Here is a 49,262-nt window from a genome sequence, read left to right as displayed (position 1 = left end):
CCCGCGATTCCGGTCAGAATTCCGTCTCCTCCGATATTCATCGTGTAGCTCAGGGCGGGAACCTCAATACCACTGCCGCTGGCAACGCCAGTTTCCACCACACAGATTCAGGACAGGCTACCGGTGAGGACCTGTTCAGCTCGATCGATGGCCAGCAGGGCCCAGATCTCTTCAGCAATAGTGACAATCCGATAGCGGGCACCGGCACTAGTCATCACGGATCTACTTCTCTAGGAGAACGCTGTCCGGAAACAGGAGAACTCGGCCCTGAGGCAGGAGAACTCCGCGCAAACGGCGGCGCAGTTTCTCACGGAGGACTCCGCCAGCACGTTGCGGGTTCACCCGATGGCGTGGGAGAATCCTGCCCACACGACAACACGTCACCGGAAACGACGAAGACTGGCCGGAAGAAGGTCCGGGATCGGGTGGGTGAAACCTTCGACGTGGGGCAACCACCCGATTGGGCACGCCCACAAGCCTCACCGGGAGAACTCCGTCTCCATGGGTCTGAATCCGGCTCTGGTCGCGACTTCGGTGTCGAGCACGCTCCCGGCACTGGCGCGGGCGTTGAACCCGGCCACGTTTCTCCATCCGGACCGGGCTGTCCCACCACGGGGCGGGGACTCGGCAGGCAGGGCGCGTGTCTGGACGGGCGGGAGAACGTGGAACGCGACCTCGGTGCCGTGCTCGCCGAGATTCGGGCAGGTATCGATGTGGACATGCTGGAGGGTTACAGTCCGGCGCGGCTATCGGATGGGACACCGCTGGCCCCAACCCAGCTCGCCGAGCTGCTCTGCGATTCGGATATTGCGAGAGTTGTGTTGACCGCCCATGGTGAGCCGATCGATACGTCGCGGTCCCAACGATTGTTTAGTTCCCGACAAGCTAGGGCTGTGGCGGCTCGTGACCGGGCGTGCCGATACCCGGGATGCTCCAGAGGGATAGAAGTCAGTCAGATTCATCATGCCCAGCAATGGGAGAAAGGCGGACTAACCACGATGGATAACGCGGTCTTGTTGTGTTTCCACCACCACCGGTACGTTCACTCCAAACAGGTCATCATCACCCACCATGCCGGAGGGTTCACCTTCACCGAACCAGACGGCGAACTCGTAGGCATCACCCACCACACCACCATCCTCGAAGCCGCATAGGCAACTCCCGAGGTGCGAAGCGAACGGCCTTGATTAATCTACGTAAGTGGGGCCGGGATTGAGCCAGTGCTCCTTCATCATGATGAGCTGCTCGGGAAGTGTACGACTGGCGGAGAGCTCAGGTGGGTTGTTGACGTCGAACCAACCAAGCGCGCTCGTTTCAATGCTGGTGTAGTTGAGATCTTCTGCGGCTTGCTGCTCGCAGATGAAGAAGAGCTTGTAGACCTGATGATCGAGCGGCGGGGTGTGCGGCCAGCTATCACGGTCGATAACGGCCGCCAATTGTGTCACCTTTGTGTCCAGTCCGGCTTCCTCACGGATCTCGCGTTCCACGGCACTCGTTGGTTTCTCATTGACGTCACACCATCCGCCGGGCAGGGTCCATCGGCCTTTGTCCGCGATTTCGCGCACCAAAAGGACTCTGCCATCAGCGTTGAAAACGGCACCGCGCACGTCTACCTTGGGTGTCGTATACCCGGCGACCGAAGCTACTTCGCGATCGTAGGGAGGGAGTTCCCCGTCTTCCAACAGCTGCGTCAGGTCGCGGGCCAACTGACCCACGTCGTGGAACCGCCCGATGTCAAACTTATCCTTGCAATACCAGAGCCCTGATTCAGAAATGGACGTAAGCTCGCGTGCGATGCGAAGGATTTCGTCTGCTGGATAGGGGAGCTCCTGATGTGACGTCATGGTTCGAGCCTATCGATGGCCTGATAAAGTGCACAATTCTCCGTAGTTTGGACAAAGGACGGGTGGAGGAGGCTAAAGGACGGGTGGAGGAGGCTAAAGGACGGAAGGTGGATGGTCACGAGCCCGAAACCTCGATGCCCTAAGATGGGCTGCGTTACGTGGATCAAAATCTGTGGGCTCTTGAACGAAACAGGAGCTCTAACGAAGCTAGCTCAACACCGAAACGACCCTCCCAGAAACGCCCCCGAAAGGATCTCTGTGAAACCACTGATTGCCGTTGGATCGTTAGGTGGCACGATCGCCATGGCGCCGGCGGAGCCCGGTGCGGGTGTTAGCCCGGCACTCGGTGCAGAGGAACTTATCGCGAGCGTTCCACAGATCGAAGAGTTCGCGTACATTACGGCCGAATCGGTGTTCCGCGTGCCTTCTCCGGCATTGACCTTTGCGCACCTGCTGAAGGCCCTCAACTATGCCAAGGGAGCGGTCGCATCCGGAGCGCGCGGCGTGGTCCTCACCCATGGAACCGACACGCTGGACGAGACTGCCTTCTTCTTGGATCTATTGTGGGACGCACCTGAGCCGCTGGTGATCACGGGCGCGATGCGCTCCTCGGATGCCCCGGGGGCTGACGGCCCAGCGAATCTTCTGGCGGCGGTGATCGCCGCGAGCTCCGAGGAACTGCGTGGGATGGGCGTGCTCGTGGCGCTCGATGATCAGGTGCACCTAGCGCGGACGGTGACGAAATCCCACGCGAACAGCACTGGCGCCTTCAGGTCACCGGATTGGGGACCAATCGCGCGAATCGTGGAGCACCGTGCTCGAGTCATGATGCGCCCTGCTCTTCGCCTACCGGCGTTACAAGCCCCCGAAGCTATCGACGCGAACATCCCGATTCTCGAAATGGGACTGGGAGAGGATGGCCGCGTCGTCCGAGCGGTCGATAGCCACAGCATTGACGGATTGGTGTTCGCTGGCGCAGGTGTAGGCCATATCTCGGTGTCCATGGCTGACGAGGCTGAACTGATGATGAACGGCGGCGTCCCGATCGTGTTCGCCACCCGCCAAGGAGGCGGGACCACCACCGTAGCGGCGTACGATTATCCGGGTTCGGAGATTGACCTGCTGAGCCGCGGCTTCGTGGGCGCCGGCTACCTATCGCCACGCAAGGCGAGAATTCTCCTCGCGCTGCTCGTGGCAAACGGTGCGAGCCTCAAAGAGATTCGCAGCGAGTTCGCGCGCCGCGGTGAGTAGCGGGGCGGTCTATTCATCTCCGCCTTCAACGCCATCTTCAAGCGCGATTCGCTGTTCCATAAGTAGGATCCCAGCCTCATTAAACGCATCTTGGTCAATTTCCCCGTCGCGAACGGCCTGAGCGATCCCAGTGATCATGGCCTCGGCATTCTCTTCAACGCCGCCGGGAGCGGCCACCATCAGCACCATGGTGGCACCCGCCCCGATTGCGTCCACGGCATTTTGTACGGGATCTGAGTATTCGGGGATCCCCGAATCGAGCAGCATGGTCATTGAATCGGTGATGATCACGCCGCCGAATCCGAGTTCGTCGCGAAGAATCTGATACCACTCGGGCGAAAGTGAGGCCGGCCCGTCCGCAATCTCAGGGAACGCCAAGTGCCCCATCATGACGAACTCCGCGCCGGCATCAACACCAGCTTGGAACGGCGGTTTCGCCAGTTCGGCCCACTCTTCCTTTGTCACATCCGAGGTGGGAATGCTCGTGTGTGAATCCTCGGCGGTGAGCCCGTGACCGGGGAAGTGCTTGATGGTGGAAGCTGCCCGGCCCTGCTCGCCCTGAACGGCAGCGGCCACGTTCTGGGCGGCGAGCTCCTGCGTGGAGCCAAGAACCCGCGGCCAGATGAACGAATCCGGGTTATCCGTTGTATCGCCAACAATCCCGAAGTTCACGTTGATGCCTAAACTCTCCAAGAGCCCGGCACGATCCTGAAAAGCCTCCGTGGTATCAGCCGCGGGGCCATCCCGCAGCTGCGGAGCGGCGGGGAACGTATCGGACGGCAAACGCGTGACGGTCCCGCCCTCTTCATCAATGCCGATCAGCAGCGGATATTCGGCGGCCTCATTCCACTGCTGGATGTTCGCAGCGATGTCCGTTTCATCTTCCGGAACATTATCGCCCATGATGATGATTCCACCGGGCTGAAACTCGTCCACGAATTCAGCGGTTGCCGCGCCATCAGTTCCGGGATAGTAGAGCATGAGCAGGCTGGCGGCCTGTTCCTCCAGATCCATGGAATCCCAGCGTTCGCGCGCTTCCTGTTCGTCGGGGGAGAGGGTATTTGTGGGATTTGACGACGACGGCGGAGCCTCTCTCACAGCCGGTGAACACCCAACCGCTGCGCCGCTGAGGCCAAGGATGGCCAGTGTGGCAAAGAGGGAAGGGACGCGCCGGGCTACATCACGTTTCGTCATGCATGCCACGGTACCAACGCCCACGGCAACTTGGTTGTGGCTCAGCGCACACGATCCGAGTAAACTCATTCCGTAGATCGCTAGCAAAGAGGTGGCGATCCCAGTCAAGGAGGTCAGAATGTCCAGCACCGGATTTCTTCAAGATGGTCCGCTTGTCGTATCGCTCGATTCGTCCACAACGTCAACAAAGGCGATCGTTGTTGATGCTGCCGGCAACGTATGGCACACGGCCAAGCGCAACATCCAGCTTCATACCCCTGCTATGGATGAATACGAGCACACGGCCAGCCGCTGGTGGGAAACCTCTAGGGACACGATCGCCGAAGTGTTATCCAAGCTCTCTGCGCGCGACAAGGAGCGGGTCAAGGCCATTGGGCTGACCCATCAGCGCGAGACATTCGCGCCGTTTACAGCCGATGGAACCCCGCTGCGCCGCGGCATTTTGTGGCTCGATTCCCGCGCTGCTAGCCAGATCGAACGATACGGATCTGCTCATATCCACGAGCTGTCTGGTAAGCCGGCGGGAGTTACCCCCGGCCTGTACAAGATGGCGTGGGTCAAAGAAAACGAACCCGGCGTTCTCGAGGGAGCGGATAAGGTATCGGACGTTCTTGCCTACATCAGCTTCAATCTGACCGGGCGGTGGGCGGCTTCTACCGCGTCAGCGGATTCGCTTGGCATTCTTGATATTCAGAAGTTTGATTACGCAGATGAGCTGCTCGACATTGCTGGTGTGCGCCGTGATCAGATGCCCGATCTGGTCCCGCCGGGCGACGTGATGGGAACGCTCAAGCCAGAGCTTGCCAGCGAGTGGGGGATATCCGCTTCCACGCCCATCATCTCTGGACTTGGCGATGGGCAGGCGGCAGGAGTTGGTGCTGCCGCAGTGACCCCGGATGTTGCCTACCTCAATCTAGGCACCGCGGTGAACGCGGGTGTCGCTGCACATGATTACGTATACGACCCGGTGTTCCGGACACTGGTAGGTGGTGTGCCAGGGGACTACGTGTTTGAGGTTGTTCAATCCTCCGGCTCCTACCTCGCAGGGTGGTTCCGCGAGACTCTGGGCGATCCCAAGCTTCTGGGTGAACCGGATCCTGAACTGGATCGCGCCGCCTCTGAGATTCCACCGGGTGCTGAGGGCCTCATTACGCTGCCGTACTGGAACGCCGTACAGTCGCCGTATTGGGATGCGATCGCGCGCGGCGCCGTCGTCGGCTGGCGTGGAACTCATTCAAGAGCCCATATGTACAGGTCCATCCTCGAATCCATCGGCTTTGAAATGAAGCTGAACCTCGAATCGATCGAAGCCGGTACCGGAACCAAGATCACCACGCTGAGGGCGATGGGCGGCGGAACGCGTTCGGAGCTATGGCGTCAGATCATGGCCGATACCGCGGGCGTACCGATCACTCTGTGCTTGGAGGACGAGATTTCCGCCCTCGGTGCTGCCGTTGTGGCCATGGCCGGAATCGGGGCTCACGGTTCGGGCGGTGTGGAGCAGTCTGCACGCGAAATGGCGCAGTTCGGCATCACCGTGGAGCCAGATATGAAGCTCCATGAGCAGTACCGTGACGTCGCAGGTGTTCAGCGCAAGCTCTACCCGCAGCTCAAAGAGACCTTCCGGGAGCTCTACGAGCTATCCGAGCGCTACCCGAGCTCGCGGCCCGAATCCCCGCAGGCTGAGCTGTAGGACTTGGGGCTCGAACGCTAAGGTGTGAGCGCTGGTCCAACGGTTGCGGGAATGAAATCTCGATCATCGTCGCTACCTGTGGTCTTTGGCCGCGGTAGCGTGGGCCAGCGCTCCATCAGGCGGTTGCGAAGTTCGATGCTGCGCGTGTTGCTCTGGGCGTTGATCAGGAATCCTGCGATGAGCAAGATGACGGCACAGACCGTGATCGCAAGGGCAAGTGGCCGGAATGGCGTGAACGCGTCACCCATACCGGAATAAAACCCACCATCACCCATTGTGCTGAGGATCAGGGCGGCCGGGCCAAAAGCGATGGCGATTCCGGCAGCGCCCGCGACGAACCGTCCAAGTGGGGAAGCATGCTGGTCGGAATGGTGAACGAGGATGCCGTGTGCAGGCTTGCTGGGGAACGTATCGTCTAAGGCGCGCATGAGGCCTGCCCGTTCAGCCTTCTCTCCGAGTCCTTGCAGGAGGAGTCCTACGCTGGGAAGAATGATGGCGAGCAACAAGAATATGACGAGCGCCCACATTCCGATGTAAGCCATCTCTTCCGTCGATTCATCCAGTGTGGCTCGGCGGCCCAAATCCCATTGTCCTGGGGAGGTTTCCCGCGCGTCCGGATAAAGGACAAACGTCATGGCGTAGAAGATGATGGGTGCGAGAGCCAAGCAGGCCGCGCCCACCATGTCCAAGAGAGAGCCGAGTCTGATGAAGTGGTGGCGGTCCTTCTTTCCTCTGTCTTTGTAGTACTCTTCCCCGATCTGTTGCGCGGCGTCCCACGCGGCAGCCTCATCTTCAGTGGTCCAATGCTCCGCGATGTCCATGCGGCGGGAGTGTTGCGCAGGTTTGCCCACGTTCTTGATGTGGCGGTACGCATAGAGCATGCCCGCGATCACGGCGATGCCGGCGAGCGAGACGATGGCTCCTTCACCGAAATCTTCGGACAATGAGAAGAAGAAAAGCGGGACCATAATGATGCCGCTGATGAGGCTCACCATCAGGAGGAAGATTTCCAGGCCGGAATCCTCGCGCGTGACGCGCTCTACTTGATGCGGCGCCGGGACCAGATGGCGTGGCGCGTCAGATTGTGCGGCGGATGCCAGTGACTTGCTGGTGGCGCTGTCAGCTATATAGGAGGCGATGGATCCGCCAAGGGCGACGAGGAGTCCCACGCACATGAGGACAGCCAAGCCGATTCGTGAGAGGCGATCGAGCGCCGTCACCGTGTCCCAAATAGTTTCGGCCTCCATTCCCAAATCCGTGAGAAACGCGGCCATGAAGCCTTGCTCTGCCGGTAGGCCAATGGCAAAGGTCAAGAGGAGTCCAGCCCCCAAACCAAAGGCCAACGGGATCATGGTGTTCGTGAAGTTCAACGCGAGCTCGCCGCTCGCGGATACTCGGTATTCGTGCCAGCGTGATCGTGTTGCCATTCGGTTACCCTACCGTGTTTGGCTCATGAGGCTACTCTTCGGCCTCAATGATCACCGCCCTGCGTTTGGCCCGTGAGAGCGCCACGTACAAGAGATCGTCCCAATCAAGGTTCTGTTCTTCGGCCCAGCGTTGGCCCGCAGGCCCAACATCGGTTATCACGACAGCATCGGATTCGATGCCCTTGAGTGCGGAAATTGAGCCGAACTTGATAGCGCCCTCACCAGTGAGGTTACCTCGCAGCCAATCATTGCCGTGATCGAACTCGCCGCCAACTACACGAGACGCGAGGGAGTGGGCGCCACGCGGGCTCAGGATGACGATGCCACTGTTGCCATAGAGCCGCGTGAGAGTCTTGACCGCCTCGGCCAGCGCGTGAACCTCCGAGGCGGCCGGAACTACTAGCCGATCGGCACTGCCTGGAACGCTGTAGGGCAATCGTGACGTGACAAATCCAAAACTGCGGCCGAGGATTGCTTCCGCCTGATCGGTGAGTAAAGGAGCCTGACGGCAATTGAGGCGGATCCGTGCGTGTACCAGATTCGGGATCTGTTCCTTTGCCACGTTGTAGGGATCAACGCGTTCACTTGCGCGTCTCATGATCTGTTGGCGGGCATCGCCGGCCAACATGATTTTCGAGTTCGGCCCGGCGAGTGCGAGGATGACGTTCACAAGGAGTGGACTTGCTGCAATGTCCTGAAATTCATCAACGATGACATACCTATACCCGCCCAGCTGTCGCATGCGGCCGTGGGATGCGTGGGGAGGGCACGGTGTGGGGCGGGTGTGGCGCGGTGTTGAAGTGGGCTGTACTGGGTTTGCGATCTGTTCCTTTTCCTGCGTGAGTTTGGTAAGCGCCAACGCGGGGAGTTCTTCGTAGTACCACAGGCTATCTGCACCGGCTGGATGGGACTCGAGACCAGCGATACGCAGCATGATGCTGCCAAGATCATCCACGGCCAGCGGGCCGTTGACAACAGCCTGTTCGCGCAACTGTTGTGCCATCTGCACGTTCCAGCAGGTCAAGAGGGTACGCTCATTGCGCCTGACCGAGCGCACCGCGGCTTGAGCTAACAGGTAGCTCTTGCCTGTGCCTGCCGGGCCATCGAAATACACTGCGTGATTGGTTTCCACCAAGTCCAGTGCAAATCGTTGCTCGGCGAGAGCTTCAGCTTCCAGGACCTTGGATTCGCGCAGTGCATCTTGGAGGTCTGCCTCAATGCTGAAGTCTCGCAGGAGGGCACCGGCTATAGCATCCGCCTTTGCCGCGGTGAGCCCGGCGGGGTCAAGCCGAAGGTTTCCGCGATCCGTATACCACGCGATATGCTCGTTGAGCGTTTTCTCGATGATTCGCGTAGGTTTCTTTACATCGTCTGCCCAAGCCAACTCCCACTCGAAGAAGGACAGATCAGAGGGCGCGCGCCCAGTGAAGTGGTGCCGGCCCAACGAAGTAAACCACAGTATTCGCGCGAAGGGCTCGCTGCCGTCAATCACGCCCTCACGTTTGAGATAAGCGCGGATGCTGCCTGAGGCGCCGTTGAGTTGGTCGAATGGATTCTTATGGGGCTGCGGTGTGTGGTCGAGGGTCCAGATTCCTTCTGCATACTCCACGTGAGCTGGCGCCTTGGCTTCGATGATCACTACACCTTTGCCGGGCACCACAACAACGAAATCGGCTTCCCCCATCATTTTGTTTATGTGCTGGCGAACAGGGAGGGAATGAAAGACGATCCAATCCGGCCGGTCCACGATTCCTTCTAAGGCGTTGTATATGCGCCGTTCGGACGTATTAGCACCGCTTCGTGAAGTGCGGGGAATCATGCGAGGCATAGTGACCAATCTGAAGTGCACGAGTATGTGGTTACCGTCTCATAGTACGTAGCGGGCGGGACTCACGTGATGGTAATTTGTGCGTTGGCGCATTCGCCCTGAGCGTGAGCCAGCTGGCCACATTTCCCTCAACCATTGCCTTGGTAGGACCTTCTTCATATGCTCTAAACATGGATGCCACGCCGAAGAACGATAAGCAAGAACCGACCCCCATCTATGCGGATGTAGAGAAGGAACAAGCTCTACGTGCCAATCTGGAGGAAACATGGCAGGATGAATCTCCCTTAACGGCGAGCTCTACCGAGTACGCCGATGAGGTGGACGGGAGCGAGGGCACTCGCCACCGCGAGAAGGGCTCAGAGGATAAGGGTTCAGAGGAGAAGGACTCAGAGGAGGACAAGTAGCCAAGACCGCCACGACGAAGGCCGACCCGAGGAGGCCAGCCATGGCAATGCCGCATCGTCCGCGCACAACCGCGTCCTTGAGCGCTCTACTGCTCGCCGCAGCGTTGAGCGCATGCACCAGTGAAACCAGCGAAACACGTTCCGGACCAGAAACGACCAGCGGAGCAGTCACAGAACTCGCAACTGATCTCAATGCCCCATGGTCTGTGGCGTTCTACGAGGAATCCGCCCTGATCAGCGAGCGGGACACCGGCACTATTCTTGAGTTCAGCGATTCCAACAGCGGCAGCGATACGGGTGAGCTTCGAGAAGTAGGCGTTATCGATGGCGTTCAGCATGGAGGCGAAGGAGGCCTCCTCGGGCTGGCAACGCACGATTCCCAGCTCTTCGTGTACTTCACGGGACCGGACGGCAATCGCATTGACCGCTTCGATATTGACGGTCAAGCGGGCGCCCTGCAGATCTCGAACCAAGAGACTGTCCTCGACGGGCTGCCGTCATCCGGAAACCACAACGGGGGACGAATCGCCTTTGGTCCAGATGACATGCTGTATGCGACCGTGGGCGATGCTGGGGAGGGGCCCAGCGCCCAAGAACTCGACTCATACGGCGGCAAGATTCTTCGCATGACCCCTGAGGGCGAGCCGCCCGAGGACAATCCATTCAGCGATTCGCTCGTGTACAGCTACGGCCACCGAAACCCGCAGGGAATCGGCTGGGATGCTGAGGGAACCATGTACTCCACCGAGTTTGGCCAGAACACGTGGGATGAACTCAACGTGATCGAACCGGGCGGGAACTACGGCTGGCCAGCCTTTGAGGGGATCGGCGGCGCTGACTATGGCAATTACATCGATCCCGTCCAGCAATGGAGCACATCGGAAGCTAGCCCGAGCGGCATCGCCGTGACAGCGGATTCGATCGTGATTGCCAATTTGCGCGGGGAACGGTTACGCCAGATCCCTCTCGATGATCTGTCAGAATCTACCGAATACTTCGTGGCAGAACACGGGAGGCTACGGGACGCGATTGTTGCGCCGGATGAATCCCTGTGGATTCTGACCAATAACACGGATGGGCGTGGCCAGCCCGGCGATGGTGATGACAAGATTCTCCGAGTCGATCTGGACGTGGCGGAAGTCGGGGCCCCATAGTGGTGGGCAAATGGAGAAGGAATCGCCGCCTGAAGAAGGTCCGGCCCGGTGACGGAAGCGCGCTGCCACCCTTCCGGTTCTGGCAGCTATTGACGCGCACGCTGTTCTACATTGACCTGCCAGATGGCCATTACGCCGCAGATGTCCACTTCTTCGCCGATGACGCTTCAGGTGCGGATGAAGATTCTGACGATTGGTGGGGCGGAGCTTCGTCGTCGTCAAAACCAAAAACCCCGCAGGCGGCGCTCTACCGGGACGGCAGGCAACTCTATCGCTCCGATTTTCCTGCCGTGTTCCCAGCGGCCGGCGGAACCATCGAAGTGGAAACCTCGGTGTACGGGCTCAAGCGGATGCACTACGTGCCGCCCGACGGCCCCGAACAGGTGCTGCGCCCAGACCGGGCCGCGATGGAGGGGCTCCGGGCACGATTTGGCAGGAGATACCCGGCTCTCAGCAGAACGATCAGTGTGCTCGCGATCCTTATTTTACTGGCGTGCCTCGTGGTGGGGATTCCCCAACTCGCGGAGGCAGTGACCAGCTGGGAACCCATCGCCGAACGCGTGGGCACCTTCGATTCGCCCATTAACCTGCCCGATTGGTTCAACTCCACGCTACTCGTGGCGGGAATTGTTGCGGCGCTCGAACGTGCACTGACGCTGCGCAACAACTGGCTCATTGACATAGATACCACATGGTGGGGCTTCGCCTAGCTACCTAACGGATACGCGGCCGTAACTGCCCCGCAATCAACGGCTGGAACACTCTGACCATGGAATCGTTGTTCAGCGGATACATGAACCGGGGTGGCCCCACACGCAGATTGAGCGAGCCGTGGGATGAGCTGTTTCCTTCCGATGCGGTTCCTGGCGGGGATGCGGTGCGTGAACCGTACAAGGATATGTACCCGGTGCTGGCGCGGCTGGACGATGCGGAGCTGCGTGGGCGAACCAATGCGCTCGCGAAGTCATACTTGGCTCAGGGCGTCACCTTCGATTTTGCTGGGGAGGAGCGGCCCTTCCCGCTGGACGTGGTTCCGCGCGTCATTCCTGCCGATGATTGGGCATATCTGGAAAAGGGCGTTGCTCAGCGTGTCAAGGCGCTCGAGGCGTTCTTGGCGGACGCCTATGGACCGATGCAGGCGATCAAGGACGGCGTGATCCCGGCGTCCATCATCAGCTCCTCCAAGCATTTTCATCGCCAAACAGCGGGAATTGTTGGCGCGAATGGCGTGCGTATCCACGTGGCGGGGATCGATGTGATTCGCGATGAGCAGGGCGCGTTCCGGGTGCTGGAGGATAATGTTCGGGTGCCTAGCGGGGTCAGCTACGTGCTGTCCAACCGCCAAGTCATGGCGCAAACGCTGCCCGAGCTTTTCGAGAGTATGCCCGTGCGGCCCGTTGGAGATTACCCAGCGCACCTCCTTCAGGCGCTGCGCGCATCCGCGCCGAAGGATGTGGCCGAGCCGAACGTGGTGGTGTTGACCCCGGGGGTTTTCAATTCCGCTTACTTCGAGCACACGTTGTTGGCCCGCATGATGGGTGTGGAGCTCGTGGAGGGGAGGGACCTCTTTTGTTCCGGCGGGCGCGTGTGGATGCATACCACCGAGGGTTCTACGCGCGTGGACGTTATTTACAGGAGGGTCGACGACGAATTCCTCGATCCGCTTCACTTTCGGCCAGACTCGGTGTTGGGGGCGCCCGGCCTCATGCTGGCAGCGAGGCTGGGCAACGTGACAATCGCCAACGGGGTGGGCAACGGGGTTGCCGATGACAAGCTGGTGTACACGTACGTCCCGGCCCTTATCCGGTATTACCTTGGCGAAGAACCCATTCTGCCCAACGTTGACACGTGGCGGCTGGAAGAACCCGAGGCGCTGGCTGAGGTGCTCGATCGCCTCGATGAGCTGGTGATCAAGCCCGTGGATGGGTCAGGCGGCAAAGGGATCGTGGTTGGCCCGGATGCGAGTAGGGCGGAGCTTGACGGGCTGCGGGAGGCTTTGCTGGACGATCCGCGTGGGTGGATCGCACAGCCAGTGGTTCAGCTGTCCACCATTCCTACGCTGGTGGAGGATGGTTTTCGGCCGCGGCATGCCGATCTGAGGCCCTTTGCCGTCAACAACGGGGAGGACGTATGGGTGCTGCCGGGCGGTCTGACGCGTGTGGCGCTGCCCGAGGGCCAGTTGGTGGTGAACTCCAGTCAGGGCGGCGGATCGAAGGACACGTGGGTGCTCGGCGGTACTGCCCGCAAACGTCGAGCGGCGCAGGGTGGCAGTCAGGCCGGCACTCCGAACAGCGAGCCGCGGCCCACGCCCCTTCACACCTCGCCGGCCGATGCCGATATCAAAGCCCGCCACTTCCAGCAACAGCAACAGCAACAACAGGACTGAGGGGGCGTTATGTTGAGCCGAATTGCCGAAGCGTTGTTTTGGATCGGGCGTTACGCGGAACGAAGCGGTGGAACGGCCCGAATACTTGACGTTCACTTGCAGCTTTTGCTCGAGGATCCGTGGGTGGATGAGGACACGGCGTGCCGGGCGCTGCTGGGCGTCATGGGAACTGAGGCGCCGAGCGGACCAGAAGGCGAGGTATCGAGGGCGGATGTGGTGCGCCTGCTTGGGCTGAATGACGACAATCCGGCATCGATCGCTCATTCGATTTCAGCGGCTCGCGAGAACGCCCGGCGAGCCCGCGAAACCATCTCCACGGATCTGTGGGAGACGTTGAATGAAACGAACGCTCACATGCCGGTTGTGGTTCCTATGGACAAAACGCACGTGTTCTTCAGTTGGGTCAGAGATCGGTCCGCACTGGCGTTTGGAGTTATCGAATCAACGATGAGCCGCGACGAAGCGTGGCAGTTCTTCTCCTTGGGAAGATCGCTTGAGCGTGCGGACATGACGGCCCGCCTGCTGGCCACTCGCTCCTTAACGGAGGCCGGAGGCCCCAGCTGGACAACTCTGCTGCGTTCGTGCGGCGCCTACGAGGCTCATCTGCGTAGTCAGCGCGGTTCCACTACCAAGAGCGCCGTCGAATTCCTCTTGGTGGATAGATTGTTTCCCCGTTCCATTCTGGCCAGTTTCCTGCGGGCGGAGCAGTGCCTGCAACGGATCGATCCAGTGGGCGGTTTAGGCGTTCCAAGCCCGGCTCACCAAGCCTTGGGGCGGATTCGAGCGCAGCTTGAGTACCAACCCATCGCGTCAACCGTCAACAATCTGTCAGAGAGCATGGAGGGTGTGCAGGGGGCTGTATCTGTGGCCAGCGATGTGATTCGGGAACGCTACTTCCCGTCTATAGCGATGCCCGTGTGGATTGGGGAGAAGATATGAACCGCATCAAAGTTGTGCATCTGACGGAACTGACGTACGCCGAACAGGCCACCGCTTCCTACAACGAGGCCCGTATGCTCCCGCGCACCCGAGACGGCCAGTTTGTTCTCCAGTCGCACGTGGATGTCACGCCTGCCGCCCATCAGAACACGTACCGCGACTTTTGGGGTACGTACGTTTCCGCCTTCGAAATTCTCACGCCCCACCAGCAGCTGCAGGTGATGGCGACGAGCGTGACGGACGTGCGGCCCATCGCGCTGGAGCCGGTGGGGTTCTCGTGGGAGAGCCTCGCTGGCGAACTACCCGTGTCCGTGCAGCTGACTGACGCTCTGACGCAGACCAACGCCACCGAACCGAATGAAGACATGACCATGGTGGCGCTCACCGCCAAGGATGCGGGAGCTGATGTGGACGCGACGGCTCGGGCTATCTGCCATGAGGTTGGGGACGCGATGGAGTACCGCAGCGGGGTGACCGGCGTAAATTCCACGGCCAGCGAGGCATGGGCCGTGCGTTCAGGTGTGTGTCAGGACATCGCCCACGTCACCTTGGGGGTTCTGCGCGAAGCTGGCATTCCCGCACGCTACGTGTCCGGATACCTACACCCAGATCCGGCCGCGAGCGTGGGAGAGCCAGTGGTGGGCGAATCGCATGCGTGGGTGGAATGGTATGCCGGTGGTTGGCGTGGATACGATCCCACCAATCTCATGGAAATCGGGGAGCGCCACGTGTACGTTGGCCACGGGCGTGACTACTCCGATATAGCACCGTTGCGCGGAGTGTATGCCGGGCGAGCGCTTTCGGAGCTTTCCGTGAGCGTGGAGCTCACGAAGCTGGGGTAGCGCTGATCAGCTTGCGCACGTCAGCGCCGGCGCGCCGCACCGCGCTCACAATGTCCAAGCCCTCGTGTAAGCCGCAGACGATACTCGCGGCCATCGCGTCTCCCGTTCCCTTGACGCTCGTCTCGATGCGCTCGTAGGGGATGTGCGTGAGACCAGAACGCGTCACCACGAGGTTCTCGAAATCGATGTTCTCGAAACCGATCGCCGGACGCCCCGCGCTCTCTGCGGAGTGGGCGCCGCGGGCCGAGACGCTCGTGATTGCCGCCCACTGGGCGCGTTCGCCCATCAGCGAGAAAACGCTTTCAGGTGTTATGGCGCTCTCAAGTGTTATGGCTGGAGCACCAGTTTCTTCTGGTGAGGCGCTGCCTGTATCGTTGCCACCCAGTTGGCCTAACTCAAACACGTTCGGGACGATGCCAGTTGCCAGCGGAAGAAGGCGCGCACGAAGGGAGGTCGCAACGCCGGGATCGGTATAGAACCCCACGTCATAATCTCCAAGTGTGGGATCCACGATCACGCGCAGATCTGGGAGCCGTTCGAGAAGTGTTTCAAGCCAATCGGCCACCGCCGCCACTTGTTGAGGGGAGGCAAAGTAGCCCGTGTAGATCGTCTGGGCTTCGTCCGCAACGCCCAGCGCCTCCAGATCTTCTAGCACGCCAGTGATCCACGCCGGCTCCATGCTTGCCGCGTGGAGCGTTGGATAATGCGGAAGAGTCCCCAACAGTGCCGTGGGCAATGCAGCCACTTTCAGGCCGTTGCTCTCCAACACGGGGCGGGAGGAACTAAGCCCAACGGTTCCGTATACTACTTGCGATCCAATGGCCAAGACGTCAACGGGGCGTTGATCCAACTCCCACTTTTTGCGATCAGTTGCGATGTCAGTATCGGTGCCAATCGCGATTTCGCCGTTTGTAGCCACTGTGCGATTCTTCTTCCGTCTCGTGTACATCCAACGCCGCTAATATTAGTTGATGATGAAGGCAAATGATCGGAGCACCCAGTGACGTATACCCAAGCGAATTCAGTCGAAGATTTCCGCCGTCACCTTGGCGATGTGCAGGCGCGGATTGACGAGGCTGCCAAGCGGGTGGGCAGGGATCCGGCGAACGTTCGGCTCCTGCCGGTCAGCAAGACGATTCCAGCTGATCGCCTGCGATTGGCGATTGAGGCGGGCTGCCACATTCTCGGGGAGAACAAGGTTCAGGAAGCTTCGCGCAAACACGCCGAACTGATCGATGAGGACGTTGCGTGGGCCATCATCGGTCACCTTCAGACCAATAAGGCACGCGACGTGGCGTCCTTCGCCTCTGAGTTCCATGCCCTTGATTCCCTTCACCTTGCTGAAAAGCTTGATCGCAGATTGGATGCGGCTGGGCGCAGCCTTGACGTGTACGTGCAGGTCAACACCTCGGGCGAAGATTCCAAGTACGGTATGCCACCGGAAGAACTCGAGGGCTTCCTCAAGCGTCTGGCCAGCTTCGAAACACTGAAGGTACGCGGGCTAATGACGCTTGCCGTCTTCTCATCCGATCGCGAGAAGGTCCGCGATTGCTTCCGGCTCCTGCGAACACTACGCGATCAGGCACGACAGTCCGGCCCGGAACTCATCGGACCCGGCGAGCTCTCGATGGGCATGTCTGGGGACTTTGAGGATGCGATCGAAGAAGGCTCCACCGTTGTGCGTGTGGGGCAGGCAATCTTCGGAGAACGGGCAACATCGGATCAGTACTACTGGCCGTCCTCCGGTAACGCTCCGCAATGACAAACCCAGCCATCCGGTTGTCGCGAACTTGCGACAACTCTGCGAACCATTGGACACCAGAGGCGCTTTGCCGTTTTCTACGATGGGAAACATGATGAATACAACGAAGAAAACAGGAATTGCCGCACTGATCATGGCTGGTGCTCTGGGACTGGGCGCATGCTCGGCAGGCTCGGCCCCGGATCAGGACTCGCTGCCTCAGGTGGAGTCCCTCGCTCCCGGAAGCGAAACCACGGCTGCTCCGGCACCCGAAACTGAGGCGCCTACGCTGGCGCCAACCGACGAAGACGCCCCGAAGCAGACTCCCACGGCGAACCCAAAGCCGCAGGATTCGAGTAACCCGGATGCTGCCGATCCCGGCTCGGCAGTTTCCGATGCAATGTCCGAATCCTCGGCTGCTGGAGACGTGAGGAAGGCCCTCGCGCCTCAGGCGACCCAGCAGCTCCAGTGCAACGGTGGAGACATTGATATTAAGGAAAGCGGAGCGATCATCGAGATAACGGATGATTGTGACGAACTGGATATCGATGCTCATGGCACCATCGTGATTGCTCAGAACGCGAACGATGTGTCCATTGATGGGCAGGGGAATGTGCTGGTGGTCAAGAGCGCCAGAGAGATAGATCTGGATGATGATGCACACGGTAATATCGTGATCTTTGAAACGGGCAACCCGTATATTGACGATGAGAGCATGGATTCCCTAGTGGTTTCGGAGGACCAAATCTGATGTATAGCCCTGACGATGCCGCCGCATCTCGAATCCTTCTGGCGGACGATGAGGAGCCAATTACCTCAACATTGGCGCCGTATCTGGAACGTTCAGGGTTCGAGGTGACGGTGGCGTCTGATGGGGAAGAGGCTCTGGCGATCCTCGATTCACAAGATGTGGACATCATCGTCAGCGATGTTCTGATGCCGCGGCGCGATGGCCGTTCTCTTCTGCGCGAACTGCGCCAGCGCGAGGATTGGACGCCGGTGATACTGCTGACGAAGGTGGACGAATCCTTCGAGCGCTCGGCGGCCCTCGATGAGGGCGCGGATGATTACATCGGAAAGCCGTTCGATCCGCCAGAACTCGTATCCAGAATCCGCGCCGTGCTGCGCCGGACTACCCCGGGCCAGCGCACGCTCGCCTCGGCGGGCAAGATGGTGAGCGGCCCGCTGGCCTTCGATCGCGCCTCGCGCCGCGTCTATCTGGACGGGGACGAAGTTGCGCTGACGCCACGGGCGCTTATGCTGCTGGAATACCTCATGTCCCACCCTGACGAACTGCACACGCGTGAGCGGTTGCTTGCCACACTCTGGGGGTATGAATTCGCCGTGACAACCAGGGCCATCGATCATCGAGTGGCCGAGATTCGCAGGGTTTTGGGAGAAGACGCCCAAAAGCCGCAGTTCATTGAGACGGTTCAAAGCGCAGGCTATCGGTTTCTTGGAAAGGTGCAGGGAGCATGAAGAATCGTGTGGTGGCCGCGGTGGCCGTGCTCCTCGCAGCGGCGGTATCGGCGGGAGTTCTCTATGGCGTGGATGTCAATCCGTGGCTCTACCTGTACGCCCCAATCTCAACGCTGATTCTGATACTCGCAGCGATTGCCGCCGTGGTTCTCATCATCACCGGCGTCACAAAAAAGAGGCGGGATCAGCGCCAGATTGATGTTCAGGCGCAGGTGCGCGAAGAAGAACGCAATCAGCGCCGTACCTTCCTGCGCCGCCTCGATCACGAGATCAAGAATCCCGTCACCGCGATCCGCACATCTCTGGCAACGATGCCTGGCGAGGATGAAGCCGTCCGTGTGGCAAACGCGCAGGCCCACCGCCTCAGCTCCTTGGTTAACGAGTTGGCGAAGCTTGCCGATCTGGAAACGCGGCCAATTGAACTGATCCCGGTCAATCTGAAGGACGCCGCAGAAGAGGCTGCAGATGCCGTTCTGGCCACGTATCCGGATCGTGACATTTTGGTGGAGTTCCCGCAGGTCCCATGGCCGGTGCCCGATGTGCTCGGCGATCCCGATTTGCTGGTTGTTGCCCTCTACAACGTCATTTCGAACGCCGCCAAGTATTCGGATGCTGATGCGCACATTGAAGTGCGCGCGAGTGAGGCCGATGGGTGGGTATCCGTTGACATCTCTGACACGGGCTGGGGTATCCCCGAGAAGGATATGCAGATTATCTGGGAGGAACTGGCGCGCGGGTCCGATACGCGTGGCGCTCAGGGCTCTGGCCTCGGGTTGGCTATCGTGCGCGTGATTGCTGAACGCCACGGAGGTAGCGCGGCTCTTCGTTCTTCGCCAGGCCAGGGTACGCGGGTGACCCTCCGTTTGCGCGCGGCGAGTTGATTTTTGTGACGACGACGGACCTGCCGTCCTCATCATCGTATGTTCGGCAACTCTTGGGCTTGTGGCGTTCGGGTACTCGCTGTAGATCGGGGAGGCGGCTTCGTCGTCGTCGTAAAAACGAAAAAAGTTCGCAACCCGGGCGCGAACTCCGTACGCTGGGAACCACGAAATGCGCGAGTAAAGGAGCAGTGCGATGGCAATGATGGATGCAGCGTTGATGTATGGCCCCGGCGATATTCGGGTGGAACAGGTGCCGGTGCCCGAATGCCCCGATGGGGGATTTGTTGTTGAGGTGGACGCCATTGGAATGTGTGGATCGGACATTCGCAACTTGACCACGGACTCTCGTTCCGGTGCCTACCCGTGGCTCTACGGGCACGAGGTCGTGGGGCGTGTTGCCGAGGTTGCGCCGGGGGTGAGCGCCTACACGCCCGGGCAATGGATCTACGTGTATCCGCTGGCTCACTGCCTCAAGTGTGAGAACTGCCGATCGGGCCATTCCGAACAGTGTTCCGAGGTTGAGGACTACACCGCAAGCCCCGGTGGCTTCGCTCAGTACATCTCCTACAGCGCCAAGCGCGTAGATAGGGGAGCAACCTTCGAGATCCCCGAGGGCGTCGATCCAATTCGCGCCACGCTTGCCGAACCCATGTCCTCCACATACGCCTGCGTGGAGAACATTGACGTGACGATGGGCGATTCTGTGGTGATTCTGGGCTCCGGTCCCGTGGGGCTGCTTCTGGCGATCTTGAGCCGGATGCGCGGGGCTTCGCAGGTGATCGTCACGGATACGAATCAGGCGCGCCTTGATCAGGCGGCGGGCTTCGATATTGACGCTCTGGTGAATTCCGCCGAAACCGACGCCGTGGCTGAGGTGCTGCGCCTGACCGGTGGGCGTGGAGCCGATAAGGTGATCTCTGCGAATCCATCCACCAAGGGTCAGCAGCAGGCGCTTCTCATGGCGCGCAAGGCTGGCACCGTGGTGTTCTTTGGTGGCGTGCCGAAGGGTTCGCTGACGGAGCTGGATACGAACCTCATTCACTACAACGGCCTGTGGATCTACGGGCACTACGCTTCCAACACCATGCAGGTCCAGCGCGCGTTCGAGCTATCGATCGATCCGCGATTCCCGGCGGACAAGCTCATTACCCATGTGCTTCCCCTGTCCGAGATCAATAGGGCGCTTGAACTGGCACGCACCGGCGAGGCACTGAAGTCCGTGCTTCTGCCCAACGGGGAAATCAAGCGATAGGTAGTCACGGCGGCTTGTTACCGGCTGGGCTTGCGGCGTCATGAGCCGCTAGCCACAGTCCGGCCCGGATGGGAATTAGTTACACATTCAACTAGTTGACGTGTGTGGGTGGCGCGCGGCGCCACTGTGACTTCAACGAATATGTAGCTTTCCAGAAGGGCCGTGGAACATGGTGGACGAGAGAATTATCAGTGCAGCTGCTGGGATGGATGCCGTGACGCTTCAGGTTCGCGATCTGGAGGGCATGAGCAGGTACTACTCGCGCGCGTTCGCGATGGAGCCGATCGAAGAGCGGGCCGAGGGATCGCGGGTCAGCCGCGTACTGGGCAACGGTGGCGTTCCCATGGTTCGCCTGATCAAGACTCCCGATCTGCCTGATTTCGATCCGCATCAGGCAGGGCTGTTCCACACCGCGTTCTTGTTCCCTACCCAGCACGCGCTTGCCGAGGTTGTTTTCCGCGCCGCCCAGCAGCCGGAAACCCGTTTCGCGGGTACTGGCGATCACCTTGTCAGTGAAGCCTTCTACTTCACCGATCCCGAGGGTAACGGCGTGGAGCTCTACTATGACCGGCCGCGGTCACAGTGGACCTACACGAACGGCCAGGTTGATATGGCTACTCTGCGGTTGGATCCCAACGCCTATTTGGCCAAGCATCTTGCTGCTGGGACTGGCCGAGGTGGCGGTGCCACGCAGGCCTCGGGACCCGTGGGAGCCCACGTTGGCCACGTTCACCTGCAGGTTGGGGCGATCGCGCCGGCGCGCAAGTTCTACGTGGATGCTCTGGGATTCGAAGTGACCGCGGATTCGATGCCGAGTGCGCTCTTTACCTCCGCTGGCGGTTATCACCATCATCTGGCCATGAACGTGTGGAACAGTAGGGGAGCGGGCCCCCGCGCGGCTAGCTTGGGGCTGGCGAATGTGGCCGTGACGGTCCCGGCGCTCGAAGATCTCGATGCGCTCACAGCGCGGCTGGCGCGGGCAAAAATCGAGTACTCCTTCGATGGGCAATCCGTGACAACCAAGGACCCGTGGGGAACGGCAGTCACCGTTTCGCTGCCTGGGGCCTCTGTGGATGCCGTTCTATCGCGCAAGGCGTAAGAGAAGGTAACCAACAGAACAGCGCAAGCTCGAAAACCTCGGCGGTGTTTTGAGATAATGGGAATATGAAGCGCATCGTTGTTCGGTTGTTGATGGCTGTCGTGATAGCCAGCCTATTCGCCGTTGTTGCGCTCATTATTTTTACGCGTCTGGACCTGCGTATCAGTTTCGTGATCGCTGCTGCATGGGTTGCCGCAGGATATTATGCGGCAACCCGGGTCAATAAAGAGCGAGTCACGGTGCGCCGGCCGATGATGAGCGAGAAAACGGAGTTTATCTTCTTCCTGTGCGGCCCGTTTGCGCTTTTTGCCTTCTTTGGCTGGCAGATTCTGGACGTCATCGTTTACGGCAAGGCCGGGGGCTCCTAGCGCGCATTTCTTGGCTAGGTACTAGCGCGCCTCCTCTTGGTTCACCGGCGCCGAATACCACTCACGTGCGATCTCTAGCGCGTCGGCTGTCGTGGCTGCGTGAGCGCGTTGCTGGATCGGACTAGCCGGATCCAGCCTGTCGGTTGCCAGCCCATCCACGCACATCGCGTGGCCCGCCAGAGAGAGCATACCGATATCATTTTGGCCGTCACCGATGGCAAGGACATCATCCCAGCCAATTCCGAGGTGATCGATCAGCATATCTCCGCCCTTGGTTCTCACGGCAACCTCGGGAATGAGATCGGCATAGACCCCGCCCGACATAACCAGCCCAACGCCGTCCCAGTGATCGATCTCTTGCAACGATTCTCTGTCACCTGACCGTTCGACGAGGAAAAGGACCTTGCCAATATCCGATCGTCCAACGAGGGGATCGATGCGAGGGCTGTCGTGAACAAAGCTCTCCTCGAAGCGGGCTCGATCCGTCACGGTGCGAAGCATCCATTCGCGCGCGGTATATGCCCACGCTTCGATGCCGCAGCGATCAGCAACATTGAGCGCATTGTCCAGAACCTGCGGTGGAAGTGGCCGGTGCCCAAGAACTCGCCATTGTGCATGTGGATCATCCGATTCCCGCGCCAAGGCCGTTGCCCCGCTGCTGCTAGCGATGATGGACACTGCCGGGACCTCGCGCGACAGAGCAATGAGGCTCGCGGTGGATCTGCCCGAACACAGTGCAACCTTCATCCCATGATCTACAAGGAGATTGATCAGATCCTTCGCACCCGGATTCCACGAGCCTCGGTGCATCAGCGTACCGTCAACATCGAGCATTGCGAGTTTGGGCGCCACCTATTGCCAGCCTTTCGGAAGAAGAAACGACTGCTCCAGTCTCCCACAAAAGCATCTGTTCATAACAACGGGGCCTAGGTTGGCCTGTTTGGACGCAGATAGAATGGCGATGAGACGTGGGGAGGCGCGTGTGGGATCACGGGGATCGCTCAGTTCCGTAGAGAATGCTTTGAGATTGCTCAAGGTGTTGGATGAGCGAGGTGAGCTTAGAGTTTCGGGGGCAGCAGCGATACTTGGCGTTTCACGTTCCACTGCGCACCGACTTCTTACCACTCTGTGCGCCTATAAATTCGCAAGGCAAAAGGTGCCGCATGGCCCGTATTATCCGGGTGACGCAATGAAGCTAGCTGGAGTGCGCAGCCTTGCGCGTGCTGACCTTCGACAGATGGCGCGCCCACAGCTTGCCGCACTCGCCGAGGAAACGGGCGATACCTGTCACCTCACCACCTTGCAGGGTAACTCTGTTCTGTTCGTTGAAGGTGCTCAGGGAACGACGCAGGATGCAGTCAAACTTCGAGAAGGGCTCGTACTTCCAGCGCACGCAACCGCCGCTGGCAAAGCGATTCTGGCCGCGATGCGGGAGTCCGATGTACGAGCATTGTTCCCACGTGGCGCCCAATCGCTCACTGGTTCTACGTTGCAGACAATGGCTGATATAGAAGAGCATTTGCATTCAGTGGCTAGGAAGGGCTACGCAACGAACTTTAATGAGTCATTGCAAGACTTTTCAGCCCTTGCTGTTGTTGTTCGGGGCGTGCGAGGGCAAGCGATTGGGGCACTTACGCTGGGAACGCTTCCTGAACACTTGCCGAAAGCCCGTATTCCCTTGGTTGTGCGCCGAATGCACCGTGCGAGCCTGAGTATTACGGACGCAATCGTGCAGAGTGAGGCCATTAGCGCTTCGGTTATTGGTGACTAGCAGCAAGGGAGGGCTGAGCGAGTATTCTCACTCAGCCCTCCCTGGGATACCGACGACAGGCGGATCTAGATGACGGTGCCGGCTCGGATGCCAGCCATTTGATCTTGCTCGGCCTTCAACTTCGCCTCGCCCTTTTCGAGGACAACCTGAATACTTGAGGCCTCGATGACAGCAATGCCATCCCCGTCACCGATGACCCAATCGTTGGGTGCGACGACAACGCCGCCAATAGCTACTGGAACGTCAATGCGTCCTGGGCCGTTGCGGTAGGGTCCGGCGGGGGTAACGGCACGGGCGTACATGGGGACTCCCAAGGAGATGATCTCCTGTGAATCACGAATCGCCCCGTCGATCACAATGGCAGCTGCTCCGCGGTTTTGGCACCGTTCAGACATGAGCTCGCCCATAAGTGCCCGATGAGTAACACCCTGTCCGTTGACAAACAGAACGTCTCCGGGTCTCAGAGTAGGGATGATCTCATGGATGATTTTGTTGTCTCCTCCCGCCGTCAACACCGTGCGTGCGCGGCCTACGAACCGTTTCGAAGGGTCGAGTGCAGAGATAGCTCCGTCAATTATGCCAAATCGATCTTGAACATCGCCTACTTGGCTGGAAGCCAGAGCCTTGAGCCGTGAGGTGATTTCGGTATCTGATAGCTCCTTACCTGTTCCCTTTGACGTGCCATTTGAGGTGCTCACAGTGCCGTCACCACGTTCGGGACGATGCGGTCAAAAGCCTCCGCATAGCGGATTTCTTGGTTACCCGTGACCTTCCGAGCGTGGTTCCCGCGATGTCCGCCGCGCTCCGTATAATAGCTCTGAAGGTACTTCTGAGCTCCCATCTCATGCATTGCCGCGAGCTTCTTATCCCAGACCGGAGTGATGTCTAAGAACACCGATGGGGTGAAGCCACACAGTTCAGGCTGGTGTGGTTCAAAGGCAAGGTATTCCGTGGGCTTGACCGTCTTGAACGCGGATTCCACCCCTGCACCGGACGTGAGAAGTCGTGCCCGATCTACAGCCGCACGAGCGACTGGGTGATCAGGGTTGAACGGATCCAACGCAGCATGAGTCAGCACGACATCCGGTTGAACCTCCCGGATGATCTCCACTAGTTGTTCAACGGCATTGTCGTCGGCTTTGAGAGGGTAGTCTCCTAAGTCGAGGCCTTGAAACGACGCACCGAGGTGTTCAACGGCTCGGGTGACTTCTTCGTAGCGGATTCGTTTGACATTCTCTTCGGTTTGGCCGGGTTCTTTCCAAAGCGCGCCGGATTCACCCCTTTCCCCGTAGGACATAGCTACTACGTGGGCCTTGCCCCCGTTCTGAACACAAGTAGCGATAGCGCCTGATGCACGCCAGACGAAGTCTCCAGAGTGAGCTCCTACAACGAGCATTGTGCGTGGTTTAGTCATGAGAGTATTCCTTTCAACGTGTTTCTATGTTTGTAGACTTTTGTGTCGCCTCTAGAGAATTCCGATCCACTGCCAGTACGTCCCGGCGAACACCACAAGCAGGGCATAGCCGATGACGGTGATGGGAATGCCAGACTTGAGAAAATCCCGGCCCGTGAAGGTGCCGGTGCCGTGGGCAAGGAGACCCTGTGGAGTTGAAATTGGCAGCCAAAATCCGAAGTTTACAATGAACTGCATGACCAATACGAAACCAATTTGACTCTCGATGGATGTTGGGAACGTCAGAGCAAGTGCCATTGTGACGGGAATGAATACGGAGGTCATCGAACTACCTGAGGCAAAGCCGAGATGGAGCAAGATACCGAATAGTCCGCATATTGCTACCGCTACGATGATTGGCTTATCCGCCAAGCCGAGTGGTGCGAGAACAGCGTCGGAGAGCCATTGCGCCGCCCCAGACCGCATGAGGACCGTGCCAAGCGAGATCGAAACACCCAGTACCCAAACGGTGCCCCAATCGAGGTATTCGTTGGCCTTCTTCCATGTGAATACGCCGATTCCAGGCATGAGCAGTACCGCGATGGCGACGACTGTTGCAGTTGAGGAATCGACATCGTGCAGGATTCCTTCTGTAGACCAGAAGAAGAGCAGCGCGATCGTGACTGTGATGAGCTTCCATTCTTCGGGGCGAACCGGTCCAAGATCCCGTAGTTGTTGGGTGGCCAGTTCCTTGCCGCCTTCGAGGTGATCTGATTCGGGTTTGAAGACTTTGCGCATCACGAAGAACAGAGCAACGCACATAATGGCGGCCCATGGGGCACCTGCAATAAACCATCGCCCCCACGTGATGGACTGTCCCATGCCTTCAGTAACAAGACCATCCATCAGAATGTTCTGCGCGGCGCCTGTTTTTAGTCCGATGTTCCAGATGGTGGAGGCATGAACCGCCGTTAATACGAGCATCGCGGCCATGTTGGATTTCTTGCCAAGCCCGAAACTGACGACGAGGCCGAGAAGAATCGGTAGGATCGCGCCTACCCTCGCGGTAGACGAGGGGACGATGAAAGCCAAGACCGTCGAGATGAGAATGGTCCCCAGCAGGATCATGTCCGTCTTTTCGCCCATCGTCTTGAGAATCAAGAGTGCGATACGGCGATGCAGATTCGTGGCTTGCATTGCGGCGGCGAGGAACAGTGCGGCGAGTACTAGCGCCCATGCGCCGGTGGAGAATCCACCAAGCGCCTGAGACAATGCAGCCGAGGTTCCGAGGTTTTCTCCGCCTGACTCAGGATCCGGATCCGGAGAGTAGGCCATAAAGACCGTAAGGAACGAAAGGATCGCGAATGCGGAGACAGGGTACGAGACTGCTTCGGTCAGCCACACGATGATGGCGAATACTAGGATCGCAAGTGCGCGCTGACCCCCGATTGTCAGACCATCAGGTGTTGGTAGTAGAGCGACGATAGCTGTTGCCACGAATGCGACGACAAGCCAGATATATTTTGTGGTTCTTGATCGTTGAGGTGGGCCATCTTTTGTGGCCTTGGGTGTTGTTCGGACAGACATGAGTGTCTCCATTGACGTGGTGGGTGTGATACCCACGGTTCCGAATAGTGTTATTGATTGATTGATTGGATAAGATCGGTCCCTGACGTGACTAGTTGTCAGGGAAGAGGGTCGATTCCTGCGGCGATGCGTGTGTTGGTGACCGTGACGTGGTGAGCTTCCTCTTCTGTGAAGCCATTATCGAGCATGACGTCTGCGATGATGCCCAATCCATCTTCAACCGGAGGGTTGGATGGCTGTCCCATATCGGACGAGCCGATGGAATTCTCCACGCCACATTCACGCATGTTGCCCAACCATGTCTCCCAACTCACCTTGCCGGTGAGGGCTGTTGTTACGCATCGCTCCAACAAGACACCCTCAGCCGCCAGCGACTTCTGAACATCTACAGGGATTCGTTGAGATGTGAATTCAGGGTGGGTGAGCACGATCCGTTTCACGCCGCGCTCTTTGGCGATTGGGATCAATTTGGCAGACTCTTCGCCAGAGATGTGCCCTGTTGCGAGCGTCAGATCGTACTTTGCTATCACGTCAAGAACATCTAGGAGTTGTTTGAGTGGCTGGCCTGCTTCGTTGTAGAGCTCAACTTCTGGACTCGCGATGCCGGAATCGCGCAGTTCTTGCTGAATATTCCACCATGCTGGCTTTGCCCCAGACGGTGCAGTGGCAACTGATTGGCGTTCGTTGCGGCTATCGACAGTAGGGAACCAGACGTACTGGCCGCCATCACGAGCGAGGATCTCAACAGCCACAGCGTTGAGCCCGCCTACTGCACCGTTGAGCGTGATAGCGCCTCGAACGTTTGTCTCCGGAACCGCTTGGCGCGCAAGAGCGGCGCGTTCTGCTGTGGGTGTGAAGTGCGACTTGATGATGAACCCGCCCATCCCGAGCTCCGCGAACCTGCGTGCAAGCGAAATGTCATCAATACGCCGCTTAATGACGTCGGGAGCTGTGTGAACGTGGCAATCGTATCCGCCTTGAACGACCTTCCGCGCGCGGTCTGTAACTGGATGAATCTCGACCATAATCTCCTCCTTAATCGGGGCACATCGTTGATGTTGTGCCCACTGATTTCCGCCCGTTGAGGCGGCTTCTTCACAATAAGGTGACGCGGAGCCGACGGTTACAAAACTTCCCGCAGTTCCCACGTGGAGGAAAATATGTGGTCTGAGGCATCCCATGTGCATGAGGATTCCGCAGAGCGGGATTCAGTAGGTGCGGGCGGATGGAATGTGGCGGAGGGCGCCGTCGTCGTCAAAAAACACAGCCCACCCACGAACGTGTTGATTCCCGCGAACTAGTCCACGCGACGGGGGGCCGGCCCGGTCGAATCGCGCGTCACCAACCGTGTGGGAATCGTGATGGAGGCGGGGTTTCCGCCAGAGAGCTCCTCAAGGGCGGCGTTGAATGCTTCGCGCCCAAGCACGTCCCAATCCTGAGCCACGGTGGTGAGCGGGGTGGGGAAAGCCGCGGTTTCGTCGATGTTGTCGAAGCCGATCATCGAAACGTCGCCCGGAATCGTGAGCCCGGCTTCGATCAGCGCGCGTTGGGCGCCCAGAGCCATCTGATCATTGGCGACAAACATGGCGGTGGGTGTTTCGCGCCGGAGCAACTCCCGAGTCGCGAGGTAGCCGGAATTCGGCGTCCAATCTCCGTGCGCAGCCTCGGGGACCCGGCGCCCATTCTCCTCGAGCACCGAACGCCACACCTCTTCACGGGCATTCGCGGAGAAGGAATCCGGAGGGCCTGAGATATGGTGGACCGTTTCGTGGCCAAGTTCGAGCAAATGCTCCATTCCGGCGCGCCCGCCCACGGCATTGTCGAAGTCAAGGGAGATGGCGCCGTCGATCAGCGGCGGTCCCAGCACAACGATCGGGACGCCGATCGGCAACTCGGCACGCCCCGTATCTTCGATGAAGTGCGAGGGGAGAATGACGATCGCGGCGTCCACGGCCATCTCGCTCAAGCGCGTGAAGGCGCCGTTGGCCGCCGTCTGGCTGGAGGCGTCAAGGGGCAGAAGCGTTGTGGCGTAGCCCTTGGCTGCGGCCGCCTCGGAAATCGCTTCGAGAGTGCGGTGGTTACCCACTGGGTGGAGGCTATGGTAGATCACGCCGATTGTGTTAAACACTCCGCGTTTCATGGCTCTGGCGGCAGAGTTGGGGCGGTACCCAAGTTCCCCCATAGCAGCCCGCACGCGTTCGCGCTTCTCCTCAGTGACGTTCGGTTCGCCATTGGAAACGCGCGAAACTGTTTGCGAAGAAACTCCTGCCAGCCGGGCAACATCACCCATCGATGGGCGCTTCCTAGTTCCGGCCTTCTGGCCCATCTTCGTTACTCCTCTGCCGCGTCAAAGTGGATCACCGACTTACTAATAGGTAAGTATGGCATCCCTCTGCGGCGGTGTGCGATTCATCGCGGATGATGGGTGGTCGGGGCGTGTGGCGGATCAAGTGGCGGGTGGTGCGGCGGGGTGCGCGCTGGGGCGCCGAGATGCGACGCTAGGTATTCGTGGGGGCGTTGGTTTTGGCGGGGCGTGTGGGTGGCGCATGCGGGGTGCGCACCGCGGCATGGGCGACGTGTGTTAGATCACTTCGGCGTGAGCGCTTGACGTGGCGGGCTGTAGGTGAAACTATAAACACCATAAGTTGTTTACGTAACCAACGCCGCAAAGCCGCCATTGAGTGCGTAATCATGTTCAGTCGCAGCGATGTGAATGAGACAGAAAAGGGTGAAGCGCCTATGGCAGCCGCCGCTATCACGCCTGCGAATGCGGGTATCACGTCCGAGAAGGGCTCCGGGCAGGGACTTGACCCTGCCGCGGGATCGGGCAACGGCTCGGGAAAGACTCCACGGATCGGCGCAGGCAACGGCAAGGTCAACAAGGCCAAGCGCAGCTGGACAGGCTGGATGTTTGTTGGGCCGTTTATGGTGGTTTTCGTTGCGATGATCGGTGCGCCGGTGATCTACGCGATCTACCTGAGCCTGTTCAAGGAACAGATGATCGGCGGAAACCAGTTCGTCGGCTTTGAAAACTACATCAGCCTGTTCAACGATGCCCAGTTCTGGGATGGCTTCTGGCGTGTGGTGCGGATCTTCATCATTCAGGTCCCGATCATGCTGGGGTTAGCCTTGGTGGCCGCCCTTCTGATCGATTCGAACAGGTTGCGCGGACGCTCTTCCTTCAGAATCATGCTGTTCTTGCCCTACGCAGTTCCCGGCGTTGTTGCCGTACTGATCTGGGGCTTCATTTACGGTGACCAGTTCGGACTCACCGCAAGCTTCAACGATTTGGTAGGTTCGCACCTGTTGGCACCCCTCTCCAACTCGTGGATGACGTGGTCCATCGGCAACATCCTCACGTGGTCCTTCATGGGCTACAACATGCTCATCATGTACTCCGGGCTGAAAACGATCCCTACTGAGCTGTATGAGGCAGCGGAGATTGATGGCGCCAGCCGCCTCCAAGAGGCGTGGCACATCAAGATCCCGGCAATTAAGGGACAGATCCTCATATCGTTCATGTTCTCGATCATTGGAACGTTCCAGCTGTTCAACGAACCAAACCTGTTGAAGCCGCTGGCCTCCAACGTCATTACAAGCTTCTACACTCCAAACCTGTATGCCTACAACCTTTCGATGAACGGCAACCAGTACAACTACTCGGCAACCGTGGCCATCGTGATGGGCGTGATTACGGCGATTATCGCCTATACCACTCAGGCACGTTCCCAGAAGCAGGAGGGCAACTGATGTCAGTGGAAACTAACGGCGAGCTCACGAAAGACGAGCGCCGCAGCGCCAAGAAGGCAGCCACCGCAGAAAAGAAGCGCCGGAAGCTCAAGTCCGGGGATTCGGATCGCACGGTCAAGAAGTCCTCCCCGATGTTCATCCTCATGCTGATCCTTGCGATCTACACGTTGACGCCGCTGCTCTGGCTGATAGTGAACGCCACGAAATCGCAGGGGGATCTGCTTTCCACCTTCGGTCTGTGGTTCGGCAATGGCTTCAACTTGTTTGAGAACCTCGGCGAACTCTTCACCTACCGAGGTGGCGTTTACCTGCGCTGGTTCGCCAACACATTGCTGTATGTGGTGGTGGGTGCGGGCGGAGCAACCCTTCTGGCAACACTGGCCGGATACGGCCTCGCCAAGTTCAATTTCCCGGGCCGGCGCGGAATCTTCGCAACCGTGATCGGGGCCATCGCGGTTCCAGGCACGGCGTTGGCGGTTCCCACCTTCTTGTTGTTCGCCCAGCTGGGGCTGACGAACACTCCCTGGGCGGTGATCCTCCCATCACTGGTCAGCCCGTTCGGCCTCTACCTGATATGGAGCTACGCCGTGAACGCGGTGCCGATGGAGATCATCGAGGCTGCGCGTATGGACGGCGCCGGGGAGTTCAGGATCTTCTTCCAGATCGTCTCTCGGCTCCTCGCCCCAGGCATCGTGACGGTGCTGTTATTCGCAATCGTGGCCACATGGAACAACTACTTCCTGCCGCTGATCATGCTGAGCGATCCCGAGTGGTATCCGCTCACGGTTGGGCTGGCCCAATGGAACGCACAGGCCACCGGATCATCTCCGGAGCCCATCTTTAACCTCGTTGTCACGGGATCGCTCGTGACCGTGATACCGATCATCGTCATCTTCCTGATGCTCCAGCGTTACTGGGAATCCGGGCTGAGCGCAGGAGGCGTGAAACAGTAACTAGCACACCACCACCAAACCTCAAGACAACCACTATCGATTCACACAACGAAGCGGAGAAATCATGAAAAATAGAATGGGACGCAAGGCGGGGGCCGTTACGGCGGCATTTGCTCTTGCAACGCTCGGGCTGGCAGCCTGCGGCGGAGATAGCGATGATACGAGCAGCGGCGATCAGCCCACCGCAGTGGATGCGGATGCCCTCGAAGCCGCTCTGGAAGAAGGCGGAGAGCTGACCTACTGGACGTGGACGCCTTCTGGCGAAGCTCAGGCTGAGGCGTTCACGGAGGCCTACCCGAACGTCACGGTGAACGTTGTGAACGCTGGCACTAACGAGGAGCAGTACACCAAGCTGCAGAATTCGATTACGGCTGGCTCCGGCGCCCCCGATGTTGCCCAGATTGAGTACTACGCGATCCCGCAGTTCTCCCTGACCGATTCTCTGCTGGATCTTTCCCAGTATGGCTTCGGTGAGCTTGAGGATCAGTACACCCCGGGGCCGTGGAGTGCGGTCACAGATGGTGACGCCGTGTACGGCCTCCCTCAGGATTCGGGCCCGATGGCCCTGTTCTACAACGAGGAAGTGTACAAGGCAGCGGGCATTGACGAGCCTCCCACAACGTGGGACCAGTTCGTTGAGGATGCCAAGACCATTCAGGCCTGGGACGATTCCGTGTACATCACCAATGATGCGGGCGATTCCGGCTTTACCACCTCGATGATCTGGCAGGCTGGCGGGCATCCGTTCAGCACTACTGATGGCACGAACGTCACGATCGATTTCTCCGATGAGGGTGTCCAGAAGTGGACGGCCGTCTGGGATGAACTCGTCCACGACGATCTCGTGTCCCCGATCTCCAGCTGGTCCAACGAGTGGTATCAGGCCCTGAACCAAGGCAAGATCGCCTCACTGGTCACGGGCGCATGGATGCCCGGCAACCTGATCTCCGGTGTAGAGGATACCGCTGGTGATTGGCGCGTAGCCCCGATCCCCAGCTATGACGGTAACCCGGCAAACGCGGAGAACGGCGGATCGGCGCAGGCAGTCATTAAGCAGACGGATAACCCCGAGCTCGCGGCGGCCTTCTTGCAGTGGCTCAACAACTCCGAAGAATCCATTGATATTTTCATGGAGTCCGGCGGCTTCCCCTCAACGGTTGCTGACCTTGAAGATGAAGCGTTCCTTGCTGATGCCCCCGAGTACTTCGGCGGCCAGAACATCAACGAGGTCCTCGCTCAGGGAGCCTCCGATGTGCTGCCCGATTGGGAGTACCTGCCCTATCAGGTCTACGCCAACTCGATCTTCGGCGACACAGTGGGTAAGGCCTACACCGGCGATACCACTCTTGACGATGGACTTGCCGCGTGGCAGGACTCCCTTGTTGAGTACGGCAACGGTCAGGGATTCACAGTTAACGAGTAGCTGAGGCACCCGGTACATCACAACCGCGGGGGCGGTGCTGTAGACGATGCAGCGCCGCCCTCCGGCTTGACAGCAGCACACGATCAACAACCGAGGAGCACCGAACGTGGCGTCATTCGAGATCACGGGGGATACGTTCGCCCTTGACGGCCAGCCTTTCCGCGTCCTGTCCGGGACGATTCACTACTTCCGTGTTCCCCGCGAATACTGGGTGGACCGCATTCATAAGGCCCGGCTCATGGGCCTGAACACAATCGAAACCTATGTGCCGTGGAACCTCCACGAACCTGACCCTGGCGCGTGGGAGGCCACCGGGCGTCTTGACCTTGCGGCCTTCCTTCAGGCGATTGCGGACGAGGGGATGCACGCGATCGTCCGCCCCGGCCCCTATATTTGCGCCGAACTGGATGGTGGCGGCCTTCCCGGATGGCTCTTCAAGGACTCCCCGCCTGTGGCGCACGAGGACAACCGAGTGGCAGCCGGACACACCCCCGTTCGCACGCTCGCCCCCGAGTTCATGGTGCCGGCAAGCAACTACCTTCGGCGTGTGTATGACATCGTGGCCCCGTTCCAGATTTCGCGCGGGGGCCCCGTGATTCTGGTCCAGATCGAAAACGAATACGGGGCCTACGGCAACGATCACGCCTACCTTCGTTCTCTCACTGACCTCACCCGCCAGTGCGGGATTGACGTTCCTCTCACCACCGTGGATCAGCCCGCCGGCACCATGCTGGAAGATGGTTCGCTGCCCGATCTTCTGGCCACCGGCTCCTTCGGATCGCGTGCCAAGGAACGCCTTGCCAAGCTTCGCGACGTCCAGAGGACTGGCCCCCTCATGTGTTCCGAGTTCTGGGATGGCTGGTTCGACAGCTGGGGCCAATACCACCACACCACCCTGAGTTCGGCGTGCGAGCTCGCGGATTTACTTGAGGCCGGGGCTTCCGTCAACCTCTACATGTTCCACGGTGGCACCAACTTCGGGCTGACGAACGGGGCGAATGACAAGGGCCAGTACCGCGCCATCACCACCAGTTACGATTATGACGCGCCGCTGGATGAGACGGGCCACCCCACCGCCAAGTACTGGGAGTTCCGCGAGGTCTTGAGCCGGTTCACGGACCTGCCCGATGAGGTTCCCTCCGAACGCCCGGTGGCTCCGGTCCACGCGGGGACCTTCACGGGGGCGCTCGCTCTGTCCGCTATCGCGGACCAGCTGGGGGAGTTCCGCCCCTCTGGTGGAGCGTTAACGATGGATTCTGTGGGCCAGTACAGGGGATTTGCCCGGTATCGCCGTATTTTCGACGACGACGAATTCCGGCCTTCGGCCGGACCTCACATTCTGCGTATCGGCGAGATCCGCGACCGCGCCATTGTGGAAGTAGATGGGCGCCGCATCGGCGTCCTCGAGCGCATGGATCACGATCAGGTCCTCACCTTTGATGGGTCCCCATCACGGATCGAGATCTTGGTGGAGGATATGGGCCGCGTCAACTATGGCCCTCGTATTGGCGAACATAAGGGCATCGTCGGCTCGGTGAGCATAGACGGAACGGATGTGCCCGATTGGGAGATTGCCCCATTGGACATTGAGAATCTCATGCCTGTTGGTGAGGCGTTACGGCAGGCCGTCGTCGTCGAAAATAACGAAGTGACCGTAACTGCTCCCACGTTCTTGCGCGCCCACGTCACTATCGATGGGCCCACGGACCTTTTCCTGGATACGCAGGGATGGGGCCACGGGCTGGCGTGGATCAACGGGCATCTGCTCGGGCGTTACAGCCGGCGCGGGCCTCAGCGCACGTTGTATGTGCCGGCGCCGTACCTGCGGGCGGGGGAGAATGAACTGCTCGTGTTTGAAACGGATCCGGCCGAAGGCCTCTCGTGGGCAACGCTTGCTGGCCCCGATTTGGGCCCCGTGGACTGGTAGGAATGATGAAAGCACAGCTGAACGTGGACCTCTCGCGTGCGGGGGCCACGGTGAACCCGCGGCTATTCGGCTCCTTTGTGGAGCATCTGGGGCGTTGCGTGTACTCGGGAATCTATGAGCCGGGCCATCCCACCGCCGATGAGAACGGCTTTCGGGGTGACGTCATGGGGCTCGTCAAGGAACTGGGCGTCACCACCGTTCGTTACCCGGGCGGCAACTTCGTGTCCGGATACCGGTGGGAGGACGGGGTGGGGCCGGATCGCCCCCGGCGCCTCGATCTTGCGTGGCATTCCACGGAAACCAACCAGTTCGGCTTAGACGAGTTCATGGCGTGGGCGGAAGAATGCGGGATCGAACCGATGATGGCCGTGAATCTGGGGACGCGCGGGCTCGAAGAGGCGCTGGACCTCCTCGAATACACGAACGTTCCCGCCGGCACCGCCATTGCCGATCAGCGGGCAGCCAACGGGCACCCCGAACCCTACGGGGTGGCCATGTGGTGCTTGGGCAATGAGATGGACGGGCCGTGGCAGCTGGGCCACCGTGACGCCGCGAGCTACGGGGAACTGGCGGCGCGCGTTGGCGCTGGCATGCTGCAGATCGATCCGAACCTAGAACTCGTGGTGTGCGGCAGCTCCAACTCCTCCATGCCCACCTTCGGCGCGTGGGAGAAGGACGTCCTGCGGCGCACATGGGATTCCGTGTCCCACATTTCCTGCCACGCCTACTACGAGGAGAAGGACGGCGATATCCAGTCCTTCCTTGCCTCCGCCGTTGATATGGACCAGTTCATCGCGACGGTCGCAGGTGTGATCGATGAGGTGGCGGCGGAGAAGGCGGCGGGCGCGCCGGGTGGCCAGAAGAAGGTGGCGATCTCCTTCGACGAATGGAACGTCTGGTACCAGCGCCACTGGGAATCTGACGAAAAGATCACCGGCGCCACCGACCCGTGGCCGGTGGCCCCGCGGCTGCTCGAAAACGCCTACAGCGTGGCCGATGCGGTGGTGGTGGGTAATCTCCTCATCTCGCTCGTGCGGCGCGCCGATGTGGTGACCTCCGCGTCAATGGCCCAGCTCGTCAACGCGATCGCGCCGATTATGACTGAGCCGGGTGGGAGTGCATGGCGGCAAACGACGTTCTATCCCTTCGCCGTGGCCGCCGAGCTGGCGTGCGGGGAAGTGGCCCAGTGCGCAGTGGATTCGCCTGTTCTGGCAACCGCCGAATATGGGGAAGTCGCGGCCGTCGATGCTATTGCGACCGTTGATCGGCAGGCGGGGCGCGGGCTCATCATGGCCGTCAACAGGTCGGTAAGCGATGAGGCTGTTGTGGAACTCGATCCGGCGCTCAACATCACGCGCGTGAGGGTGTTGTCCGATCCCAATCCCTACGCCGCCAACACGCTGGATGATCCGGAGCGCGTGGTGCTTACGGATGTTGCGTTGGGCGAGCTGCCTGCCGGGGGAGCCCAGCTTGCTGGCTCGGCCCTGCATCTTCCGGCTGTGTCTTGGGCGGCTATCGAGTTCGCGCTGTAGCGGTTCGTCCGCCGTTCGCTAGGACCGAAGTCCCCCAAAGAGTGGCGCAAAAGCTATCGCATTCAACTAGCCGCTTCGATAGGGTCTTTATATTGGCATCTACGCGGAAAGGACCACCATGGCCACGGTTGCACAGAATATGGTTGACACTCTTGAGGCGAACGGGGTTGAACGCGTCTACGGAATCTCGGGCGATTCACTCAACGGCTTTACCGATGCGCTGCGCAATTCCCACATCAATTGGGTTCATGTACGTCACGAGGAGGCCGCGGCGTTCGCTGCCGCGGGCGAAGCGGGTGTGACGGGCAATCTTGCCGTATGTGCAGGAAGCTGCGGCCCTGGCAATCTCCACCTCATCAATGGCCTCTATGACGCCCAGCGCTCCCGCGTCCCGGTTCTTGCGATCGCCGCGCATATCCCGAGCGCCGAAATCGGCTCGGAGTACTTTCAGGAGACCCATCCTCAAGAACTGTTCCGCGAATGCTCTGTCTACGTAGAGAATGTGGCGAGCCCTTCGCAGATGCCCCGCGTGCTGCGCATCGCCATGCAGACGGCGATTGAGAAGAGGGGAGTCGCCGTCGTCGTTATTCCTGGAGACGTGGCACTCGACGAAGCCGTCAGCACCCACATCGCCGAAATCACCAAAACCCAGCCGCGCGTGATCCCGGATCAGGGTGAACTCGAAAAGGCCGCAAAGCTCCTCAATGATACAAAGAAGGTCACGATTCTCGCCGGTGCTGGCTCCGCAGGCGCGCACGATGAAGTTATTGCTCTGGCAGATGCTCTCAAGGCGCCGATCGTTCACGCGCTGCGAGGCAAGCAGTATATGGAGTACGACAACCCGTTCGATGTGGGCATGACCGGACTTCTCGGGTTCACGTCCGGTTACAAGGCGATGGAGGATTCGGATCTGGTCCTCATGCTCGGGACGGACTTCCCGTACCAGCAGTTCTACCCAGAAAAGGCCAAGAAGGTACAGGTGGACATTCGGGGCGAGAACCTCGGGCGCCGGACCCCACTAGACCTCGGACTGGTCGGAGATGTACGGGACACGGCCGAAGCGCTGCTGCCACTCATTAAGCCGAAGAAGTCGAGCTCGCACCTGAAGTCCTCGCGTGATCACTACAAGAAGACGCGCAAGAAGCTGGATGATTTGGCGAAGCCAACCGCGGCTGGCAAGCCGATTCACCCGCAGTATGTGGCGCGGCTGGTCAATGAGCTAGCTGCCGATGATGCCGTGTTCTTGCCGGACGTTGGCTCGCCGGTGGTGTGGGCCGCTCGCTATCTTGAGATGAATGGCAAGCGTGGGCTTATCGGTTCCTTCAATCACGGCTCCATGGCCAACGCGGTTTCTCAGGCCATCGGCGTTCAGGCACAGGACCGCCATCGGCAGGTTGTGGCCCTCGCCGGTGACGGCGGGCTTGCTATGATGCTCGGTGAGTTGCTCACTCTTGAGCAGAACAAGCCCCTTCCCGTGAAAATCGTGGTGTTCTCCAACTCCTCGCTGAACTTCGTTGAGCTGGAGATGAAGGCTGCCGGATTCGTGACGTGGGGTACCGATCTGGTCAATCCGGACTTCTCCGCCGTGGCTAAGGCCGTGGGCATGTATGGCGTCCGCGTGACTGATTCCGATCAGGTGGAAGGTGCCCTCCGCGCTGCTTTCGAGCATGACGGTCCCGCCCTGGTGGAAGTTGTGACAGACCGTCAGGAGCTGTCCATGCCGCCAACGATCGATCTTGAGCAGGTCCGTGGATTCTCGCTGTACACGCTCCGCACAGTGCTCTCGGGCCGTGGCGACGAGATTTTGGACCTCGCCCGCACGAACCTTCGCCAGATTTTCTAGGCGAGTTCGCCCGGGTTTTCGCGGTTTTTGACGCCGGCGGCGCCCGCCTCACAATCCAATGCCCACAGCCCACGTGTTGTGCCGGCATTAGGGATCGCGTGAGGCAGGCGCCGTCTCATCATCTGATGAGTCTTGATCGCTTCGCGAATCCGTGGAAATATCCTGCAACATACAAGACCTGTCGGGGGTGTCCAGAACAGACGCGGCACCCAAGGAAGGAGGTAGTACGTTGATCGTTTGGCGTGGGTGGGGAATCCTAGCTTTTCTCATGTTCGGGCTAACGGTTGGGCTGGGTGCCCTCCTTGCCTCAATGACCGGAACTGACATGGACGGTATGACGTGGCAAGGAATTGTTGCCTGCGTTATTGGTGCCGCCGCCACCTACTACTTGGGAAACTACCTCAATGTGGTCAGGCCGCAGCAGAAATTTGCGGAGGCCCGAGCCGAAGCTTACGGGCTGGTGGAAACTGGGCCCGATGGTGTGGCGCGGCCCCTCGCGTTGGACCAGCAGCCCGAGCTCTCGGAAGATGAGCGCGTGGCCTTCAAGGGCTGGCGAAACCGCCACACCCTCTTCTTTATTCCGATGCAATGGTGGAGCGTGCTGATAGTCGGGTGGGGCTTGACCATGACCTTTGCGACGTTGGGTAACTGACGACTGGCTGACACCGGACTCTAGGGGTGCGGCACGGATCGCGTGAACTATCACGCCTGTGATAGTTTGGGGATATGGCCCACCTCGATATCAACTCAATCTCTTATAGTCTCCCGGATGGACGTCCGTTGCTTCGCGACGTCTCCTTCACAGTGGGTGATGGGCAACGCCTCGCGCTGATCGGTGCGAACGGCGCAGGCAAAACCACGCTGCTGCGGATCGTCACGGGAGAGTTGACACCCACGGAGGGCGCTGTGACCCGTGCGGGAAGCATGGGTGTGCTCCGCCAATTTGTCACGGGAAGCACCGTCCACGAGCTCCTACTCTCGGTTGCTCCGGCCGCCATCAGGCGTGCCGCGAAAAAGCTCACGCGCGCAGAAGACCAAATGCTTGAACATGACACCGAAGAAGCGCAGATGGCCTATGCGCTCGCCGTGACGGCGTGGGGCGATGCTGGCGGCTACGAGGCGGAGGTGCTGTGGGATACGTGTACGGTAGCCGCGCTTGGCATCCCGTTTGAGAGGTGCAGGGAACGCGCTGTCTCCACGCTATCGGGCGGCGAGCAAAAGAGGCTCGCACTCGAAGCCCTGCTGCGCGGCCCCGACGATCTGCTCATGCTGGATGAGCCGGATAATTCCCTCGATGTCCCAGGCAAGCGTTGGCTGGAGGACCAGCTACGCGCCAGTGGTAAGGGCGTTCTGTATGTCAGCCACGATCGCGAGCTTCTCGCACAAACGGCCACATCTATCGTGACGCTTGAAGTGGGCTCGGCTGGAAACTCCGCGTGGATTCACTCGGGTGGCTTTGGCACGTATCACCGCTCGCGTGAGCAGCGCTTTGACCGGTTAGATGAACTTCGCCGCCGGTGGGATGAGGAGCATGCCAAGCTACGGCGGCTGGTTCAGAACTACAAGCAGAAGGCGGCCTACAACGACGGTATGGCCTCACGGTACAAGGCCGCTCAAACGCGCCTCGCCAAGTTCGAGCAGGCTGGCCCTCCCGAGGAGCAGCCGCGCGAGCGCCGCCTTCAGATGCGGCTCGCGGGTGGGCGCACGGGTAAGCGGGCGCTCGTGTGCGATGCGGTGGAGTTGACGGGGCTCATGCTGCCGTTTGATTTCGAGGCGTGGTATGGAGATCGCGTGGCCGTGCTGGGCTCGAATGGGTCCGGCAAATCTCACTTCCTCCGCCTTCTGGCCGCAGGTGGCACGGACCCGGAGGCTGATCAGGAGCCTGTGACGGACTTGCCCGTAGAACCCGTACCCCACACCGGAAAGGCCAAGTTGGGTGCGCGAGTGAGGCCTGGATGGTTCGTGCAGAACCGCCACCGTCCGGATTTGGTTGGGCGCACCCTTCTTGACATCTTGCATCGAGGTGATGAGCACCGTTCAGGCATGCAGCGCGAGCAGGCTTCGCGGGCGCTCGCTCGTTACGAGTTGGACAAGCAGGCCGAGCAGAACTTTGATTCGCTTTCTGGCGGTCAGCAGGCCCGTTTTCAAGTGTTGCTGCTGGAGCTGGGCGGGGCGACCATGCTCCTGTTGGACGAGCCCACGGACAACCTCGATTTGGAATCCGCCGAGGCCCTCCAGCAAGCCCTGCGCAGCTACGAGGGAACCGTGCTGGCGGTGACTCACGATCGCTGGTTTACCCGCGATTTCAGCCGCTTCCTCATTTTCGGTTCAGATGGAACGGTGTACGAGAGCCCCGAGCCCGTATGGGAGGAAACGCGAGTTGCTCGGGAGCGTTAGTGATAGAACGACGACGACGGCGTGGCAGTACGCCCGGCGGACAGAACAAGGAGGAGGGGCGTCCATTGGCTAAGCGAATCGATCCGGATCAGCGGCGCGAGCAGATCATCGAGGCCGCGTTCCGGCTCGTGGTAGCACAGGGCATTGGTGGCGTATCGCTACGGAAAGTGGCGGACGAATCGGGCGTCAACATCGGTTCGGTTCGCCACTACTTTGGCAGTCACGAGGATCTGCTCAAGGCGGCGGCAACGGAAGCTGGGAAGCGGATGGGTGCGCGTCTTGCCGAACACCCAGCCCAGAGGCTTCGCGGCCTGCGGGGCGAAGCGGCGGTGGTGGCGCTCGCGGCACTGGTTGAAACTGTTCTGCCCATCGATGAGGCACATGCGGCAGAAGCCATCGTGGTGATGGAGCTAGTGACGGCCTCGCGCACCATGCCCGTGTTCCGCGAGATGGCTCAGCAGATGGGACAGGATCTCTTCGATGTGCTCGTCGATGCCTTGAGTGAGCTAGAGGTTGCGGATGCGATCAGCGCTGCGCGCCAGCTGGAGGCACTCATTGGCGGCCTCACGATGGATACGCTCACGCCTCACGGTGCCCACGGCGCCAGCCCGGCCGAGATGCGGGCGATCCTGCGCGCACATCTGGGGTTGATCCTCGCCGCGCAGCCTCAGAGCTAGCCGCGTCAGACTAGACCAGTCCGATCCACGTCCAGTACGTGATCACCATCAGGCTCATGAAGGCAGCGCCCAGCACGCTCATCACCGCGCCTGTTTTGTTGAGCTCACGGGAGGTGATTTCTCCGGTGCCCATGGCAACGGCGTTGGGCATGTTGGACACGGGTAGGAGGTACTGGTGGTGCATGTTCATTCCGAGCACCATGGCGAAGGCGCGGGGATCGGCGCCAATGGTCATGGCGTGGGCAATAACAATGGGAGTCAGCGCGGTGGTCTTCGGCCCTCCGCCGGTGAAGAACACCTGAAGCAAGGTCACGGCCCAGATCATGATGATCATCTGGAACGGAATCGAGAGGTCGTTGAGCGGGGAGAAGATGGTGCTTGCCAGCCACTCAGCTGCACCGGAGGTGGTGAGCGCGGTTCCCATGGATAGTCCGGCACCGTACAGCACGAACACGTCCCACGGAACCTTTGGTTGAGCTTCCTTCCATGTCATGACGCCGATATCGGGGAGCATGAGGAAGATGATGGCGAGCAGTCCGATCACGCCAACGGCCACCCCATGGAAGGAATCAGTTGCCCACAACAGCAGCGTGCCGACGAACACCACTGCGGTGTACTTCTCATCGCGCGATATGGGGCCCATGGCGGCAAGTTCGCGATGCACGTAGGTGCCGGCGGATGCGAGCGTACCAACTTCGGGCTTCCACATCTTCTGGATGATGAACACGGATATAGCGGACAGAACGAAGGCCGGCGGCCCGCCAATCGTGAACCACTCAGACCAAGAAACGGCCTCGCCGGTAGCGCTCTCCACAAGTCCGGCGGTGATCGGGTTGCCCACGTGGCCAGTGAGAACGCCGATGGACATCATGGTGCCGCTCATCGCCACGATGAACAGCAGAGCCTTGACGATGTTGGAGTTGCCCTGTTCGGCCTCGAAGGCCTTGCCGATACCCAAGATGATCGGGATCATGAGCAAGGTGCGCGCCGTGATGGATGGGACGAGGAACGTCAGCACCGCCAGCACGCCAGCAACTGCCCAGTAGATTCGAATGGGAGATCCACCAGCAACGCGCACAAGCGCCAGAGCGATTCGTTTGGAGAGCTGAGACTTCTCCATCCCGCCGGCCATGACGAACCCAATCACAATAAGCCAGAGCGAGCTGTTGGAGTAACCGGTGAGTGCCCCATTCAGATCGGTCGCGCCGGACGCAGCCAGCAAGAACACGATGATAAGGCCTGACAGACCTTGTGAAACCGCCTGAGTCATCCACACGATAATCGCGAACACGGCAACGCCGAGTGTTGCACGTGCTTCGTGCGTCAGACTGTCTGGAAACGGAACAGCGTATGTGACTAAGGCGAAGGCCGCCACCGCCACACCAAGAATTATCCAGTGTTTCTTCACTTAATACATCCCCTCACTGCGCGGGATTCCCGCCGGAACTGGAGGGAGGTTCACTCGCGTGAGCCTCTCCGAAGTAGCGGTCATCCCTGTGGGGATGGCGCGCGTTGATGATTGCCAATACGCAGTGTCCTGCTGACAAATGCAATACCGTTGTGAGACTAACCCTTGGCAATGCCTTGACATGGCGGACTAACGTCCCTCCGTACCCCTCCCAGATCCTTCACCTTCGATTCGGGAACAGCTAGCTGTTGCCTCCGCCACGAAGCGTTGGGCCACGGCGTGGGCTGCCCCGCCTGCCCCACGCCTCCTTGCACAATGTATGCGGCGTAGCAGTGCGGAGGAAGAGACTTATGGCGAAGAACGCGGGCAGATCCAAGAAGCTAGGTACAGTCTGGGCAGTCGTAGCGCTCATCGTGACAATGGGCATTGCTCAAGCGGCTGGTCAGTTCGAGGAGACTGCCGATGGGCCGGGGGCGGGGAAGGCTTCGCCGTCGTCGTCACAAAACGCTCCACAAACGAAGAATCCAACCGGTTCCGCGGCGGATGCGCTCGCTGACTTGCCCATCAAGGGGCGCGCGCCGAAAACCGGCTACTCACGCGATCAATACGGGCCGTCATGGGCGGACGTGGATCGCAATGGCTGCGATACGCGAAACGATATCTTGGACCGTGATCTCGTAGAGAAGACGTACAAGGCCGGAACGCATGATTGCATTGTGCTGACCGGAGTTCTCAACGATCCGTATACGGCCACGCAGATCGATTTTCAGCGCGGGCAGGATACCTCCACGGCGGTGCAGATTGATCACGTGGTGGCACTATCCGATTCGTGGCAGAAGGGTGCCCAGCAGCTCAGCGAGGACCAGCGCAAGGAGTTTGCCAACGATCCTTACAATCTTCTCGCCGTGGACGGCCCGGCCAACGGACAGAAATCTGACGGAGATGCGGCCACGTGGCTTCCGGCGAACAAGGGATACCGGTGCGAGTACGTGGCGCGTCAGATCGGGGTCAAGCGGAAGTATGCGCTGTGGGTGACGCAGGCAGAACATGACGCGATGGCGAACGTGCTGTCCACATGTCCCGGCGAGCCTCTTCCGGAGTACTAGGGCCCAGTATTCGGGCCTACGGCACTATGTACCCAGCGGCGCGGTAGATCGCGTACCACTCGGGGCGAGTGAGCGTTATGTCCGCCCCAGCGGCGATGGCCCGCAAACGATCCGGGTTGGTGGTGCCGGCAACAACTTGCATACTGGCGGGATGGCGCAGAATCCATGCGGCCACGATCCCCTCGGGGGCTGCGCCGTAGGTGCCAGCCAAATCGTTGATGACGGCATTGAGTTCGGGGAATTCTGGATTGCTCAGGAACGTGCCCTTCTTGGAGGGTGCTTGGAACGGGGACCACGCCTGAACCGTCATGTCATGAAGCCGTGAATAATCGAGAATCCCAAGATCGCGGGTAATCGATTGATCAATGGCCGGCATGTTCATCGCGGCGCCCTGAGCGATCATCCCCGCGTGGGTGGGGGCCAGCTGAAGCTGGTTGGCAACGAGCGGTTGCTTGACGAACTTCTTGAGGAGCTCGATCTGGCCGGGGGTGTGATTCGATACGCCGAAGTTGCGGACCTTGCCGGCGGCCTCCAGATCGGTGAAGGCGCGGGCAACTTCCTCGGGTTCCACGAGTGCATCCGGGCGGTGGAGCAGGAGGATATCGATGTAATCGGTCTTCAGGGCGGCGAGCGAACCATCCACCGATTCGAGAATGTGTTCATACGAGAAATCGAAGTACGGGCCTTCCTTGACGATCCCTGCCTTCGTCTGGATCGTGATTTCCGCGCGTTCGGCGGGGGAGAGGCGGAGAGCCTCGGCGAACCGGGCCTCGCAGGCAAACATGGGATCGCCATAAATATCGGCGTGATCGAAGAAATCGATGCCGGATTCGCGGGCCGCATCGTAGAGGGCGCGAACCTCGGCATCGGACTTGTCCTGAATGCGCATGACACCGCTAACTACGGCAGGGACGGTGAGCGATGTGCCTGGCAGTGTGAAGGTCTTCATGGTGCTCCTCGAATTGATAGTGCGGCCAAACAGTTGTGGACAAAGCAATGGTGGGGCCGAGTGCCTGACCCGACCATTCTTCTACATCTCTTGCCTTTTTTCAGGGGGTTGATTGCGATTCGCGCGTTTGATGCTCGTTCCCGGCGCAGTTGTGAGCCAGCTTCCTGGGAAAGCCAAGTGACAGCGCCGCGGCACCACCAATCGCTCCACGCGAAGGTGCCCCGGTCGTCGCCGTGGGAGTCTAGGGTCGGCATCTACCTATCGTTGGCAAAGTTTGCCAATTGCTCTAAAATTGAGACATGTCTACCATGAATATCTCGCTCCCCGAATCGATGAAACAGTACGTTGAACAGCGAACGGTTGACGGTGAATACAGCACCGCAAGCGAGTACATTCGCGAACTCATCCGCTCCGATCATGATAAGCATGCGCTGCGTGCCAAGATTTTTCAGGGGATGGAGTCGCCAATGTTGGCGGAGGACACCTTTGATTACCTACGGACTTTGCGTGGTGCCACGGGAGAACGTGCGTGAAACAGGTGCGATTGCGGGCACTAGCTGCCGCAGATATTAAGGATGCCTCAGACTATTACCGTGCAGAAGCGGGCCCGGAGGTTGGCCTCGAATTTGTTCGGAGCCTTGAAAAACAACTTCAGACGATCGGCGATTTTCCGGCATTGGGATCAACGTGGTACGAAACGACGCTCGGCGTGCTGCTACTCCGGACGATACCCGTTACCGGTTTTCCATATACCGTCTTCTATCTTGAGCGCGAGAAGCACCTAGACGTGCTTCGAGTGCTCCACAATCGACGCGATATACCGCAGAGTTTTGGTGTCGAGTAGTTTAAGAAGCTAGCGTGCGGAGGATTTTCGACGACGACGAAGGCCGTCCCGCGTGCCGCCACCATCTTGGATCTCGGGGCTTCCACGCAATAGCCGTCTGAATACCGGCAGCCTTCAAAACAGGGAATGCTCGTGCGAACAAGTCCCGCTAGACTGCCAATAGAAATGGTGGAGGGCGGGAAACCATGAATCAGGGAAAACACAGCAGGCCTCGAATTGTCATCTCTGGGGCATCGGGACTCATCGGGCGCGCACTATGCCGCTCTTTCTTGGACGATGGTTACGATGTGGCCACATTGGTGCGCAATGTCGCGCCGGGTGCTGGGGACCTGACACATCTGCCGTGGGAGCCGGGTAAGCCTCTGGACCCTGAAGTGCTTCGCAGTGCCGAAGCCGTCATCTGCCTCAATGGCGCACCGATTAGCAAGTTGCCGTGGACGCGGGAGTACCGGCACACGCTGTACGACTCGCGGGTGGTCTCCGCGCTCACCATCGCCCGAGCACTTGAAGCATTGGGGGAAGAAGCTCCGTTTTTCGCCTGTGCGTCCGCTGTTGGGTATTACGGGAGTAGCCCATCCGTGGCGCTCACTGAGCAAAGCCCTGCTGGCGACACCTATTTGGCGCGGCTGTGCACTGTGTGGGAACGTGCTGCCAAGACTGCCGGTCCTCATGTTGCGCTTCTTCGTACGGCACCCGTCCTACATCGCGCCGGAATGCTGGCGCCGATGATCCTTCTGACCAAATTAGGTATCGCAGGACCGCTCGGTTCAGGCAACCAATCATGGGGTTGGATCTCCTTAGAGGATGAAGTCCGGGCCATACGCTTTGTTGTGGACCAGAAACTGACAGGGCCCGTGAACATCTCAGGCACGGAGCGCGCTACCGCGAACGATGTGGGTAAAGAACTTGCGGCCCAGATGAATCGTCCGTTCTGGTTCCCGGCGCCGGCATTCATACTGAAGACAGTCTTGGGTGCGGACCCAGCCGAATCACTCCTGCTGACTGATGCCCACGTGCATCCAGAAAAACTCATTCAAGCCGGTTTTGAGTTCAGGCATCGCCGCGTCGCGGATGCTGTGGCTGCCGGTCTGGCGGGTTGAACCGGTACGGCCGGGAAGTTTGGCCTTCCAATTTACCGCTGCACCGGATCAATTTCCTGATGCTCCACGATCCACTTTGTCACGCGTGGATACACCCAGAATGAGTAGATTCCGAGGGTGATGAAGCACAGTAGGAGCCATTTGATCCAGTTGCCGAAGAGTCCCCACGCATCGCCGGTGAATCGCATGCGGTAGCCGTTGACGTAGGTGTTCTTGGCCTTCCAGCGATATACCATCACGATGGCCCACGGGTAGCAGATACCCGCTGTAAACACCGTGACAAGAACACCGAGGATCTGCACGCCGAACCACGTTGCGGCGCCGCCCGTAAAACGGTACTCAAGCTGGGGCATCTGTGGAGATGGAATAGGGGAGGCGGGGACGGAAAGGTTGCTGCCATTGGGAGTAGTCATAATTGAAGAATACTGTAAGGCTCCCACAAAAGAGTCCGATACGGCATGCCGGATACCGCCTCGTGGAGAGCAGTGGTCCCGCAGTGGTCAGTTTCCGCTACGTCCCAGCAGCGATCCGCGCAATGAGGTTATCGGCCTCGTCCAACACTTCGCCAGCAACCCACAGCCCGTTGCGGCGTGATTGGACAACGCGTCGTAGCACACCGGCGCTTTCAAGTTGGTCAATTGCTCGATAGGCAGCGGATTCCGAGACGCCTGTCAGCTCAGTAATATCATCCACATCCAGAATGGGATGTGCCAGAAGTACGTTGAGTGCCTTTGCTGTTGCCGATCCCGCTCTAGGAAGGAGCTGTTCCTTCCATCGGGCAGGCAATCCTGCGATGGAGGCGTCTGATCGCCGCGCCTCCGCCACCGCAGTTTGTAGCGCTTCGGCAATAACACGCACAATCGGGGATTCTTCCCCAGATCGGTACGTGATGAGCGCTTGAAAGTATTCCTCGCGAGAGGCTGTGAGGGCCGCCGCGATAGGGACGGAGACAGTCCGAGTCACGTTGCGGAACCTCAACACACCATTGATAAGCGACCTGCCGATTCGCCCGTTGCCGTCCGTAAACGGGTGGATGGATTCGAACTGCGCGTGGCCCACCGCCGCCTGCATCAGCGGGTCTATATCGGTCCGCGAAAGGAAAGTCAGAAGGTCGTCCATCAATTCGCGTAGGCGATCAGGCTGGGGTGGAACGTAATCTGCGCCAACTGGGTAGGCGTTCGGGCCGCCAATCCAATTCTGGACATCGCGCAGTTTCCCGGCGTAGTAGTGTTCGCTTACGTCGCCGCCCATGAGTGAACGGTATGCACCCAGCACGTCGGCCAGTTCAAGTGCGCGTGACGAGGCGGTTGATACCAGTTTTTGAAGCGCCTCTGAAGCCCCGTAGACAGTCCGGGCTTTTGCCGAGGAGGTACGGCCGGCTTCGACTCGTGCCAGCTGATCCACAGTAGTAATTTCCTCTTCGATTTGTGACGAAGCGATGGCCTCTGTGCGGATCAGGAATGGTTCGAGTATCGAAATTGTCGGACTTGAGATTGCGTCGAATGCCGCGATCGAACGCTGCAGGGTCCTGCTTGCGTCCGCGAGATCATCGCTCAGAGTAAGATCAAGATTCGCCAATCTCGGCGGTACCGCAGCAGAATAGGAGCTAACGCCCCGCAGCGTCTTTCGAAAGGTCCACGGGACTGTTTCGCTCGAATGAGCCGGTAAGTTGTTGGGCACTGTCGCGACACCTAACTGGGAACAAGGAGTTTCTTATTCCCAGTTAACACCATAAGTGGGAATAGTGCGAGCGTTATTCCCACTTATTTTGTCGTGCGCTAGCAACGAGGGGCGGCTCCTCCAGTTGTTTGCTTTTTCGACGACGACGGCGTCACATCTTGCGCGCCCCGCAGCAGGGTGAAGGGCCGGAGCTAGCGGGGAATCCTGAGTACTCGCTGAGGTTAGACTAACCTCGACTTCTTCCACAGCAACCGCGTAACAAGGAGACAATAGTGTCAGCACAACAGTTGTACGGTAAGCAGACCGAGCTTGGTGTGGAGAACTTTGGGCCGGGTCGGCGCCGAGTGGCCGATGTTCCGCAACTCGTCAAGAACTACGGGCACGTGAAGGAAGCGGCAGCCCGAGCGAACGGCAAGCTTGGTGTGATTACCCAAGTACAAGCCAGCGCCATCGCGCAGGCGTCGCGTGAAGTAGCCGATGGCCAGCACACCGAGCAGTTCCCCACCGCACTTGTCCTTGGTGGCGGAGGAACCACCACCAACATGAATGCGAACGAAATTATCGCGGCACGTGCCTCCCAGATTGCCGGAGCCCCCGTCCATCCGAACGATCACGTCAATGCTTCCCAATCCACAAACGATAGTTACCCCACCGCCATGGCACTCACGGTAATGGATTTGGCAATGGCGCCGGTTAAGGCACTAAGTGCCTTGGCAGAGGAATTTGATGCGAAGGCCACCGAATACGATGACACGGTCCGGTTGGGCCGAACCTGTCTACAGGACGCAGTGACTCTGACTGTGGGAGAAACCCACCGCTCACATTCGGCGGCGATCAGGAGAACGGCGGGGGAGCTGAAGGCCGCCGTCGTCGCCCTCAATGACGTACCGCTTGGGGCAACCGTGCTCGGAAGTGGTATCGGGGCCGTGCCCGGCTACCGCGAAGAAGCCGTCGCTACGCTGGCGGAACTCAGTGGACACCCACTCACCCCGGCTACAGATATGTTCGATTCGCTCGCACATCTGGACTCATACGCGGCCATTGCCCATGCTGGTGCACGAGCGGCCCTCACGATGGCGAAGATTGCACAGGACTTGCGAATGCTGTCATCCGGACCATTGGGCGGGCTCCAAGAGGTGA

The 49,262-nt window shown here is 59.7% G+C and carries 47 protein-coding genes and 1 pseudogene; 32 read left to right on the top strand and 16 right to left on the bottom strand.

The window, feature by feature from the left end:
• The coding region (locus ACTHV6_RS07120; protein ID WP_441386593.1) for an HNH endonuclease signature motif containing protein at positions 1-1,154 on the top strand (1,154 nt) is incomplete at its 5' end.
• 33 nt (positions 1,155-1,187) lie between these two features.
• Here the strand turns inward: ACTHV6_RS07120 and ACTHV6_RS07115 are convergent.
• On the bottom strand, positions 1,188-1,844 hold the full coding sequence (locus tag ACTHV6_RS07115; RefSeq protein WP_441386592.1) for an NUDIX hydrolase N-terminal domain-containing protein: 657 nt from the start codon (positions 1,842-1,844) through the stop codon (positions 1,188-1,190).
• Positions 1,845-2,102: 258 nt separating this feature from the next.
• Here ACTHV6_RS07115 and ACTHV6_RS07110 point away from each other — a divergent pair, with 258 nt between their 5' ends.
• A complete protein-coding gene (locus ACTHV6_RS07110) occupies positions 2,103-3,095 on the top strand; it encodes an asparaginase (RefSeq protein ID WP_441386591.1) in 993 nt (330 codons plus the stop codon).
• 9 nt (positions 3,096-3,104) lie between these two features.
• Here ACTHV6_RS07110 and ACTHV6_RS07105 read toward each other — a convergent pair whose 3' ends face one another.
• Entirely contained in the window at positions 3,105-4,289 is a 1,185-nt protein-coding gene (locus ACTHV6_RS07105) for a glycoside hydrolase family 3 N-terminal domain-containing protein (protein ID WP_441386590.1), read from the bottom strand.
• Positions 4,290-4,407: 118 nt separating this feature from the next.
• Here ACTHV6_RS07105 and ACTHV6_RS07100 point away from each other — a divergent pair, with 118 nt between their 5' ends.
• Positions 4,408-5,982, top strand: a complete 1,575-nt coding sequence (locus ACTHV6_RS07100; protein WP_441386589.1) for a xylulokinase — start codon at positions 4,408-4,410, stop codon at positions 5,980-5,982.
• Positions 5,983-5,999: 17 nt separating this feature from the next.
• Here ACTHV6_RS07100 and ACTHV6_RS07095 read toward each other — a convergent pair whose 3' ends face one another.
• Positions 6,000-7,409, bottom strand: coding sequence for a hypothetical protein (locus ACTHV6_RS07095; RefSeq protein ID WP_441386588.1), 1,410 nt, complete (start codon positions 7,407-7,409; stop codon positions 6,000-6,002).
• A 31-nt stretch (positions 7,410-7,440) separates the two neighbouring features.
• Complete coding sequence (locus ACTHV6_RS07090; protein ID WP_441386587.1) at positions 7,441-9,228, bottom strand: NERD domain-containing protein; 1,788 nt, start codon at positions 9,226-9,228, stop codon at positions 7,441-7,443.
• Between the two features lie 179 nt (positions 9,229-9,407).
• Between ACTHV6_RS07090 and ACTHV6_RS07085 the strand changes: the two genes are divergently transcribed.
• From ACTHV6_RS07085 to ACTHV6_RS07060, 6 genes are read left to right on the top strand one after another with little or no spacing between them, the layout of a single operon-like run.
• Positions 9,408-9,641 (top strand): hypothetical protein, encoded by a 234-nt coding sequence (locus ACTHV6_RS07085; protein ID WP_441386586.1) that lies wholly within the window; start codon positions 9,408-9,410, stop codon positions 9,639-9,641.
• Positions 9,642-9,682: 41 nt separating this feature from the next.
• Positions 9,683-10,795: a PQQ-dependent sugar dehydrogenase gene (locus ACTHV6_RS07080; protein WP_441386585.1), complete on the top strand. Its 1,113-nt coding sequence runs from the start codon at positions 9,683-9,685 to the stop codon at positions 10,793-10,795.
• Positions 10,796-10,797: 2 nt separating this feature from the next.
• Entirely contained in the window at positions 10,798-11,505 is a 708-nt protein-coding gene (locus tag ACTHV6_RS07075; RefSeq protein ID WP_441386584.1) for a hypothetical protein, read from the top strand.
• A 59-nt stretch (positions 11,506-11,564) separates the two neighbouring features.
• Entirely contained in the window at positions 11,565-13,181 is a 1,617-nt protein-coding gene (locus ACTHV6_RS07070) for a circularly permuted type 2 ATP-grasp protein (RefSeq protein ID WP_441386583.1), read from the top strand.
• 9 nt (positions 13,182-13,190) lie between these two features.
• A complete protein-coding gene (locus ACTHV6_RS07065; protein ID WP_441386582.1) occupies positions 13,191-14,120 on the top strand; it encodes an alpha-E domain-containing protein in 930 nt (309 codons plus the stop codon).
• Complete coding sequence (locus ACTHV6_RS07060; protein ID WP_441386581.1) at positions 14,117-14,962, top strand: transglutaminase family protein; 846 nt, start codon at positions 14,117-14,119, stop codon at positions 14,960-14,962. Before ACTHV6_RS07065 ends, ACTHV6_RS07060 begins: the two co-directional genes overlap by 4 nt.
• Here the strand turns inward: ACTHV6_RS07060 and ACTHV6_RS07055 are convergent.
• The gene (locus ACTHV6_RS07055) at positions 14,946-15,881 is read right to left on the bottom strand and encodes a bifunctional hydroxymethylpyrimidine kinase/phosphomethylpyrimidine kinase (RefSeq protein ID WP_441386580.1); all 936 of its coding nucleotides are present in this window, start codon (positions 15,879-15,881) and stop codon (positions 14,946-14,948) included. The two genes, ACTHV6_RS07060 and ACTHV6_RS07055, sit on opposite strands and share 17 nt — an antisense overlap.
• Positions 15,882-15,962: 81 nt before the next feature.
• Here ACTHV6_RS07055 and ACTHV6_RS07050 point away from each other — a divergent pair, with 81 nt between their 5' ends.
• From ACTHV6_RS07050 to ACTHV6_RS07020, 7 genes are all read left to right on the top strand, one after another.
• Positions 15,963-16,724, top strand: a complete 762-nt coding sequence (locus ACTHV6_RS07050; RefSeq protein WP_441386579.1) for a YggS family pyridoxal phosphate-dependent enzyme — start codon at positions 15,963-15,965, stop codon at positions 16,722-16,724.
• Between the two features lie 91 nt (positions 16,725-16,815).
• Positions 16,816-17,454 (top strand): hypothetical protein, encoded by a 639-nt coding sequence (locus ACTHV6_RS07045; protein ID WP_441386578.1) that lies wholly within the window; start codon positions 16,816-16,818, stop codon positions 17,452-17,454.
• Positions 17,454-18,182: a response regulator transcription factor gene (locus tag ACTHV6_RS07040; protein ID WP_441386577.1), complete on the top strand. Its 729-nt coding sequence runs from the start codon at positions 17,454-17,456 to the stop codon at positions 18,180-18,182. Before ACTHV6_RS07045 ends, ACTHV6_RS07040 begins: the two co-directional genes overlap by 1 nt.
• A complete protein-coding gene (locus ACTHV6_RS07035; RefSeq protein WP_441386576.1) occupies positions 18,179-19,063 on the top strand; it encodes a sensor histidine kinase in 885 nt (294 codons plus the stop codon). Before ACTHV6_RS07040 ends, ACTHV6_RS07035 begins: the two co-directional genes overlap by 4 nt.
• A gap of 193 nt (positions 19,064-19,256) precedes the next feature.
• Positions 19,257-20,315 carry a zinc-binding dehydrogenase gene (locus tag ACTHV6_RS07030; protein ID WP_441386575.1) on the top strand — a complete coding sequence of 353 codons (1,059 nt, stop codon included), beginning with the start codon at positions 19,257-19,259 and terminating at the stop codon, positions 20,313-20,315.
• A 169-nt stretch (positions 20,316-20,484) separates the two neighbouring features.
• On the top strand, positions 20,485-21,414 hold the full coding sequence (locus ACTHV6_RS07025) for a VOC family protein (protein ID WP_441386574.1): 930 nt from the start codon (positions 20,485-20,487) through the stop codon (positions 21,412-21,414).
• Positions 21,415-21,479: 65 nt separating this feature from the next.
• Complete coding sequence (locus ACTHV6_RS07020) at positions 21,480-21,782, top strand: hypothetical protein (RefSeq protein ID WP_441386573.1); 303 nt, start codon at positions 21,480-21,482, stop codon at positions 21,780-21,782.
• 21 nt (positions 21,783-21,803) lie between these two features.
• Here ACTHV6_RS07020 and ACTHV6_RS07015 read toward each other — a convergent pair whose 3' ends face one another.
• Positions 21,804-22,634, bottom strand: coding sequence for an HAD hydrolase family protein (locus ACTHV6_RS07015; protein WP_441386572.1), 831 nt, complete (start codon positions 22,632-22,634; stop codon positions 21,804-21,806).
• A gap of 103 nt (positions 22,635-22,737) precedes the next feature.
• On the opposite strand from ACTHV6_RS07015, the pseudogene ACTHV6_RS07010 reads away from it, so the two are divergent.
• Together ACTHV6_RS07010 and ACTHV6_RS07005 are read left to right on the top strand one after the other, a co-directional pair.
• Positions 22,738-22,923: pseudogene (locus ACTHV6_RS07010) on the top strand (helix-turn-helix domain-containing protein); the annotation flags it as partial.
• A 48-nt stretch (positions 22,924-22,971) separates the two neighbouring features.
• Entirely contained in the window at positions 22,972-23,553 is a 582-nt protein-coding gene (locus ACTHV6_RS07005; RefSeq protein ID WP_441386594.1) for an IclR family transcriptional regulator, read from the top strand.
• A 65-nt stretch (positions 23,554-23,618) separates the two neighbouring features.
• On the opposite strand, the gene ACTHV6_RS07000 is transcribed toward ACTHV6_RS07005, so the two are convergent.
• From ACTHV6_RS07000 to ACTHV6_RS06980, 5 genes are all read right to left on the bottom strand, one after another.
• A complete protein-coding gene (locus ACTHV6_RS07000; RefSeq protein WP_441386571.1) occupies positions 23,619-24,251 on the bottom strand; it encodes an RraA family protein in 633 nt (210 codons plus the stop codon).
• Positions 24,248-24,967 (bottom strand): PIG-L deacetylase family protein, encoded by a 720-nt coding sequence (locus ACTHV6_RS06995; protein ID WP_441386570.1) that lies wholly within the window; start codon positions 24,965-24,967, stop codon positions 24,248-24,250. Before ACTHV6_RS06995 ends, ACTHV6_RS07000 begins: the two co-directional genes overlap by 4 nt.
• A gap of 51 nt (positions 24,968-25,018) precedes the next feature.
• Positions 25,019-26,533, bottom strand: coding sequence for an SLC13 family permease (locus ACTHV6_RS06990; RefSeq protein ID WP_441386569.1), 1,515 nt, complete (start codon positions 26,531-26,533; stop codon positions 25,019-25,021).
• A 98-nt stretch (positions 26,534-26,631) separates the two neighbouring features.
• Positions 26,632-27,558: a DUF6282 family protein gene (locus ACTHV6_RS06985; protein WP_441386568.1), complete on the bottom strand. Its 927-nt coding sequence runs from the start codon at positions 27,556-27,558 to the stop codon at positions 26,632-26,634.
• Positions 27,559-27,830: 272 nt separating this feature from the next.
• Positions 27,831-28,859 carry a LacI family DNA-binding transcriptional regulator gene (locus ACTHV6_RS06980; protein WP_441386567.1) on the bottom strand — a complete coding sequence of 343 codons (1,029 nt, stop codon included), beginning with the start codon at positions 28,857-28,859 and terminating at the stop codon, positions 27,831-27,833.
• A gap of 413 nt (positions 28,860-29,272) precedes the next feature.
• Between ACTHV6_RS06980 and ACTHV6_RS06975 the strand changes: the two genes are divergently transcribed.
• From ACTHV6_RS06975 to poxB, 6 genes are all read left to right on the top strand, one after another.
• Positions 29,273-30,283 carry a carbohydrate ABC transporter permease gene (locus ACTHV6_RS06975; protein WP_441386566.1) on the top strand — a complete coding sequence of 337 codons (1,011 nt, stop codon included), beginning with the start codon at positions 29,273-29,275 and terminating at the stop codon, positions 30,281-30,283.
• Positions 30,283-31,236, top strand: coding sequence for a carbohydrate ABC transporter permease (locus tag ACTHV6_RS06970; RefSeq protein ID WP_441386565.1), 954 nt, complete (start codon positions 30,283-30,285; stop codon positions 31,234-31,236). The genes ACTHV6_RS06975 and ACTHV6_RS06970 overlap by 1 nt, the downstream gene beginning before the upstream one ends.
• A gap of 64 nt (positions 31,237-31,300) precedes the next feature.
• Positions 31,301-32,659 carry an ABC transporter substrate-binding protein gene (locus tag ACTHV6_RS06965; protein ID WP_441386564.1) on the top strand — a complete coding sequence of 453 codons (1,359 nt, stop codon included), beginning with the start codon at positions 31,301-31,303 and terminating at the stop codon, positions 32,657-32,659.
• 106 nt (positions 32,660-32,765) lie between these two features.
• Complete coding sequence (locus ACTHV6_RS06960) at positions 32,766-34,586, top strand: glycoside hydrolase family 35 protein (protein WP_441386563.1); 1,821 nt, start codon at positions 32,766-32,768, stop codon at positions 34,584-34,586.
• 2 nt (positions 34,587-34,588) lie between these two features.
• Positions 34,589-36,118 carry an arabinosylfuranosidase ArfA gene (arfA, locus tag ACTHV6_RS06955; protein ID WP_441386562.1) on the top strand — a complete coding sequence of 510 codons (1,530 nt, stop codon included), beginning with the start codon at positions 34,589-34,591 and terminating at the stop codon, positions 36,116-36,118.
• A 118-nt stretch (positions 36,119-36,236) separates the two neighbouring features.
• On the top strand, positions 36,237-37,961 hold the full coding sequence (poxB, locus tag ACTHV6_RS06950) for a ubiquinone-dependent pyruvate dehydrogenase (protein ID WP_441386561.1): 1,725 nt from the start codon (positions 36,237-36,239) through the stop codon (positions 37,959-37,961).
• On the opposite strand, the gene ACTHV6_RS06945 is transcribed toward poxB, so the two are convergent.
• On the bottom strand, positions 37,958-38,083 hold the full coding sequence (locus tag ACTHV6_RS06945; protein ID WP_441386560.1) for a hypothetical protein: 126 nt from the start codon (positions 38,081-38,083) through the stop codon (positions 37,958-37,960). The genes poxB and ACTHV6_RS06945 overlap by 4 nt on opposite strands.
• 107 nt (positions 38,084-38,190) lie before the next feature.
• Between ACTHV6_RS06945 and ACTHV6_RS06940 the strand changes: the two genes are divergently transcribed.
• The 3 genes from ACTHV6_RS06940 (at position 38,191) to ACTHV6_RS06930 (ending at position 41,035) form a co-directional block, all read left to right on the top strand.
• On the top strand, positions 38,191-38,613 hold the full coding sequence (locus ACTHV6_RS06940) for a hypothetical protein (protein ID WP_441386559.1): 423 nt from the start codon (positions 38,191-38,193) through the stop codon (positions 38,611-38,613).
• A gap of 74 nt (positions 38,614-38,687) precedes the next feature.
• A complete protein-coding gene (locus ACTHV6_RS06935; protein ID WP_441386558.1) occupies positions 38,688-40,358 on the top strand; it encodes an ABC-F family ATP-binding cassette domain-containing protein in 1,671 nt (556 codons plus the stop codon).
• A 65-nt stretch (positions 40,359-40,423) separates the two neighbouring features.
• Positions 40,424-41,035 carry a TetR/AcrR family transcriptional regulator gene (locus tag ACTHV6_RS06930; RefSeq protein WP_441386557.1) on the top strand — a complete coding sequence of 204 codons (612 nt, stop codon included), beginning with the start codon at positions 40,424-40,426 and terminating at the stop codon, positions 41,033-41,035.
• Between the two features lie 10 nt (positions 41,036-41,045).
• Here the strand turns inward: ACTHV6_RS06930 and ACTHV6_RS06925 are convergent, their stop codons facing one another.
• Positions 41,046-42,443, bottom strand: a complete 1,398-nt coding sequence (locus ACTHV6_RS06925; RefSeq protein ID WP_441386556.1) for an SLC13 family permease — start codon at positions 42,441-42,443, stop codon at positions 41,046-41,048.
• Positions 42,444-42,793: 350 nt separating this feature from the next.
• Here ACTHV6_RS06925 and ACTHV6_RS06920 point away from each other — a divergent pair, with 350 nt between their 5' ends.
• Entirely contained in the window at positions 42,794-43,549 is a 756-nt protein-coding gene (locus tag ACTHV6_RS06920) for an HNH endonuclease family protein (protein WP_441386555.1), read from the top strand.
• A 16-nt stretch (positions 43,550-43,565) separates the two neighbouring features.
• On the opposite strand, the gene ACTHV6_RS06915 is transcribed toward ACTHV6_RS06920, so the two are convergent.
• The gene (locus ACTHV6_RS06915; RefSeq protein ID WP_441386554.1) at positions 43,566-44,498 is read right to left on the bottom strand and encodes an aldo/keto reductase; all 933 of its coding nucleotides are present in this window, start codon (positions 44,496-44,498) and stop codon (positions 43,566-43,568) included.
• A 299-nt stretch (positions 44,499-44,797) separates the two neighbouring features.
• Between ACTHV6_RS06915 and ACTHV6_RS06910 the strand changes: the two genes are divergently transcribed.
• The 3 genes from ACTHV6_RS06910 to ACTHV6_RS06900 all read left to right on the top strand — a co-directional run bounded on the left by ACTHV6_RS06910 (position 44,798) and on the right by ACTHV6_RS06900 (position 46,442).
• The gene (locus tag ACTHV6_RS06910) at positions 44,798-45,031 is read left to right on the top strand and encodes a type II toxin-antitoxin system ParD family antitoxin (RefSeq protein ID WP_441386553.1); all 234 of its coding nucleotides are present in this window, start codon (positions 44,798-44,800) and stop codon (positions 45,029-45,031) included.
• Entirely contained in the window at positions 45,028-45,342 is a 315-nt protein-coding gene (locus ACTHV6_RS06905) for a type II toxin-antitoxin system RelE/ParE family toxin (protein ID WP_441386552.1), read from the top strand. Before ACTHV6_RS06910 ends, ACTHV6_RS06905 begins: the two co-directional genes overlap by 4 nt.
• Positions 45,343-45,527: 185 nt before the next feature.
• Positions 45,528-46,442 (top strand): TIGR01777 family oxidoreductase, encoded by a 915-nt coding sequence (locus ACTHV6_RS06900; protein ID WP_441386551.1) that lies wholly within the window; start codon positions 45,528-45,530, stop codon positions 46,440-46,442.
• Between the two features lie 32 nt (positions 46,443-46,474).
• On the opposite strand, the gene ACTHV6_RS06895 is transcribed toward ACTHV6_RS06900, so the two are convergent.
• Entirely contained in the window at positions 46,475-46,855 is a 381-nt protein-coding gene (locus tag ACTHV6_RS06895; protein WP_441386550.1) for a DUF898 family protein, read from the bottom strand.
• 97 nt (positions 46,856-46,952) lie between these two features.
• The gene (locus ACTHV6_RS06890) at positions 46,953-48,122 is read right to left on the bottom strand and encodes a Fic family protein (protein WP_441386549.1); all 1,170 of its coding nucleotides are present in this window, start codon (positions 48,120-48,122) and stop codon (positions 46,953-46,955) included.
• A 272-nt stretch (positions 48,123-48,394) separates the two neighbouring features.
• On the opposite strand from ACTHV6_RS06890, the gene ACTHV6_RS06885 reads away from it, so the two are divergent.
• Positions 48,395-49,262, top strand: an 868-nt coding sequence (locus ACTHV6_RS06885; RefSeq protein WP_441386548.1) for a lyase family protein, incomplete at its 3' end; no start/stop codon positions are given.

Origin of the sequence: Ancrocorticia sp., assembly GCF_052089425.1 — a bacterium.
Lineage (GTDB): Bacteria > Actinomycetota > Actinomycetes > Actinomycetales > Actinomycetaceae > Ancrocorticia.
The sequence above is the reverse complement of the archived record's forward strand: the minus strand, read 5'-3'. Positions and strand labels throughout refer to the sequence as shown.

Excerpts from the sequence above, each read along its gene's own strand:
- ACTHV6_RS06965 (WP_441386564.1), top strand. The coding sequence starts at position 31,301 with ATGAAAAATAGAATGGGACGCAAGGCGGGGGCCGTTACGGCGGCATTT.
- ACTHV6_RS06970 (WP_441386565.1), top strand. The coding sequence starts at position 30,283 with ATGTCAGTGGAAACTAACGGCGAGCTCACGAAAGACGAGCGCCGCAGC.
- ACTHV6_RS06910 (WP_441386553.1), top strand. The coding sequence starts at position 44,798 with ATGTCTACCATGAATATCTCGCTCCCCGAATCGATGAAACAGTACGTT.
- ACTHV6_RS07090 (WP_441386587.1), bottom strand. The coding sequence starts at position 9,228 with ATGATTCCCCGCACTTCACGAAGCGGTGCTAATACGTCCGAACGGCGC.
- ACTHV6_RS06945 (WP_441386560.1), bottom strand. The coding sequence starts at position 38,083 with ATGATGAGACGGCGCCTGCCTCACGCGATCCCTAATGCCGGCACAACA.
- ACTHV6_RS07070 (WP_441386583.1), top strand. The coding sequence starts at position 11,565 with ATGGAATCGTTGTTCAGCGGATACATGAACCGGGGTGGCCCCACACGC.
- ACTHV6_RS06935 (WP_441386558.1), top strand. The coding sequence starts at position 38,688 with ATGGCCCACCTCGATATCAACTCAATCTCTTATAGTCTCCCGGATGGA.
- ACTHV6_RS07100 (WP_441386589.1), top strand. The coding sequence starts at position 4,408 with ATGTCCAGCACCGGATTTCTTCAAGATGGTCCGCTTGTCGTATCGCTC.
- ACTHV6_RS06915 (WP_441386554.1), bottom strand. The coding sequence starts at position 44,498 with ATGAAGACCTTCACACTGCCAGGCACATCGCTCACCGTCCCTGCCGTA.
- arfA (WP_441386562.1), top strand. The coding sequence starts at position 34,589 with ATGATGAAAGCACAGCTGAACGTGGACCTCTCGCGTGCGGGGGCCACG.
- ACTHV6_RS07065 (WP_441386582.1), top strand. The coding sequence starts at position 13,191 with ATGTTGAGCCGAATTGCCGAAGCGTTGTTTTGGATCGGGCGTTACGCG.
- ACTHV6_RS06980 (WP_441386567.1), bottom strand. The coding sequence starts at position 28,859 with ATGGGCCAGAAGGCCGGAACTAGGAAGCGCCCATCGATGGGTGATGTT.
- ACTHV6_RS07045 (WP_441386578.1), top strand. The coding sequence starts at position 16,816 with ATGATGAATACAACGAAGAAAACAGGAATTGCCGCACTGATCATGGCT.
- ACTHV6_RS07115 (WP_441386592.1), bottom strand. The coding sequence starts at position 1,844 with ATGACGTCACATCAGGAGCTCCCCTATCCAGCAGACGAAATCCTTCGC.
- ACTHV6_RS06975 (WP_441386566.1), top strand. The coding sequence starts at position 29,273 with ATGGCAGCCGCCGCTATCACGCCTGCGAATGCGGGTATCACGTCCGAG.
- ACTHV6_RS07095 (WP_441386588.1), bottom strand. The coding sequence starts at position 7,409 with ATGGCAACACGATCACGCTGGCACGAATACCGAGTATCCGCGAGCGGC.
- ACTHV6_RS07030 (WP_441386575.1), top strand. The coding sequence starts at position 19,257 with ATGGCAATGATGGATGCAGCGTTGATGTATGGCCCCGGCGATATTCGG.
- ACTHV6_RS06895 (WP_441386550.1), bottom strand. The coding sequence starts at position 46,855 with ATGACTACTCCCAATGGCAGCAACCTTTCCGTCCCCGCCTCCCCTATT.
- ACTHV6_RS07020 (WP_441386573.1), top strand. The coding sequence starts at position 21,480 with ATGAAGCGCATCGTTGTTCGGTTGTTGATGGCTGTCGTGATAGCCAGC.
- ACTHV6_RS06920 (WP_441386555.1), top strand. The coding sequence starts at position 42,794 with ATGGCGAAGAACGCGGGCAGATCCAAGAAGCTAGGTACAGTCTGGGCA.
- ACTHV6_RS07080 (WP_441386585.1), top strand. The coding sequence starts at position 9,683 with ATGGCAATGCCGCATCGTCCGCGCACAACCGCGTCCTTGAGCGCTCTA.
- ACTHV6_RS07035 (WP_441386576.1), top strand. The coding sequence starts at position 18,179 with ATGAAGAATCGTGTGGTGGCCGCGGTGGCCGTGCTCCTCGCAGCGGCG.
- ACTHV6_RS07060 (WP_441386581.1), top strand. The coding sequence starts at position 14,117 with ATGAACCGCATCAAAGTTGTGCATCTGACGGAACTGACGTACGCCGAA.
- ACTHV6_RS07105 (WP_441386590.1), bottom strand. The coding sequence starts at position 4,289 with ATGACGAAACGTGATGTAGCCCGGCGCGTCCCTTCCCTCTTTGCCACA.
- ACTHV6_RS06990 (WP_441386569.1), bottom strand. The coding sequence starts at position 26,533 with ATGTCTGTCCGAACAACACCCAAGGCCACAAAAGATGGCCCACCTCAA.
- ACTHV6_RS06995 (WP_441386570.1), bottom strand. The coding sequence starts at position 24,967 with ATGACTAAACCACGCACAATGCTCGTTGTAGGAGCTCACTCTGGAGAC.
- ACTHV6_RS06985 (WP_441386568.1), bottom strand. The coding sequence starts at position 27,558 with ATGGTCGAGATTCATCCAGTTACAGACCGCGCGCGGAAGGTCGTTCAA.
- ACTHV6_RS07085 (WP_441386586.1), top strand. The coding sequence starts at position 9,408 with ATGGATGCCACGCCGAAGAACGATAAGCAAGAACCGACCCCCATCTAT.
- ACTHV6_RS06900 (WP_441386551.1), top strand. The coding sequence starts at position 45,528 with ATGAATCAGGGAAAACACAGCAGGCCTCGAATTGTCATCTCTGGGGCA.
- ACTHV6_RS07040 (WP_441386577.1), top strand. The coding sequence starts at position 17,454 with ATGTATAGCCCTGACGATGCCGCCGCATCTCGAATCCTTCTGGCGGAC.
- poxB (WP_441386561.1), top strand. The coding sequence starts at position 36,237 with ATGGCCACGGTTGCACAGAATATGGTTGACACTCTTGAGGCGAACGGG.
- ACTHV6_RS07005 (WP_441386594.1), top strand. The coding sequence starts at position 22,972 with ATGAAGCTAGCTGGAGTGCGCAGCCTTGCGCGTGCTGACCTTCGACAG.
- ACTHV6_RS07025 (WP_441386574.1), top strand. The coding sequence starts at position 20,485 with ATGGTGGACGAGAGAATTATCAGTGCAGCTGCTGGGATGGATGCCGTG.